The organism is Aliinostoc maniaoense, from assembly GCF_058172895.1.
On the sequence record NZ_CP187952.1, the window covers coordinates 5,534,435 to 5,592,105 of the forward strand.

The 57,671-nt window shown below is 42.2% G+C and carries 50 protein-coding genes (1 of these 50 cut by a window edge); 28 read left to right on the forward strand and 22 right to left on the reverse strand.

The genetic code is table 11. The annotated features are described in order from the left end of the window. From ACPZ3T_RS24255 to ACPZ3T_RS24275, 5 genes are all read right to left on the reverse strand, one after another. Positions 1 to 460 (reverse strand): IS5 family transposase gene (locus ACPZ3T_RS24255; RefSeq protein WP_490271992.1). Its coding sequence is split into 2 segments (ribosomal slippage): positions 1 to 76 and positions 76 to 460, totalling 831 coding nucleotides; it reaches 370 nt to the left of the window's first position; the frame shifts between segments, so codons are not numbered across the junction. 222 nt (positions 461 to 682) lie between these two features. Further along, the gene (gene hpsU / locus ACPZ3T_RS24260) at positions 683 to 1,249 is read right to left on the reverse strand and encodes a hormogonium polysaccharide biosynthesis acetyltransferase HpsU (protein ID WP_490277355.1); all 567 of its coding nucleotides are present in this window, start codon (positions 1,247 to 1,249) and stop codon (positions 683 to 685) included. A 42-nt stretch (positions 1,250 to 1,291) separates the two neighbouring features. Next, positions 1,292 to 2,218, reverse strand: a complete 927-nt coding sequence (locus tag ACPZ3T_RS24265) for a glycosyltransferase family 2 protein (RefSeq protein ID WP_490271993.1) — start codon at positions 2,216 to 2,218, stop codon at positions 1,292 to 1,294. Between the two features lie 180 nt (positions 2,219 to 2,398). Continuing rightward, positions 2,399 to 3,190 (reverse strand): hypothetical protein, encoded by a 792-nt coding sequence (locus ACPZ3T_RS24270; RefSeq protein ID WP_490271994.1) that lies wholly within the window; start codon positions 3,188 to 3,190, stop codon positions 2,399 to 2,401. 115 nt (positions 3,191 to 3,305) lie between these two features. Further along, positions 3,306 to 5,060: a protein kinase domain-containing protein gene (locus tag ACPZ3T_RS24275; protein ID WP_490271995.1), complete on the reverse strand. Its 1,755-nt coding sequence runs from the start codon at positions 5,058 to 5,060 to the stop codon at positions 3,306 to 3,308. Positions 5,061 to 5,768: 708 nt separating this feature from the next. Between ACPZ3T_RS24275 and ACPZ3T_RS24280 the strand changes: the two genes are divergently transcribed. Next, on the forward strand, positions 5,769 to 7,082 hold the full coding sequence (locus ACPZ3T_RS24280; protein ID WP_490271996.1) for an NAD(P)/FAD-dependent oxidoreductase: 1,314 nt from the start codon (positions 5,769 to 5,771) through the stop codon (positions 7,080 to 7,082). Positions 7,083 to 7,129: 47 nt separating this feature from the next. Here ACPZ3T_RS24280 and ACPZ3T_RS24285 read toward each other — a convergent pair whose 3' ends face one another. From ACPZ3T_RS24285 to ACPZ3T_RS24295, 3 genes are all read right to left on the reverse strand, one after another. Continuing rightward, positions 7,130 to 7,282 carry a hypothetical protein gene (locus ACPZ3T_RS24285; RefSeq protein ID WP_490271997.1) on the reverse strand — a complete coding sequence of 51 codons (153 nt, stop codon included), beginning with the start codon at positions 7,280 to 7,282 and terminating at the stop codon, positions 7,130 to 7,132. Positions 7,283 to 7,329: 47 nt separating this feature from the next. Next, on the reverse strand, positions 7,330 to 8,580 hold the full coding sequence (locus ACPZ3T_RS24290) for a competence/damage-inducible protein A (protein ID WP_490271998.1): 1,251 nt from the start codon (positions 8,578 to 8,580) through the stop codon (positions 7,330 to 7,332). A gap of 313 nt (positions 8,581 to 8,893) precedes the next feature. Next, positions 8,894 to 9,940 (reverse strand): glycosyltransferase family 4 protein, encoded by a 1,047-nt coding sequence (locus tag ACPZ3T_RS24295; RefSeq protein ID WP_490271999.1) that lies wholly within the window; start codon positions 9,938 to 9,940, stop codon positions 8,894 to 8,896. Positions 9,941 to 10,038: 98 nt separating this feature from the next. On the opposite strand from ACPZ3T_RS24295, the gene ACPZ3T_RS24300 reads away from it, so the two are divergent. Continuing rightward, complete coding sequence (locus ACPZ3T_RS24300) at positions 10,039 to 10,170, forward strand: hypothetical protein (protein WP_490272000.1); 132 nt, start codon at positions 10,039 to 10,041, stop codon at positions 10,168 to 10,170. On the opposite strand, the gene glyA is transcribed toward ACPZ3T_RS24300, so the two are convergent. Beyond that, complete coding sequence (gene glyA, locus ACPZ3T_RS24305) at positions 10,162 to 11,445, reverse strand: serine hydroxymethyltransferase (protein WP_490272001.1); 1,284 nt, start codon at positions 11,443 to 11,445, stop codon at positions 10,162 to 10,164. The genes ACPZ3T_RS24300 and glyA overlap by 9 nt on opposite strands. 591 nt (positions 11,446 to 12,036) lie before the next feature. Here glyA and ACPZ3T_RS24310 point away from each other — a divergent pair. Both ACPZ3T_RS24310 and ACPZ3T_RS24315 read left to right on the forward strand, forming a co-directional pair. Next, positions 12,037 to 12,234, forward strand: a complete 198-nt coding sequence (locus tag ACPZ3T_RS24310) for a hypothetical protein (protein WP_490272002.1) — start codon at positions 12,037 to 12,039, stop codon at positions 12,232 to 12,234. Between the two features lie 81 nt (positions 12,235 to 12,315). Then, complete coding sequence (locus ACPZ3T_RS24315; protein ID WP_490272003.1) at positions 12,316 to 12,795, forward strand: Tic20 family protein; 480 nt, start codon at positions 12,316 to 12,318, stop codon at positions 12,793 to 12,795. 3 nt (positions 12,796 to 12,798) lie between these two features. Here the strand turns inward: ACPZ3T_RS24315 and ACPZ3T_RS24320 are convergent, their stop codons facing one another. Then, positions 12,799 to 13,572 (reverse strand): fumarylacetoacetate hydrolase family protein, encoded by a 774-nt coding sequence (locus tag ACPZ3T_RS24320; protein ID WP_490272004.1) that lies wholly within the window; start codon positions 13,570 to 13,572, stop codon positions 12,799 to 12,801. A gap of 532 nt (positions 13,573 to 14,104) precedes the next feature. Here ACPZ3T_RS24320 and rpsF point away from each other — a divergent pair. Together rpsF and ACPZ3T_RS24330 are read left to right on the forward strand one after the other, a co-directional pair. Then, on the forward strand, positions 14,105 to 14,431 hold the full coding sequence (rpsF, locus tag ACPZ3T_RS24325; RefSeq protein ID WP_490272005.1) for a 30S ribosomal protein S6: 327 nt from the start codon (positions 14,105 to 14,107) through the stop codon (positions 14,429 to 14,431). A gap of 358 nt (positions 14,432 to 14,789) precedes the next feature. Next, positions 14,790 to 15,350 (forward strand): Npun_F5560 family protein, encoded by a 561-nt coding sequence (locus ACPZ3T_RS24330; protein WP_490272007.1) that lies wholly within the window; start codon positions 14,790 to 14,792, stop codon positions 15,348 to 15,350. Positions 15,351 to 15,599: 249 nt separating this feature from the next. Here ACPZ3T_RS24330 and ACPZ3T_RS24335 read toward each other — a convergent pair whose 3' ends face one another. After that, a complete protein-coding gene (locus tag ACPZ3T_RS24335; RefSeq protein ID WP_490272008.1) occupies positions 15,600 to 15,953 on the reverse strand; it encodes an STAS domain-containing protein in 354 nt (117 codons plus the stop codon). Positions 15,954 to 16,647: 694 nt separating this feature from the next. Here ACPZ3T_RS24335 and ACPZ3T_RS24340 point away from each other — a divergent pair. After that, complete coding sequence (locus ACPZ3T_RS24340; protein ID WP_490272009.1) at positions 16,648 to 17,265, forward strand: DedA family protein; 618 nt, start codon at positions 16,648 to 16,650, stop codon at positions 17,263 to 17,265. 82 nt (positions 17,266 to 17,347) lie between these two features. Here ACPZ3T_RS24340 and ACPZ3T_RS24345 read toward each other — a convergent pair whose 3' ends face one another. Next, entirely contained in the window at positions 17,348 to 18,865 is a 1,518-nt protein-coding gene (locus tag ACPZ3T_RS24345; protein WP_490277356.1) for a thioredoxin-like domain-containing protein, read from the reverse strand. A 33-nt stretch (positions 18,866 to 18,898) separates the two neighbouring features. Here ACPZ3T_RS24345 and ACPZ3T_RS24350 point away from each other — a divergent pair, with 33 nt between their 5' ends. Continuing rightward, on the forward strand, positions 18,899 to 19,804 hold the full coding sequence (locus ACPZ3T_RS24350; protein WP_490272010.1) for a glutaminase: 906 nt from the start codon (positions 18,899 to 18,901) through the stop codon (positions 19,802 to 19,804). 72 nt (positions 19,805 to 19,876) lie between these two features. Here the strand turns inward: ACPZ3T_RS24350 and ACPZ3T_RS24355 are convergent, their stop codons facing one another. Beyond that, the gene (locus ACPZ3T_RS24355) at positions 19,877 to 21,358 is read right to left on the reverse strand and encodes a hypothetical protein (RefSeq protein WP_490277357.1); all 1,482 of its coding nucleotides are present in this window, start codon (positions 21,356 to 21,358) and stop codon (positions 19,877 to 19,879) included. Positions 21,359 to 22,042: 684 nt separating this feature from the next. On the opposite strand from ACPZ3T_RS24355, the gene psaA reads away from it, so the two are divergent. Further along, positions 22,043 to 24,301, forward strand: coding sequence for a photosystem I core protein PsaA (gene psaA, locus ACPZ3T_RS24360; RefSeq protein ID WP_490272011.1), 2,259 nt, complete (start codon positions 22,043 to 22,045; stop codon positions 24,299 to 24,301). Positions 24,302 to 24,416: 115 nt separating this feature from the next. After that, on the forward strand, positions 24,417 to 26,642 hold the full coding sequence (psaB, locus tag ACPZ3T_RS24365; RefSeq protein WP_490272012.1) for a photosystem I core protein PsaB: 2,226 nt from the start codon (positions 24,417 to 24,419) through the stop codon (positions 26,640 to 26,642). A 248-nt stretch (positions 26,643 to 26,890) separates the two neighbouring features. On the opposite strand, the gene ACPZ3T_RS24370 is transcribed toward psaB, so the two are convergent. The 3 genes from ACPZ3T_RS24370 to ACPZ3T_RS24380 all read right to left on the reverse strand — a co-directional run bounded on the left by ACPZ3T_RS24370 (position 26,891) and on the right by ACPZ3T_RS24380 (position 32,851). After that, entirely contained in the window at positions 26,891 to 27,709 is an 819-nt protein-coding gene (locus ACPZ3T_RS24370; RefSeq protein WP_490272013.1) for a SirB1 family protein, read from the reverse strand. 171 nt (positions 27,710 to 27,880) lie between these two features. Then, positions 27,881 to 31,072 (reverse strand): efflux RND transporter permease subunit, encoded by a 3,192-nt coding sequence (locus ACPZ3T_RS24375; protein WP_490272014.1) that lies wholly within the window; start codon positions 31,070 to 31,072, stop codon positions 27,881 to 27,883. A gap of 225 nt (positions 31,073 to 31,297) precedes the next feature. Then, positions 31,298 to 32,851, reverse strand: a complete 1,554-nt coding sequence (locus ACPZ3T_RS24380) for an efflux RND transporter periplasmic adaptor subunit (RefSeq protein WP_490272016.1) — start codon at positions 32,849 to 32,851, stop codon at positions 31,298 to 31,300. Positions 32,852 to 33,332: 481 nt separating this feature from the next. On the opposite strand from ACPZ3T_RS24380, the gene ACPZ3T_RS24385 reads away from it, so the two are divergent. From ACPZ3T_RS24385 to ACPZ3T_RS24405, 5 genes are all read left to right on the forward strand, one after another. Further along, positions 33,333 to 34,487, forward strand: a complete 1,155-nt coding sequence (locus tag ACPZ3T_RS24385; RefSeq protein ID WP_490272018.1) for an iron-containing alcohol dehydrogenase — start codon at positions 33,333 to 33,335, stop codon at positions 34,485 to 34,487. A 221-nt stretch (positions 34,488 to 34,708) separates the two neighbouring features. Then, positions 34,709 to 35,296 (forward strand): TetR family transcriptional regulator C-terminal domain-containing protein, encoded by a 588-nt coding sequence (locus tag ACPZ3T_RS24390; RefSeq protein WP_490272019.1) that lies wholly within the window; start codon positions 34,709 to 34,711, stop codon positions 35,294 to 35,296. Positions 35,297 to 35,492: 196 nt separating this feature from the next. Beyond that, positions 35,493 to 35,876, forward strand: a complete 384-nt coding sequence (locus ACPZ3T_RS24395; RefSeq protein WP_490272020.1) for a hypothetical protein — start codon at positions 35,493 to 35,495, stop codon at positions 35,874 to 35,876. 62 nt (positions 35,877 to 35,938) lie between these two features. Beyond that, positions 35,939 to 36,364 (forward strand): acyl-CoA thioesterase, encoded by a 426-nt coding sequence (locus ACPZ3T_RS24400; protein ID WP_490272021.1) that lies wholly within the window; start codon positions 35,939 to 35,941, stop codon positions 36,362 to 36,364. A 200-nt stretch (positions 36,365 to 36,564) separates the two neighbouring features. Further along, the gene (locus ACPZ3T_RS24405) at positions 36,565 to 37,239 is read left to right on the forward strand and encodes a glutathione S-transferase family protein (protein WP_490272022.1); all 675 of its coding nucleotides are present in this window, start codon (positions 36,565 to 36,567) and stop codon (positions 37,237 to 37,239) included. Here ACPZ3T_RS24405 and ACPZ3T_RS24410 read toward each other — a convergent pair. Beyond that, positions 37,227 to 37,373 (reverse strand): histidine kinase, encoded by a 147-nt coding sequence (locus ACPZ3T_RS24410; RefSeq protein WP_490272024.1) that lies wholly within the window; start codon positions 37,371 to 37,373, stop codon positions 37,227 to 37,229. The two genes, ACPZ3T_RS24405 and ACPZ3T_RS24410, sit on opposite strands and share 13 nt — an antisense overlap. A gap of 232 nt (positions 37,374 to 37,605) precedes the next feature. Between ACPZ3T_RS24410 and ACPZ3T_RS24415 the strand changes: the two genes are divergently transcribed. Together ACPZ3T_RS24415 and ACPZ3T_RS24420 are read left to right on the forward strand one after the other, a co-directional pair. After that, complete coding sequence (locus tag ACPZ3T_RS24415; protein WP_490272026.1) at positions 37,606 to 39,072, forward strand: efflux RND transporter periplasmic adaptor subunit; 1,467 nt, start codon at positions 37,606 to 37,608, stop codon at positions 39,070 to 39,072. Further along, a complete protein-coding gene (locus ACPZ3T_RS24420; protein ID WP_490272028.1) occupies positions 39,069 to 40,286 on the forward strand; it encodes an ABC transporter permease in 1,218 nt (405 codons plus the stop codon). The genes ACPZ3T_RS24415 and ACPZ3T_RS24420 overlap by 4 nt, the downstream gene beginning before the upstream one ends. A 503-nt stretch (positions 40,287 to 40,789) precedes the next feature. On the opposite strand, the gene ACPZ3T_RS24425 is transcribed toward ACPZ3T_RS24420, so the two are convergent. The 3 genes from ACPZ3T_RS24425 to ACPZ3T_RS24435 form a co-directional block, all read right to left on the reverse strand. After that, positions 40,790 to 41,365, reverse strand: coding sequence for a Uma2 family endonuclease (locus ACPZ3T_RS24425; protein WP_490272030.1), 576 nt, complete (start codon positions 41,363 to 41,365; stop codon positions 40,790 to 40,792). 36 nt (positions 41,366 to 41,401) lie between these two features. Beyond that, the gene (locus tag ACPZ3T_RS24430; protein ID WP_490272031.1) at positions 41,402 to 41,953 is read right to left on the reverse strand and encodes a Uma2 family endonuclease; all 552 of its coding nucleotides are present in this window, start codon (positions 41,951 to 41,953) and stop codon (positions 41,402 to 41,404) included. Between the two features lie 118 nt (positions 41,954 to 42,071). Continuing rightward, the gene (locus ACPZ3T_RS24435; protein ID WP_490272032.1) at positions 42,072 to 43,493 is read right to left on the reverse strand and encodes an NADP-dependent isocitrate dehydrogenase; all 1,422 of its coding nucleotides are present in this window, start codon (positions 43,491 to 43,493) and stop codon (positions 42,072 to 42,074) included. Between the two features lie 379 nt (positions 43,494 to 43,872). On the opposite strand from ACPZ3T_RS24435, the gene ACPZ3T_RS24440 reads away from it, so the two are divergent. From ACPZ3T_RS24440 to ACPZ3T_RS24450, 3 genes are all read left to right on the forward strand, one after another. Then, on the forward strand, positions 43,873 to 44,589 hold the full coding sequence (locus ACPZ3T_RS24440; RefSeq protein ID WP_490272033.1) for a GUN4 N-terminal ARM-like repeat domain-containing protein: 717 nt from the start codon (positions 43,873 to 43,875) through the stop codon (positions 44,587 to 44,589). 188 nt (positions 44,590 to 44,777) lie between these two features. Next, complete coding sequence (locus tag ACPZ3T_RS24445) at positions 44,778 to 44,936, forward strand: hypothetical protein (RefSeq protein ID WP_490272034.1); 159 nt, start codon at positions 44,778 to 44,780, stop codon at positions 44,934 to 44,936. Positions 44,937 to 45,035: 99 nt separating this feature from the next. After that, positions 45,036 to 46,118, forward strand: a complete 1,083-nt coding sequence (locus ACPZ3T_RS24450; RefSeq protein WP_490272035.1) for an ABC transporter ATP-binding protein — start codon at positions 45,036 to 45,038, stop codon at positions 46,116 to 46,118. A gap of 216 nt (positions 46,119 to 46,334) precedes the next feature. On the opposite strand, the gene ACPZ3T_RS24455 is transcribed toward ACPZ3T_RS24450, so the two are convergent. Then, entirely contained in the window at positions 46,335 to 47,678 is a 1,344-nt protein-coding gene (locus ACPZ3T_RS24455; protein WP_490272036.1) for an alkaline phosphatase PhoX, read from the reverse strand. Positions 47,679 to 48,071: 393 nt separating this feature from the next. Here ACPZ3T_RS24455 and ACPZ3T_RS24460 point away from each other — a divergent pair, with 393 nt between their 5' ends. The 8 genes from ACPZ3T_RS24460 to ACPZ3T_RS24495 all read left to right on the forward strand — a co-directional run bounded on the left by ACPZ3T_RS24460 (position 48,072) and on the right by ACPZ3T_RS24495 (position 56,101). Next, the gene (locus tag ACPZ3T_RS24460) at positions 48,072 to 48,833 is read left to right on the forward strand and encodes a PEP-CTERM sorting domain-containing protein (protein WP_490272037.1); all 762 of its coding nucleotides are present in this window, start codon (positions 48,072 to 48,074) and stop codon (positions 48,831 to 48,833) included. 427 nt (positions 48,834 to 49,260) lie between these two features. Further along, positions 49,261 to 49,461 carry a hypothetical protein gene (locus tag ACPZ3T_RS24465; RefSeq protein ID WP_490272038.1) on the forward strand — a complete coding sequence of 67 codons (201 nt, stop codon included), beginning with the start codon at positions 49,261 to 49,263 and terminating at the stop codon, positions 49,459 to 49,461. A gap of 172 nt (positions 49,462 to 49,633) precedes the next feature. Beyond that, positions 49,634 to 50,377: a response regulator transcription factor gene (locus ACPZ3T_RS24470; RefSeq protein WP_490272039.1), complete on the forward strand. Its 744-nt coding sequence runs from the start codon at positions 49,634 to 49,636 to the stop codon at positions 50,375 to 50,377. 688 nt (positions 50,378 to 51,065) lie between these two features. Further along, entirely contained in the window at positions 51,066 to 52,022 is a 957-nt protein-coding gene (locus ACPZ3T_RS24475) for a homogentisate phytyltransferase (RefSeq protein WP_490277358.1), read from the forward strand. A gap of 4 nt (positions 52,023 to 52,026) precedes the next feature. Continuing rightward, complete coding sequence (locus tag ACPZ3T_RS24480) at positions 52,027 to 52,494, forward strand: tetratricopeptide repeat protein (protein WP_490272040.1); 468 nt, start codon at positions 52,027 to 52,029, stop codon at positions 52,492 to 52,494. Positions 52,495 to 52,659: 165 nt separating this feature from the next. Continuing rightward, complete coding sequence (gene cobA, locus ACPZ3T_RS24485; protein ID WP_490272041.1) at positions 52,660 to 54,207, forward strand: uroporphyrinogen-III C-methyltransferase; 1,548 nt, start codon at positions 52,660 to 52,662, stop codon at positions 54,205 to 54,207. After that, on the forward strand, positions 54,192 to 54,833 hold the full coding sequence (coaE, locus tag ACPZ3T_RS24490) for a dephospho-CoA kinase (RefSeq protein ID WP_490272042.1): 642 nt from the start codon (positions 54,192 to 54,194) through the stop codon (positions 54,831 to 54,833). The genes cobA and coaE overlap by 16 nt, the downstream gene beginning before the upstream one ends. Positions 54,834 to 55,087: 254 nt before the next feature. After that, on the forward strand, positions 55,088 to 56,101 hold the full coding sequence (locus ACPZ3T_RS24495) for an IS701 family transposase (RefSeq protein WP_490277297.1): 1,014 nt from the start codon (positions 55,088 to 55,090) through the stop codon (positions 56,099 to 56,101). A 219-nt stretch (positions 56,102 to 56,320) separates the two neighbouring features. On the opposite strand, the gene ACPZ3T_RS24500 is transcribed toward ACPZ3T_RS24495, so the two are convergent. Next, entirely contained in the window at positions 56,321 to 57,553 is a 1,233-nt protein-coding gene (locus ACPZ3T_RS24500; protein WP_490272043.1) for a DUF4336 domain-containing protein, read from the reverse strand. Positions 57,554 to 57,671: the final 118 nt, after the last annotated feature.

Consider the following 57,671-nt stretch of genomic DNA (forward strand, 5'->3'; position numbering starts at 1 on the left):
GCTTGATCAACTACTAATTGTGCTTTCAAGGTGTGACGTTTTTTCTTGCCACTATAGTAGCGACGCTGTTTTTTTTTGGACGTTCTATAGGGGTTTCTGTAACATCGATTACCACAACTTGTAATGAGTAGGCACTTGAATGCAGTTCTCGTTTTCCAGGTAGTCGGAACGCTCCTGACTTAATCAGAATATTTTCTACTTTCCGTACTATCCGACATACTGTTGATTCATGGATACCCCAGCTTTTGCCGATATGAAAGTATGTTCGATACTCCCGCCAATATTCCAGTGCCACCAACAAATGGTCTTCCACACTTAACTTTGGCTGACCACCTTTTTTACCAGTCCTTACCAGTTCTGGCTTTAGTACTTCTACCATCCGTACAAAAGTGGCGATATGCACTCCGCATAACCTTTTAAATTCTGGTGGTGGCAGGTCTTTTATCTGTTCGTAGCTCATCGCTGTTTACTTTTTTGACCTGTATTTTTTCATCCTTACGCTATTCGTGCAAGAGGTCTATTGTGTAAGAACTTCCGCTTTAACGTTTCCGTGTTTTGCTCATTGTGTACTTAAATTTATGCTGTCGGCGATCGCATTTCTCGTGGTGGAAGGCGATCGCATCTTTGTCGTTTATTTCAGATATGCAGTTCACCACAATTGTGCTATCGACTGGCCACAGAATTACGAATTACGAATTTCCCTTGGATATTGGGGACGACAAGGACTACCCCAACAAACTTGCCCAGAGGGTATATCAGTAAAGACGCTGCTACGTGCGCCAATTACAGAGTTAGCACCAATTTGGACTCCTGGTGCGACAAAACAATCTGTCGCTACCCATACTCCGTTGCCAATGGTAATACTTGCGGTTTTCAAACCAAAGGCGGGATCTTGAATATCATGGCTACCGGTGCATAAATAACTTTTTTGGGAAATAACGCAGTGTTCACCGATATGAATCTCATCTAAACTATATATAACTACATCGTCCCCAATCCAACTGTAATCACCGATCGCAACTTTCCAAGGATAGGTAAATCTGGCTGTAGGTCGAATAAATACGCCTTTACCAATACGCGCTCCAAATAGTCGCAACAGCCAACAGCGTACACCATTGAAAGAATGCAAGGTTAAGGGAAAAGCGATCGCCTGCACAAACCACCACAGTAAAATATACCAACCAGGCCTTCCCCGATCAAACCAAGATTGGTCATATTTGCGTAAGTCTACAAAAGAGTTATTAGTCATTGGGCATTGGGAATTGGGCATGGGGCATGGGGTATTTATCAATTACTTTTTAAATAACAGTCCTTGGATGACGGCGTTTAAGTAACCGATTTGTCCGTAACTATAGACAAAGTTATCAAAGCTTTCCGCAGGATCTTTCCAAGAATATCGTAATGCTTTATACAAACCCCGGATGAATCTTTCACCACCTCGACTAAACTGGCCAATTCCGGCTTTACCTGCTAGTTGTTCTCGATAGCATTCGCTGATGCCTTGCCACCAACCACGGTTTAAAAACCAGGAACGGTTGATGCGTTCTGGGGCAACGTTATGAGCAACTAAAGCTGTAGGAAGGTAGGCAACTTGCCAACCTTGCTTGAGTGCCATTTCTGTCATCAGGAGTTCTTCGTTAGACAGCAGATTTTTGCCGACTCGACCTAGTTGGGGGTCAAAACCACCGATTTCTGTGAGAAATTGCCGACGGATGGAGTAATTTAAGCCTCTAGGAGTTAAACCTGGTTGTTGAATGTAAACTACGTTATCCCCTAAGTCGTAAGCCCCTAAATTAGCTGCCAAACCTGTAGATAACCATGACGGTGGCTCGGTATTAGGAGGCCATAATAAAGTAACTTTACCACCAGCGATCGCCAACTGAGAATTATCTTGATAAGCGTCATACAATACTTGCAGCCAGCCAACACTAGCAACTGCATCATCATCTAAATAGGCTAAAATTTCTGACTGCGCCGCTTCTGCCCCAGTGTTACGAGCTACAGATAAACCCAGAGTAGGTTCAAAAACATATTTTAACCGGGGATTACTTGCCCTGGCGTGTGTGACTTCACGGGTGCGATCGCTTGACCCATTATCCACCACTATCACCTCAAATTCCCCGGCGAAATCCTGCCCCAATAGGCTATCAATCGCCGCACCTAGATAATTATCCCGATTGTGAGTGCATATTACCGCAGAGATTTGCATATTTATCAATAGCCATTATTCAGTTATCAGTTATCAGTTCCCTAATTTATCGGAAACATATAGGTTCAAAACCGTAGTTTTCTTCCTTCGAGGAACGTGTCGTAGACAGACGCTAGTCCCTAGGAGGTAGAAACCCCACAAGAAAGTGGGTGTCTGTATTTAATTTTGAATTTTGAATTTTGAATTAATTCATACCTGCTGAATATGACTGTGTAAAACGACCAAAGTTTCTGCTAGTTGGCTGAGGCGAGTTTCTAGGTATTGCTTGCGTCCTAGGAGTTGGCGTAATTTTTGATAACGTGCGATCGCAATGCTGACGGTTGCTAACTGATTAGGTGGACAGGGACGTGACCATACTTTACCGGCAGCATCAACACCACAAAGACGATAACCTGTCTTTAAAGGTTGATGGGGTATTTTTTTACCGTCAGGAGTACAAATTTCTTCTACATAATCCATCAGGCGTTCTACTTCACCGTGGCGGAGTGTGGCAGTTCCTCCATGTTCTTTATCCCAAGGGTTAGATTCTAACCAACCATTAACAATTGGCCCTTCTAAGTAAATATCCTGAATTTGCTGCACAATAGTATGCAGTTCTTTTTGCCACCCTGCTACGTGTTCATGAATTTCTTGGAGGATATTCGTAGCTAATGCGGGATTTGCGCCGTGACGGTGGTTACTAAAACTGGGGGTTTTGAATTTCGGTAGGTTTGGAGTTTTACCAGCGTCTTCCTCTGTCGGAAAGGTTTGCACAGAACTGTGTTGCGGAAATATGTTTTGGGTATCAGTAGTTTCTGTGGGGATGTCAGTGCTGAAGTCTTCTATTTGTTCTGGAGTTTGGCTATCTTGAGCTTCCTTGGCTGCGACGCTAATTCTAAAGGACACAGGCCGCTTGATATTGTCACTTGCTTCTGTTGTAGTAGTATCACGAGTACCTAAATCGTGGAGAGTTGCTTCAATGCGTTTTATCCCTGCTTTCATAACTGTCCCCTGAAATCTACTGTTTGATTTTTAATCCTGAAAAATGGGTCTAACAAGATTGTTATCTTTCGCCCATTTTGGCATAAACTCAAAAATGAGTGTTGAGTGTGGCTAATCAGCACCTTTTAGCTGATGCTGGATTCACAAAATCATGTAAGTCTGCATCCCAAACACTAATGTAAATTAAATCGCAATTCTGGCGGATAATCTGACCTTTAACTGAACCAACAGCAAAACTAAAATCTTCTAACTGACGCTGTTGTACTTTTTGTAGTCCCTGTTGAATTTTAGATGTCGCTTGACCATCAAGCATTCCATTTAAAGTAGTCTGCATTAATTGTGGATCTACTGACTGGGCAAAGGCTACTTCGGTTTGTTTTAGCATACCTGTCTTGCGGTCAAACAAGTAGCCTAAGTCAACTTGGTTCGGTACTAATTTATAGACAACGGCGCGGGTTTTTCCCCACGCACCTCTTAAATCTCGATTTGGTTTTCCTAATGTCGCCTCTACGGTGCTTCTTGGTGTGCCTGTGGGGAAAGCTGGAACGGTTCTGGTGGTATTGCTTTTTTGTTTCTTGGGGGGTGGGTTTTCGGGTACGGAGTCTTCTGGTGGTGGGGTAACAACCGTCTCATTTTCTGTTGTTGGTGGTTGTGTAACTGTAGCTTGGGGTGTGGGGGTAGTGACTGGAATAGGAGGAGGATCGGAGTTTATGGGGGGGTTGTTGGTGGGGGTGGGAGAAGGAGAAGCTTCTGGTGGTGGGGTAGGGGTGGGGATAAAGGGACTGGAAGAAAATGGCGCAGAGATGGCAGGATCAGAAGCTACATCTGTGGGTGAGGGTATCGCATCACTTAAAGTTGGTTCAGAGGCTGGTTGGCGGGTGAAATGAGATAATGCTACTCCACCTAGCAAACCTGCGATGATTAAAACTCCCAATATCCAAAGGGGTTGTTGTTTTTTAGTGGGAGAGATTTTTTGAGGAATGGGTATAGCTTGGGTTTGTTGGGTTGCTTGAGGGGGATGAAAAACCGACTCTACAGGCATACTATCACTACCAGATAGAGCATACAGCATTTTATTGGCAGTGGTGAAGCGATCGCTTGCCTGGGGTTTAATTGCCTGAGTCAGCACCCTAGCTAAATCTGGGGAAATATGCGACGCGTATTGTTGCCAAAGAATCTCACCGCTTTGGGGATGAGTTGGCAGTTCTTCAGGATGTTTACCAGTTAACAGATAAATAGCGGTTAAACCTAAACTATAGATATCAGTAGCATAAACTGGTCTTCCTACTGCTTGTTCACTCGGCATATATCCCGGTGTACCTATCACCATTGAGCGTGTAAGATTTCCTGGAGAACCTACCACAGAACGAATTGTTTCTTTAACTGCACCAAAATCAATTAAAACTGGCTTTTGGTCAACAGCACGGAGAATAATATTATCTGGCTTAATATCCCGGTGAATAATTCCTTTACTGTGGACGTAATCTAACACCGATAATAGACTCAAGACAATTTGCCGAACAATACTTTCACTCTGCTGTCCTTTAGTTTCTAACAAGTCCCTTAAAGTTTGACCTTGAATCCATTCTTGCACTAGGTAAAACTGTCCATTCTCTAAAAAGTAAGCATAAAGCCTAGGGATTTGGCTACTATGTTCACCCAGATATTCTAAAGTTGCCGCTTCTCTCTCAAACCTTTGTTGAATCATTTGATAAGTTTGGGGATCATTAGCAATGGGTTTGAGTTGCTTAATCACGCAACGACGGCGAGAAGGCATATAAGTATCTTCCGCCAAAAAGGTTTCTCCAAACCCACCAGCACCGAGTACCTGAATCACTTGATAACGATTGTTCAGCAGAATGGATGTCATGAACAGTTAAATATGTCCGCCATTTCTCAATGTACATCAGGATGTCGAGACTGGGAGGTGTGAGTGATAAGTCTCAGACTAAGGAAAGAATCATCATTTTACTAACCCCTACACCCATACACCCGGGTGAGCGAAAAAAGGTGTGGGAAGTGTGGGGAGTGTGGGGAGTGTGGGGAGTGTGGGGAGTGTGGAGGGTAATTTTTTGGATACTGAGCTAGAAATCCCACACAAAATTTCTTTCACCCCCTAAACCCCTACACCCCTAAACCCCTACACCCCTACACCCCTACACTAGGCTGTTGACTTTGTTGAAATTTGGGCGGTTTTTAGTAATTTTGTACGCGATGTTTAATTTGTGCCTCAAAGCCTTCTCAAAACACAGTTTCAGCCATCGTAACTACGCACATTTTTTGCATGGACAAAATCCCAAAAAAGGTACAGAGTCAACAGCCTACCCCTACACCCCTAAACCCCTAAACCCCTACACCCCTACACCCCTAAACCCCTAAACCCCTAAACCCCTACACCCCTACACCCCTACACCTGTAAGCTAGGCGTATCCCTGTCAAGCTTTGCAACTCTGATTAATAACTTTGAATACTTTTATGGTTTTTTCAAGGGTTCTGAATAAACAGCAATCCTCATCATAATTCTGCTAAACCTTTGTTAAGAATAGTACAACTTTCTTAACACAAAGGAATATGTCTTATGGTCGTTTCAGGTGAGAAGAATAAACCACATGAAGTTGTGATTATTGGTGGTGGTTTTGGTGGACTGTATACAGCCAAGCATCTCAATACAGCTAATGTCAATGTAACTTTAATTGATAAACGTAACTTTCACTTATTTCAGCCGCTTTTATATCAAGTTGCTACAGGTACATTATCTCCTGGTGACATTTCCTCGCCATTGCGGGCTGTATTTAGCAAAAGTAAGAATACACAAGTTTTGCTAGGAGAAGTCAAGGATATTGATCCCAAATCACAAAAAGTAATTTTGGATGATAGAGTTATTAATTATGATACCTTAATCGTGGCTACAGGTGCTAATCATTCCTATTTTGGTAAAGATAATTGGAAAGATTTTGCCCCTGGTTTAAAAACTGTAGAAGATGCCATAGAAATGCGTCGCCGTATATTTGGGGCATTTGAAGCAGCAGAAAAAGAAACTGATCCTGAAATACGCCGTGCTTGGTTGACTTTTGTGATTGTTGGGGGTGGCCCGACTGGTGTAGAATTAGCAGGTGCGATCGCTGAGTTAGCATACAAAACTCTCAAAGAAGATTTTCGCAGTATCGACACCTCGCAAACGAAAATTATGTTATTACAAGGTGGCGATCGCATCCTCCCACACATTTCACCTGAGTTATCCCAAGTAGCAGCAGAATCTTTGCAACATTTAGGTGCAGTTATCCAAACTAAGACTAGGGTGACAAATATTGAAAACGACATCGTTACTTTTAAGCAAGGCGATGAAGTTCAACAAATTTCCTCAAAAACTATATTGTGGGCAGCCGGTGTCAAAGCTTCAGGAATGGGAGAAGTTTTAGCACAACGAACAGGTGTAGAATGCGATCATGCTGGACGTGTGATTGTAGAACCAGACTTGAGTATTAGAGGTTATCAAAACATTTTTGTAGTGGGAGATTTAGGCAACTTCTCTCATCAAGATGGTAAACCTTTACCTGGTGTTGCACCGGTGGCTAAACAAGAAGGAGAGTATGTAGCTAAACTCATTAAACGACGGTTGAAAGGTCATACTGTGCGACCATTCCGTTACAATGATGTCGGTAGTTTGGCAATGATTGGGCAAAATTTAGCTGTTGTAGATTTAGGCTTAGTCAAACTCTCAGGTTTCCTGGCTTGGGTGTTTTGGTTAATAGTTCACATCTACTTTTTAATCGAGTTTGACACTAAATTACTAGTAGTATTTCAGTGGGCGTGGAACTATATCACTCGTAACCGTCGTTCTCGATTGATTACAGGTAGAGAAGCTTTTGTAACAGCAAAAACTGCTAATTAGCAAAAGTATTCATACTTCAATACGGTTCAGTTAAGAAAGTTCTTCTGTTAAGGTAAGGGAACGGCAATAGCAAAAATCGGGTTATCTGAACTGTATTGGTCTATTACCGACGATACTGAAGCATTGGCAGCACTAATAGATGAAGTGGAACAAATGACACCCGTCCAAGTACAGCGATTACTAGCAGAATAATCAACCACCCCTACACCCCTACACCCCTACACCCCTACACCCCTACACCCCAGCCTTACCTCATTAATAACCGTCGTCGCAATAAATCCAAAGCTGTACACGCACTTAAATGACGAATCAAAGAGCGATCGCGCATTGTGCCGAACTGATATTTAAAGCTGGTAACTTCCTCTTTTGGCCCTGCTAAACCAATGTAAACCAAACCTACTGGCTTACTTTCACTTCCTCCCCCTGGGCCAGCAATTCCAGTAATACTTAACCCCCAAGTTGTCCCCAGGCGTGTTTTTACACCTATGGCCATTTGTTCGGCCACAATATCACTCACAGCCCCAAATTCGGCTAAATCATCTGGCTTCACTCCCAACAACCCTGCTTTTACTGAGTTATCGTAAGAAATTACACCACCCCAAAAGTAATCAGAACTGCCGGGTATTTCTGTTAACATTTGTCCTAACCCTCCACCAGTACATGATTCTGCCACTGATAGGGTTTCTCCTGATGCCCGTAATAACTCCCCAACTACAGAAGCTAAAGTATCATCATTAACACCATAAAAATCCCAACCTGCAATTTCTTTAATTTGTTTTTCTACAGGTACAATCAAAGCCTCGGCGGCGACTGGTGAAGTAGCTTTAGCTGAAATGCGTAGGCGGACTTCTCCCTTACCCGCATAGGGTGCTACCGTAGGGTTAGGTAGATTCAAGTAGGCACTAACTTTTTCTGCTAAAGCTGATTCCCCAATTCCCCAAAACTTCAAACTGCGGCTGTAAATAATTTCCTGACCCCAGCCTTGACTTTTGAGAAAAGGCACAGATGTTTCTTCCCACATCCGGCGCATTTCACTAGGAACACCAGGAAAGGTAAAAATCGTAATTCCTGGACGGGGTTGCCAAATAATACCCGGTGCTGTACCACTGGGATTGGGTAAAATGTCTGCACCTTCGGGAATTAAAGCTTGTTTACGGTTGCTGGGGGTCATAACTCGACCCCGTTGAGCAAATTTTTGTGTAATATCTTCAATAATTTCTGGGCGTTCTACCAAGGGAACACCAAAAAAATCAGCGATGGTTTCACAAGTCAAGTCATCTGGTGTAGGGCCTAATCCACCAGTGAAAATCAGAATATTAGCTCTAGAAAGAGCAATTTCTATAACTTGCTTAATGCGTTCTGGGTTATCTCCCACTACTGTTTGATAGTAATGAGGAATGCCTAATTGGGCTAGTTGTTGAGCTAGATATTGAGCATTTCCGTTGAGGATATCTCCCAATAGTAATTCAGTCCCGACACAAATAATTTCTGCACTCATAAGGCGAAACCCAAAAAAATAAAGGTTAACGATTAACAATCAATCGTCAACCGTCAACAACCAAGAACATAAAGATGTTTAAAACCGTACTTCTCTCCGTTCGCGGAGCGTGTGGTAGACAGACACTGACGCTAGGGAAGGTTCACAAGAAAGTGGGTGGTGAACGAAATTTTATGTGGGATTTCTAGCTACGTATCCAAAAAATTACCCTCCACACTCCCCACACCTCCCACACCTCCCACACCTTTTTTCGCTCACCCGAAAGGGGGTGTTTGTTGCCCCCTGCTCCCCTGCTCCCCTGCTCCAAAGCTTTTCACTTTTGCTGGGCAAATTTGCGGACTCGCCAAATTACGTAACTTAATAGCGAAGTAGCTGCACAGATATAACCAATGCTACTAGGTACACCAGCAACACCTAACGCTAAACTTCCCACCCATAAGGTGAGAGAGTATATGAATAATACTGACCAACGATGAGATAAACCAGCCTGTAAAAGTCGATGATGTAAATGACATTTATCTGCTACCCAAGGGCGTTTACCTCGGCGTAGCCGTGCCAAAATAACTGCGGACATATCGACAATGGGGACTGCCAAAATTAAGTATGGCAAAAGAACGGCAGTGAAGGCAGGAATTTTTACTAAACCGATGACACCAACAGAGGCTAAGGTGAAGCCCATAAAATATGAGCCACCATCCCCCATAAAAATTTGAGCAGGATTGAAGTTATACCGGAGAAATCCTAAAGCTGCACCAGCTAAAGCCGCAGCAATTAAGGCTGCTGCTGGTTGGTGCATAAATAAAGACACCAATAGCATCACTACAGCCGCAATCCCAGAGACTCCAGCCGCTAAACCGTCTAATCCATCAATCCAGTTGATGGCATTTACCATGCCAACTAACCAAACTACTGTAATCGGTAAACTGAGCCAGTTAAGGTCAACTATACCAATGGTAGGAACGGTAATAAAATCTATGCTCACACCTGCTTTCCATGCACCTGCTGCAACAAGAATTTGTATCAGCAAGCGCGTGAGAGGGGATAAACTTAATAAATCATCAGCTAAACCAATCAAGAAAAAGCCAAGACCACCTAAAGTCACGCCCCATATTTGCCATTCTTTCTCAGGGGGTAGATTAGCAAACCCACCCAACCACCAAACAATCATTAAAGATAGCATTGTGCCTGTGAAGATAGAAACTCCTCCCAGGCGTACCATCGGACGGTCATGAATTTTGCGATCGCCAGGTTGATCTACACGTCCACTTCTAATACCAATATTTTTGACATCAGGTGTAGTCCAGAGAACGACTACTGCGGCGACTAGGAAAGCGATCAGATGATAAATCTGAGCAAGCATCTGTAATTTTTACGATTTTATTAACAAAAATTGGTTAAGGACGTTTCCTTCTTAATTTTTACTATATTTGGGACTCTCATCAGCATAAGATTTGGGGATTGGGGATTGGGCTAATCAATTCAAAATTCAAAATTCAAAATTCAAAATTAAAGAATTTTGGGCATGGGGCATTCCCCATGCCCCATGCCCCATGCCCCATGCCCCATTCCCCATTCCCAGCTTTATGCTAAGGCTGGTACAGGAATTTCCAAGTGGGAATATAAGGGGAAGCGATCGCACAATGCAGCTACCCGACGTTTACAATCTTGGGCTACTGCTTCTGATTCTGGGTTGAGCAGGCGATCGGCAATAATATTACCAATTTCAGTAAATTCACTTACTCCCATACCCCTTGTTGTCATGGCGGGAGAACCTAACCTTAAACCACTCGTGACAAATGGTGATTGGGGATCAAAGGGAACTGTGTTTTTGTTGGCAGTAATATTTACTTCACTAACTAACTGATCTGCTTTCTTCCCTGTCATATTCACAGATCGCAAATCCACGAGCATTAAATGGTTATCTGTACCATCAGATACTAATTTTAATCCCCGGTTTTGCAGTTGAGTTGCTAAAGCACGGGCATTATCAATTACTTGCCCTGAATAAGTTGTAAATTCTGGCTTCAAGGCTTCACCAAACGCAACGGCTTTACCTGCAATTACGTGTTCTAAAGGGCCGCCTTGCGTTCCGGGGAAAACGGATTTATCTAACTTTTTACCCAGTTCTGGATCACGGGTTAAAATTAAACCACCTCTGGGGCCGCGTAGGGTTTTATGGGTAGTGGTGGTGACGACATCACAATAAGGAATTGGATTCGGGTGCAAGCCACTGGCGACTAACCCGGCAATGTGGGCAATATCCGCTAGTAAGTAAGCACCAACTTCATCTGCAATAGCGCGGAATTTTTCAAAGTCAATGATGCGAGGATAGGCAGAATAACCACAAATTAAGAGCTTCGGACGTTCCCTTAACGCCAGCTCACGAATTTGCTCGTAGTCTAGTTGTTCTGTCTGTTGACTTACGCCGTAGTGACGCACTTGAAACCATTTACCTGAAACATTTACAGGTGAACCGTGGGTAAGATGTCCGCCATGAGACAAATCCATCCCCATAATTGTGTCCCCTGGTTGTAACAATGTCAGGAAAACTGCAAAATTTGCCTGTGCGCCAGAGTGGGGTTGTACGTTAGCATGAGCCGCACCAAATAACTGTTTGGCTCTATCAATAGCGATTTGCTCGATTTCGTCAATAAATTCGCAACCACCGTAATAACGCTTACCGGGTAAACCTTCAGCGTATTTATTCGTCAACACTGAACCCTGAGCCGCCAAAACAGCCGCAGAGGTAAAGTTTTCGCTAGCAATTAATTCTAAGTGGTCGCGTTGACGTTGGAGTTCTTGATTAATTAATTGTGCGATCGCGGGATCGGAGGTAGCAAGCAAGTCTGAATTTGTCCTAGTCACTTCAACTATACCTAATGGCAATTTGTACAAAAGTGGATTTGGTGGGTGGGCAACTTATCTATAATTAAGTCTCAACAGTCAATCTTTTCCTGGTAGTGGGCTATTATACAAACACGATTGATGGCATCTGTATTGTTGACTTTGATTATTAGCTGCCAGCCAACTTCCATAGATTAACGATCATAAACCTGTTTCTGAAAATATGAACTTTTATAATGTTCAAAATATTCTTACTTGCCACTGCCAAGACCCCACTTAAATCCTGATCTTTGATGGCAGGTGAAGTTGATGAAGTAATCATGATATTTTTAAGTATTTATCCACGGTAGTTTAATGGCTGTGGTAACATATAAGCATCAATGCTTAATACACCTAAATACTTAAACATCTGTTATGTATCACTAGCATAAACCTCAACTTGATGCTCAGTGACATATCATCCTCACCAAAATTTTGCATCTACTCTGAGACATCAAATAGAGGTCTATAAACGGAACAGTATTGGGTGAACAGTTGTCAACTAACTGATAACTGAGTTTTAGCCTAGGAATCACCTGATCGGCAGTAGAATGTCAAAGGAGGGGTTTTAGTATGTTGGTCATCTTAACAGACGAACAAATCCTAGCTCCTGAGAGAGTTTGTCAGTCTTGCTTACTTGCTGATGGTAATGGTCAACCCCGTTGGCGTAGCGGACATTTATCTTGTGGTCATGCTATTCGGCAACTAGGACAACAGCAGCCAGAACAGTACGAATGTCTCATGGGCTTTCGCATCGCGCAAATAGAATAGTAAAACTTTACTAGCAAGGCTGAGTAACTGCGTTATCCTAGGCTCAAGTAACTCTAAAATTTAGCCACAGGAGAATGCAAAATGGCTTGGCGCGGGACTACAACAATTGCCGATAGAATTTTTGCTTGTTTACCTTATCTTCTGCCCATAATTGATGGTCTCGTCTTTGGTAGTTTTTTATTAAGACAATTCCCATTTCTACAAATACTGTTGATACCTTTGCAACCAGTATTGGTAGTTTACGGTAGTTTAGGACAATTGGGTCAACTTCTCGTTTTCTTTGCTTTATTTATATTTGTGGTGAGAAACGAAAAAATTAGTCATTTTATCCGTTTCAACACGATGCAGGCAATTCTGCTAGATATTGTTATATTTTTGTGTACTATCTTAGTGAGAATTTTGACACAAATTCCTAATACTGGGTTTGCCATCGAGACAATAGCAAACACAATTTTTCTGGGCATCTTAGCAGCAGTAGTATATTCAGTTGGTCAGTCATTACTGGGACGTTATGCAGAAATTCCTGCTATTTCGGACGCAGTGTATATGCAAGTCCGCTAACAGTTAGCGGGGTATGACAGTGTTTTCTAGGCGACCGATACCTTCAATTTCAATACGGACGCGATCGCCTAATTGCAATGAACCAATCCCTTCCGGTGTACCCGTTAACACTACGTCTCCAGGTAATAAGGTCATGACCTGGCTAATATAAGACACTAAAAAATCTGGGGGAAAAACCATCTGATCAATACCCGCAGATTGCAATGGTTCAGGATGATCATTGAGAAAAGTCTGTAATCTAGCCCCAGGATTTAATTCTCGCACAATCCAAGGGCCAAGAGGGCAGAAAGAATCAAAACCTTTAGCCCGTGTCCATTGAGCATCTTTTTTTTGCAAATCCCGCGCTGTCACATCATTGGCGATAGTATAACCCCAAATTTTAGTTTGGGCTTCTTCTGGTGTGCAATCACAAGCGCGATCGCCAATTACTAATGCTAACTCCCCTTCATAGTCTACTCGCTCTGACTGAGGCGGATACTTGATTGCTGTCTCCGTGGGAATAATTGATGTTGGTGGTTTCAGAAAAATTAATGGCTCAACAGGAACTAAACTCCCCATTTCTGCCGCATGATCAGCGTAATTCTTGCCCACTGCAACAATCTTTGAGGGAGCGCAAGGCGCAAGAATTTGGTAATTGTCTGCTTCTAAAATTAAATCTGTGGGTTGCCCCTGTAACCAAGGTGGAGCATCCAGCACCTGCACGTTCAGGGATAGTTGTAACAACCCATAGTAAATCTTTCCTTCTTGATTTTGAACTCGCACATAGCGTTGGGCCATAATCTTGATCAATATCCTCTCATCTAAAGTGAAAACTAGGGAATGAGTATCAATAGCTATCCATTACAAGTTATTTGATCACTGTTGACTGTTAACTGATTTAACTCTCCCCTACACCCTTACTTCATGAAAATTTGCCAATTATCACCAGCAAACACAATTTTGGCAGATGCAGCTGATGATTAAAATAGAAAACTGGTAAGATTATAAGAGATATGTTGAAAACCCTGTGACTTTAGTGCAGGGATGAAAACTATTTTGTAGCTTTGAGAACTACGTAACGTCACAGCTAAACCAAGTTAGTTTAGTGTCCCACAAGGTTAAAGCCTTGGCTTTAATCCCTTGGAAGATAACTGTCAAGAATGATGGCTGTGTTCCTCATTCGGAACAACAGTTTGAATCACCGTGACTTTAGTACGGTGAGAGTCAAAGTTCCTTGCTGCTTCAAATGTTCCTTGATATTAGTAGCTTCAATAAAGGTACTGTATAAATTAACATCAGCAGCCAAATGTCCAAAAGGAGAATTACAACTATGTCCACAGTTTACGAAACACTATATATCCTGCGTCCCGACCTCACAGATGAACAGGTAGACTTAGCGATCGCTAAATATCAGAACTTGCTCAAAGATCAAGGTGCAGATAACATCGAAATCCAAAATCGTGGTAAGCGTCGTCTTGCTTATGAAATTAACAGGCATCGTGATGGCATCTATATTCAAGTAAACTACACTGGGACTGGAACAGTGATTGCTCCTTTAGAACGTGCAATGCGTTTGAGCGAAGATGTCATTCGCTATCTCACAATTAAGCAAGAAGTTTCCGAGGAGAAAACCGAGGAAGTTGCTGCTACTGCATAAATTCAGTGATCAGTTAACAGTTATCAGTTATCAAAGAGTGTGGTGGGAGATTTAAACAACCACCGCACCTTAACAGTAATTTGTCTTACTGAACGCCGCCTTTGTGGCAGACTTAAACCCACTGATCAGCTAAATTGTGAAGGCTGTGGTGAGTTAAAACACCACAGTTAATTCCTCAAAACCTAGGTCGCTACCCTGACGAAAAAAAATTTTACCTTCTGCCTTATTTTGTGATGGAGTTGGGAATGCTAAATTAACATTACTTGCCACAAGCAGGTAATGAGCGAAGCCTCATCCTAGGCGATCGCACTTATATTCAAGGTTGGACAATATTCTTCAATCGGAGCTTTAAGCCGCCGTGAGCCAAACTGAAATCCCCAACATCCAAGCTCTATCTACAGAAATGTCGCAGCTGCGCCAAGAGTTACAGCTACGCGATCAATTAGTGCAGCAACTATCTCAAGAACTTTTTCGGCTAGTCAAGGGCAATACTAATTTTATACCTCCCAAATTAGAGCCGGAACAGGATCTAACACAGTTAAAAGCTTTGCAAGAACAGTTACAAGCTGTTGAGGAACAAGTCACTTTCTATCAAGAGCAAATTGCATCTCGTGACGCGGAAATTTACCAACTGCGGCAGTCAGTGCAGGAATTAACAGATCGCAGTCGAATGTTGGAGCAAGTTGTACAGGAACTACCTCAAATTTACCGTCGTAAATTTGAAGAACGAATGACTCCAGTGCGAGAGAAAGTAGCGACACTACAGAGAGAAAACCGTCAACTACAAGCCGAACTTCAGAGCGTCAGTTATCGCTTGGCTCTGAAAACCCGTACTTCTAGTCATAGTGGCATTGATTTGCCCAACTTTCCCCGTCCAGTATCTACACCAACAAATGTTTCTGCTGTGCAGAATGCCTGAAACATTTAATTTAAATTTAATTATTGAATATATAAATAAAATTGCAGTTTTCCTGAAAAACTGTGTATTTTTATTTGCCTACTTTTAAAATTACCCCACCAAAATGCCCTCACTCTAGAAGAGTAGGGCTAGTAATCTTTCGCGCCGCATACCTTCAAACAAAACTTGACTTCGCAAAAGATTGAGGATTTTAGTCCAAGTTTCCCTCTCAGTTCTTAAAAGAAAGATGGGCTTGGCTGGTGTGTGAGTTTAGCTTGCTAATGATAGCTGCTCACCATTGACGCAATTCAAGACATCTTCATAGGTGTCAAAAATCTCAAATACCGAATCTAATTGTGTCAGTTCTAAAACTAAGCGCACAGGTGTGTGTACGTTGCACAAAACTAAGCGACAACTGTTTTGTTTGGCTGAAGTTAAGGCTTTGACTAATGAAACTAATCCCGTACTATCCATAAAGTCTACTGCTGCGAGGTCAATTACCCAGACTTGATGAGGTTGAGGTGCGATCGCAGCCATTTGTGCAATCAAAGCGTTACCATCTTGTAAGTCTACGCTTCCTTGGGGCTTCAACAAAACCACTTGCAATTCTTGTGTGAGTGTCATGAATTTAACCAAATAGTTGAAACAATTAACAAAAGCAGGAAGTGGATATCAATACTGAATGACGTTTTAATTGTAAAATCATTCCTACAATTACTCAGGGTAGTATCTGTAGATGACTCCAACTGACGCGATCGCTTCAGTATTTATTCCGTATAATTTGTTTTAACACTTCTCAATATAGGCACAAACGCCTAATGATTTCCGTATCAATAGTATCTTTTACAGAATTTTTATATTTTTTTCGGCTTTTTATGAATTTTTCATAATAAGTAATTGATTTATCTTATTTATTATGCAGTTATGCTAGTACATGATGAATATTTGCTTGTCAATTATAAATAACTTATAAGTCATATAGATTTAAATTGATTATAATCTTCCCCTACACTCCAAAACCAAGGTTTTTTACGGTGTGTACCAAAAACCTTGATTTTGGGGTGTAGGGGTGTAGGGGTGTAGGGGTCAGTGAAACGATGATTCTTTCGTTAGTTTGAGAGTCATGACTCACTGCTAGGTAAAAAACCTACACTTGTGAGCCACACGCCGCCCCAACGGGGCTTTGTCAATCTAAAATACTTGCTGCGCTGCGTCCGCTACGCCAAGACAAATTTAAAATCTAAAATTGTTTGACACCCCAGGTAAAAACAAGCAAAGATGTATATAAAGTAAAAAATTGTAAAGGCGACGGTGCGGGATGTCTCTTGAGTTGATTTCATTAGAAAACATCCAGGAGTTTGCCCATCATTACGGTTACTGGGCTATTTTTTTGGGAATATTATTAGAAAATCTCGGTATTCCTCTTCCCGGTGAAACTGTAACCTTAGTGGGTGGATTTTTAGCTGGTAGTAATGAATTGAATTATTGGATAGTTTTGAGTATTGCGGTAAGTGGTGCTTTTATTGGTGGGATTTGCGGCTACTGGATTGGTAGGTTAAGCGGTTGGTCTTTTTTATTGCAAGTAGGTAAGATATTTCGGATTAGTGAAGTACGATTATTAGCTATTAAAGAGCAGTTTAGTCAAAATGCACCTAAAGCTGTATTTTTTGGTCGCTTTTTTGCTCTGTTACGGATTTTTGCCGCACCACTAGCTGGTATAGCTGAAATGCCTTTTGGAACATTTTTGGTATATAACATTTTAGGTGCAACTGCTTGGGCTAGTTTGATGGTCACATTAGCCTTTTTTGCAGGTAGGATTGTTTCTCTAGAACAGTTGGTAACTTGGGTCAGTCAGTTTGCAATTTTGGCTTTACTGATACTGGTAGCGTTGATTGTGATTCCCCTATGGTTGGAATCTCGCCAAGTTAGGGAGTAGACAATACAAATAGGGGTAGAACTGATTATGCGAGGGCAAGTTCTCCCCTACTGCCAACAAAACTAGCTAGGTAGAGTTGAATTTAAAAATTATTAGGAATACAGACATCAGGCGCACACAATCCCGAAAATTTGAGAGTTTTGACCTCTAAGGTACTCAAATCTACGTGACGGATAGCATGGTTATTGGTATCACATATATATAGATGTGAACCTAACACACTCAGTCCTGAAGGTTCAAAAAAACGGGTACTTTTACCTTCGCCATCTTGTAACCCGGCAGAACCATCTCCCAAAATAGTTTGACAATTGCCTGTATGGGGACTGACTAATTTAATTTTATGGTTGTACGTATCTGCAACCCATAAAAAATTATTGGCATATTCTATTCCTAGACAGTGCTGCAATCGCACATTTTCGCCTTCTCCATCAACATCACCAAAGCCAAATAAATCTCCACTACCACAAATAGTCCTGACTTGACATGGTTCTATTAATCCCACGCCACGAATTGAACTAATTTCACTGTCAGCAATGAATAACTCTTGTCCGTTGGTAGTAATTCCGCTAGGTTGAGCAAAGACAGATTCCGTGAGTGAACCATCAAGACAACCTTCTGCACCTCTACCAGCATAGGTTGACACCATACCTGTATTTAAGTTCATCTGCCAAATTTGATGTGAACCTGCCATTGCGATGAATAGGGTATTTCCTACTTTCACTACATCCCAAGGAGAATTGAGGGGAATTTGTAAGCCATCACCCCCATGAGGATGAATATTGCGGCTTTGTTCACCAGTGCCGGCAATGGTTTCTACCACTTGGCGGTTAATATCAACTTGACGCACAGCATGATTTTCGGTGTCAGCAACGTAGAGAATTTGATTGACTGCATCAAATGTCATTCCTTGGGGTGCAGAAAACTGTGCGGCAAAGAAATCACCATCTGTTAAACCAGCCTTAGCATTACCAATTACCTGAAGAACTTCACCATCTAAAGAACTCATCACCAGCCGATGGTGTCCAGAGTCAGCAATAAATAAAGCTTCTGGAGTAGCTAAAACCTTACCAGGAAAAGCTAAGGGTGTGATTAATGGTTGTTGCTGTTTTTCTAAAGTCAGACTGAGTTGTTGGAAATTTATTGTGCCTTGATGTTGATGTTCTTGAATCAACTTTTCAATTAATTGGTCTAAAATATCACGATTGCCTTCACCAGAAACAGAGGTAATCACGTAGCCTTCTGGATCAATCACAATAAATGTAGGCCAAGCACGCACTGTATACTCTTGCCATATACGGAAATTTCTATCTACTACAACTGGGTGTTCGATGTCATAGCGCAAAATAGCTTGGCGGATATTTTCAGTTTCTTGTTCGTTGTCAAATTTGGCCGAATGAACACCAATGACTGTCAGACTATCTTGATATTTCTGTTCTAAGTACTTGAGGTCTGGTAAAACATGGAGACAATTAATACAACAGTATGTCCAAAAATCTAAAATGACAATTCTACCCCTGAGTTGTTTAAGTGATAAGGGTTGCTTGGTATTTAGCCAAGTGTAATTTTGGGGTAGTTCTGGGGATCTGACACGGGGAGTCAAGTTGCTTCGCTCCAATTCAAAATTCAAAATTCAATGGAAAAATTAGATATCAGTGAGTTATTTGAGTGGGTGGAATTAGCTAAAACTCAGACGCATCTAGGTAAGGTTTGCGATCGCATTCCGCAATTAGCTATGGTTGATCCCCGTTGGTTTGCAGTTCATATCTGCTGTGTATCAGGACAAACTTATAGTCTGGGGGATACAGCCTGTGTCTTCCCCTTGATGAGTGTAATCAAATCATTTTCATTTCTGTATCTGCTGGAGGAGATGGGAGCAGATACAGTTTTGCAATGGGTGGGAATTGCACCATCAGATAAAGCTTTTAATTCTCTAGAGCAATTAATTAGCGATCGCGGACACCCCCGCAATCCCATGATTAATAGTGGTGCTATTACTCTAGCGGATAAATTACCGGGAAAGACTCCTAACGAGCGCGCCGAGAATTTATGCCAATGGTTGAACCAGTTAGCCAATTGTCATCTACATATAGATGAGGTGATGTTAGCCTCAGTACGCGCGTCTCGTTCAACTGCTAATCAGGCGATCGCTAATTATCTAGCTGAGACTGGAAATATTACAAATCCCGATCTTACTCTTGACACATACGAACAAATATGCTGTATTTCTGGAACAGTCAAGGATTTAGGCTTACTCGGAAAACTCTTAGGGTGTCAGCATGACTATATACAATCTCAGCACCGTCAGATAGTCAATAGTGTGATGTTAACCTGTGGTTTATACGAAGCTTCGCCATTATTGGCAATTAAAATTGGACTGCCGATGAAGTCGGGGATCGGTGGTGGGTTATTAGCAATTGTACCGGGAGAAGGTGCGATCGCCTGTTATAGTCCAACTTTAGATAGTATTGGTAATCCTATTGGGGCGATCGCGTTTGTGGAATTATTAGCCCAAAAACTAGAGTTGAGTATTTTTAACTAAAAGCACAAGAGCAGAGGCAATGCAATCAGTATCAACTGAATGATAACTGAGCCATGCCCCATGCCCCATGCCCTATTCCGCCGATACAGAATGCGATCGGCGTTTGAAATAATCGCCTAAGTTGACTTTTTTAGGTTTGTTAACTGGTTGTTCAGTTGACTCAGTCGCATTAACCTCTGGTTCAGTTATTGGGGTAGCAGTAGGTGATGGTGTAGTTACTGCTGCTGGTGATTCTTCCTGAACTTCAGGCTGAGGTTTTACCTCTAATTGGGGTTCAGGAGTAATGCTTGGTGATGGTGTCGGCGTTACCTCTGCTTGGGGTTCAGGGGTAATGCTTGGTGATGGTGTTGGCGTTACCTCTACTTGGGGTTCAGGGATAATGCTTGGTGATGGCGTTGGCGTTACCTCTAGTTGGGGTTCAGGGGTAATGCTTGGTAATGGTGTTGGCGTTACCTCTGGAGGTGTAGGAATTACCCTAGGAGATGGTTGGGGAGTGGGAATTATTTCTGGTTGTGGTGTTTGTGTAACTTCAGGAGTGGGTAATTGTTCTTCTTTGGGTTGAGTTTCTGGGGTAGGTGTAGGTTCAGCAACTGGTTCTTTCGCTGCATAGCCGGGATCTACAATGCCACGTACTTCATCAGCAGTTAATTCCCCTCTGGTGATTTTGGAGAGAGTATCTTTACCTTTTGGTTGGTAGTTAACCAGTCTGACTGTAGTGTTAAAAGCATTTTTAACTGGGTTTCCCTGATTATCGAGAAATTCTAACTTAACCCAATTTATACCTCGTTTAAAACCTTTGAGGTAAACTGACTGCCAGCGATCGAGTACGAAACTTTCGTCGTTAATTGTACAGCGAATACGCCAATCGCTGATTGTGTCGTCAGCATTATCTTTGGTACTTAGATGTAGAGGTGCGTTAGTCAGATAAAAGTCTAACAAGATGGGTTCTGCCCCATAATCACCTTGAGGGCTACTGTAGGTTAACAGGGGTAGAGATGTATCAGGATTGTTGTCATCAGTTTTAGTAAACAGATGAAACGTTGTCTCGGCATAAGCACCTGCATTTTTAAAACTCTCATGCCAAGGACGAGAGGCAAAGACACGCAGAGTATGAGTTCCTGGCGATAAATCTGACAATACTAGCGGTTTTTCTAAGTCGTAAATAGGAATATATGGCTGATTATCAACGATTAAATGCAGATAAGGGCCAAGTTCCCATTGTGGATGTTGAAAAATTGGTAAGTCTTTAACCTGAAGTTGGACTCTAACTGTCTGATCTGTGAGAATTTGATCAGGTTGAGGCTGAATGATTTGGACTTGTGGCCGATAAGTGTCTAGAGTTAGCCCCAGTTGTTGAATAACTGCTGGTGGGGATACTTCGGAAAATTGCTGAGATATTTGTTGTTGCGGTTGGTCTTTGTACTTTACAGAGACTTGCTCTCCCAAGCTTTTGTCACCACAACTAGTCAAACTCAAAACAAAGACTACTGCAATTAGCCATCTCAAAATAGGTGAAAAAAGGGCATTGGGCATTGGGCATTGGGCATTGGGCATTGGGATCAAAATCTTCCCTGCCCCTCTGCTCCCCTGCCCCCTGCCCCCTGCCCCCCTTTGACTGCGCTCAGGACAAGCCTGCCTCCTGCCCCCTACCTCTCCGAAGTTTCGATCCGAGGAAGCCTCGGCTCGAACTTCTCTCTGCCTGTGGTTCATGGCTGATACCCAGTGATGATTTTTGACAACTGCTAGATTATTTTGACTGATCTGAACTACGGCAAACTATTGTCTCAAAGGTTAAATCTAGTTCACATAGCATGAATTTTTGAAATTGCCATAATAAACGTTATATTATTTACATCTTGTATTAATTAAGTATTTAAATCACAAATCAAATCCATAAGAAAAGAAATATACCCAAGCCTAGACTGCCTGGTAAGTTGGTGTTCCAGTGTATCAAAGGATAAATTTTACGAATTGTTATTGTTTGTAAATTAAATAGATAAAGTATTGACTTTTTTGCAGATAGTTGGCAGTGGAAAGGTTATTGAGACAATTATTTTAGCGATTTTGAATTATTGTTAAAATCTCTCTAACAATGTACAAGTGAAGACTTTATAATTCAACAGAAACAAATTTCCACATAGCGTCTTCGTCGCCCCTCCAGAAAAATTCTGTGGGAAGCGATAGTGGTTCTCTTTGTGGTTTCATGATTCCTCATTCCTTATCTAGAGAGGAGGTCGAATGACGATTAGTCCTCCGGAGCGAGAGGAAAAAAAAGCCAGAGTGATAGTTGATAACGATCCAGTCCCAACCTCATTTGAAAGATGGGCTAAACCTGGACACTTCGACAAATCTCTAGCTAGAGGCCCCAAAACCACCACATGGATTTGGAACCTTCATGCCCTCGCCCACGATTTTGATACACATACAAGCGATTTAGAAGACATTTCCCGCAAGATATTTGCGGCTCACTTCGGACACCTGGCCGTTGTGACCATCTGGTTGAGCGGGATGATATTCCACGGCGCGAAGTTTTCTAACTACGAAGCCTGGTTGAGCGACCCACTGAACATTAAGCCCAGCGCACAAGTCGTTTGGCCAATTGTGGGACAAGACATTTTGAATGGTGATGTTGGTGGTGGATTCCACGGTATTCAAATCACCTCTGGCTTGTTCCAAGTATGGCGGGGCTGGGGGATCACCAACTCCTTCCAGCTGTACTGCACCGCTATCGGTGGCTTAGTGCTAGCAGGTTTATTCTTGTTTGCTGGTTGGTTTCACTACCACAAACGCGCTCCCAAATTGGAATGGTTCCAAAATGCGGAGTCGATGTTAAACCACCACTTGCAAGTGCTGCTAGGCTGCGGCTCTTTGGGATGGGCTGGTCACTTAATTCACGTCTCCGCACCAATCAACAAGATGTTGGATGCAGGTGTACCCATCAAAGATGTACCCTTGCCCCACGAGTTCATCCTGAACAAAGACCTGTTGATTGAGCAGTTCCCCGGCTTTGCCAGTGGTTTAACACCTTTCTTCACCTTGAATTGGGGTCAGTACGCTGACATCTTGACCTTCAAGGGTGGTTTAAACCCTGTGACCGGTGGTTTGTGGATGACTGATATCTCCCATCACCACTTAGCGATCGCGGTATTGTTCATCATCGCTGGACATATGTACCGCACCAACTGGGGTATTGGTCACAGCATCAAAGAGATCCTCGAAAACCACAAAGGCCCCTTCACCGGGGAAGGTCACAAGGGTCTTTATGAGAACATGACCACCTCTTGGCACGCTCAATTAGGCACTAACCTAGCATTCTTGGGTTCGTTGACCATCATCATCGCGCATCATATGTACGCGATGCCCCCCTATCCCTACTTGGCAACTGACTACGCAACTCAGTTGTGCTTGTTCACCCACCATATGTGGATCGGCGGATTCTTGATTGTGGGCGGTGCTGCTCACGCTGCCATCTTCATGGTGCGGGATTACGATCCTGTTGTTAACCAAAACAACGTCCTGGATCGGGTGATTCGTCACCGGGATGCCATTATTTCTCACCTGAACTGGGTTTGTATTTTCCTCGGCTTCCACAGCTTTGGTCTATACATCCATAACGACACAATGCGCGCATTGGGTCGTCCCCAAGATATGTTCTCCGACACCGCAATTCAGCTACAACCAGTATTTGCTCAATGGGTGCAAAACCTGCACACCTTAGCTCCTGGTGGCACAGCTCCTAACGCTTTAGAGCCAGTTAGCTATGCGTTTGGCGGCGGTATCTTGGCTATCGGTGGTAAAGTCGCTATGATGCCCATCGCTTTGGGTACTGCCGACTTCATGGTTCACCATATCCATGCTTTCACCATCCACGTAACTGTTCTGATTCTGCTCAAGGGCGTACTATTCGCTCGTAGCTCTCGCTTGATCCCCGATAAGGCTAACTTAGGCTTCCGCTTCCCTTGCGACGGCCCTGGCCGTGGCGGTACTTGCCAAGTTTCCGGTTGGGATCATGTGTTCCTAGGACTGTTCTGGATGTACAATTCCTTGTCAATTGTGATTTTCCACTTCAGCTGGAAAATGCAATCTGATGTTTGGGGAACAGTAGACGCAGCTGGTAATGTGTCTCATATCACTGGTGGTAACTTTGCCCAAAGTGCCATCACCATCAACGGCTGGTTGCGTGACTTCTTGTGGGCGCAAGCTTCACAAGTAATCAACTCCTACGGTAGTGCTTTGTCTGCTTACGGACTCATGTTCCTGGGCGCACACTTCGTTTGGGCATTCAGCTTAATGTTCCTGTTCAGTGGTCGTGGCTACTGGCAAGAATTAATTGAGTCCATCGTTTGGGCGCATAATAAACTGAAGGTAGCTCCAGCAATCCAACCTCGCGCTCTGAGCATCACTCAAGGTCGTGCAGTTGGTGTAGCTCACTACCTCCTGGGAGGAATTGCTACCACCTGGGCATTCTTCCACGCACACATTCTTTCAGTAGGATAGCAATCAGTTTAAGGAGTACTGAGTTGTGAGTAGTGAGTGAAAAACTTAAGACTCAAAACTCAGAACTCCCAAAGCTGAAACCTGATGGCTAAAGGTCAGAGGAAATATCAAACCTATGGCAACAAAATTTCCAAAATTTAGCCAGGATCTCGCACAGGACCCAACTACGCGGCGCATATGGTATGCGATCGCAATGGGCAACGATTTTGAAAGCCATGACGGCATGACCGAAGAAAATCTTTACCAAAAGATTTTCGCTACCCACTTCGGACACCTGGCAATCATTTTCCTTTGGGCTTCCAGCCTCCTGTTCCATGTAGCCTGGCAAGGTAACTTTGAACAGTGGATTAAAGATCCTCTACACGTCCGCCCCATCGCCCATGCGATTTGGGATCCCCACTTCGGTAAACCAGCAATTGAAGCTTTTACCCAAGCTGGTGCTAGTAATCCTGTAAACATTGCTTACTCTGGTGTTTACCACTGGTGGTACACCATCGGTATGCGGACAAACACCGAACTGTACATCGGTTCAGTCGGACTGTTATTATTCGCTGCCCTGTGTTTATTTGCTGGTTGGTTGCACTTGCAGCCCAAGTTCCGTCCCAGCCTCGCCTGGTTCAAGAGTGCTGAATCTCGCCTCAATCACCACCTTGCTGGTTTGTTTGGCGTTAGCTCTCTGGCTTGGGCAGGTCACTTGATTCACGTTGCTATCCCCGAAGCTCGTGGACAGCACGTAGGTTGGGATAACTTCTTAACCACTGCCCCCCACCCAGCAGGTTTAACACCTTTCTTTACAGGTAACTGGAGCGTTTACGCCCAAAACCCTGATACAGCAGGTCACGTCTTTGGGACATCCACTGGTGCTGGTACAGCGATTCTGACCTTCTTAGGTGGTTTCCATCCTCAGACAGAATCTCTGTGGTTGACCGACATCGCTCATCACCATTTGGCGATCGCTGTACTGTTTATCGTTGCTGGTCATATGTATCGCACCAACTTCGGTATCGGTCACAGCATCAAAGAAATGATGAATGCCAAAACTTTCTTTGGCAAACCCGTTGAAGGCCCCTTCAATATGCCCCACCAAGGCATTTATGACACCTACAACAACTCTCTGCACTTCCAATTAGGTTGGCACTTGGCTTGTTTGGGCGTTGTAACCTCCTGGGTGGCACAGCATATGTACTCTCTGCCTTCCTACGCGTTCATCGCTAAGGACTACACCACACAGGCAGCGTTGTACACCCACCACCAATACATCGCTATCTTCTTGATGGTTGGTGCGTTTGCTCACGGTGCGATTTTCTTAGTTCGTGACTATGATCCCGAACAAAACAAAGGCAACGTACTAGAGCGGATGTTACAGCACAAAGAAGCATTGATTTCTCACTTAAGCTGGGTATCTCTCTTCTTAGGCTTCCACACCCTCGGTTTATACGTTCACAACGACGTAGTAGTTGCTTTTGGTACTCCTGAAAAGCAAATCTTGATTGAACCTGTATTTGCTCAGTTCATTCAAGCTGCTCACGGTAAAGTTCTCTACGGCTTAGACACCTTGTTGTCTAACCCCGATAGCGTTGCTTACACCGCTTACCCCAACTATGCCAACGTTTGGCTACCTGGTTGGTTAGATGCCATTAACTCTGGTACTAACTCCCTGTTCTTAACAATTGGCCCTGGCGACTTCTTGGTACACCATGCGATCGCATTGGGTCTGCACACCACCACCCTCATCCTAGTCAAAGGTGCTTTGGATGCTCGTGGTTCTAAGCTGATGCCCGATAAAAAGGACTTCGGCTATGCCTTCCCTTGCGACGGCCCTGGTCGTGGCGGTACTTGCGACATCTCCGCTTGGGACTCCTTCTACCTAGCTCTGTTCTGGGCGTTAAACACAGTAGGTTGGTTAACCTTCTACTGGCACTGGAAACACCTGGGTATTTGGCAAGGTAACGTTGCTCAGTTCAACGAAAACTCTACATACTTAATGGGCTGGTTCCGTGATTACCTCTGGGCTAACTCCGCTCAGTTGATCAACGGTTACAACCCCTACGGCGTGAACAACCTGTCTGTCTGGGCTTGGATGTTCCTCTTCGGACACCTCATCTGGGCTACTGGTTTCATGTTCCTCATCTCCTGGAGAGGTTACTGGCAAGAGTTGATCGAAACCCTAGTTTGGGCGCACGAACGTACTCCTATCGCTAACCTCGTTCGCTGGAAAGACAAACCCGTTGCTCTCTCCATCGTTCAAGCTCGTGTAGTTGGTTTAGCTCACTTCACCGTCGGCTATGTTGTCACCTATGCAGCTTTCCTAATTGCTTCTACTGCTGGTAAGTTCGGTTGATCTGGCTGCTAGTTTTGTAGGTAAGTAATAAAAAATCCCCTGCCGTAAGGTGGGGGATTTTTTTTTAGTGGTGAAGTTATACCAATTTTGGATTTTGGATTTTGGATTTTGGATTTTGGATTGGTATTACCCTATTCCAGAATCTCGAAACAATACTACTTATCCCAATTAGGTATGATTTGTTGCCTTCTGGCAAATATAAGCTACGGTGTACACACAAGTCAAAGTGTTTCTTGAATTGATTCCTCTCAACTATTTAAATCGTTGAGTAATCGCCGAATTAAAGCTGCATCTTCTGTTTCGGGAGTTTTATTCAAGTAAGTTTGTAAATCTGCTGTGGCTGCTGAATAGTTACCTAACTGGTAGTTTAACAAACCGCGATCGCGCACTTCTGAAGGAGTATCAGGAAATAACAGTAAAATCCTCTCGACTACAGCCAAGCTTTTTTCTAGCTGTTGTTGTCTCAAATAAATATATTTTAAATTAGCTAAAATCCGGGCTAAAAATTGCCGGTTGCTGACTGTAGCTAAAAATTCTGGGCGTAAAGGGACGTTTTGCTGAAACATTTGGTTTAGCCTGTCTTGACAGTCTTGGCTAAACATCACTTCGCCACGATTAAAAGCATCGACAAAAATTTCCATGTCTGGAATTGCTGGACGAATTAAAAAATGTCCTGGCATTCCTACACCTAACATGGGAAAATCTATGCGGCGAGCAATTTCTAAATACACCAACGCCATTGTAATGGGAATACCTGTCCGTCGGTCAATTACATCATTTAAAAAGCTATTGCAGGGGTCATAATAATTACTCTGATTCCCCACAAATCCTAAATCATCATAGAGATATTGATTGATAGTTTGAATGACTCGCAATGGATAACGTGAAGAGGGTAAACGTTCTTGTACTTCTGCTGCCATCGTATCGAAAACGTTTAAGTATTCTTCTATATCAATGTAGGGATATTCTTCTTTGGCAATGTATAAAGCTGCTTTAGCTAGGTCAATATGCTCATCGGAATGTTGAATTTCCCGGTAAAAATATTGTCGTGGTAGAGAGAATGTCATAAGGGACACCTGATAGGTAATTCGTAATGGACTTCGTCCCGCTTCGCTAACGTAATTCGTAATTCGTAATTGGTAGTTCGTAATTACAAATGTGAGTTATGTTGATGTGGTTTGTTGGCTCTGCTTTTGATGGGTTTGGGGGATGATTACTTTTAAGAAAGGCTGGGATTATTACTCATGGGGTTTTGTGGCTGAGGTTGCAGTTTTTTGATCCCATGATGTTGTATCTGGTTCTAATGCTGGGTGGTGATTTGTTTTAAACAAGTTGGTAGTCATTGTCTTAATTACAATATACAGGATTGGTACGACAAATAAACTTAAGAAAGTGGCAATTAACATTCCACCAAACACTGCTGTTCCCAAGGATTGACGACTGCCTGCACCTGCACCTGTGGCAATAGTTAAGGGAAAAATACCAATGAGTGTGGAAAATGCGGTCATTAAAATTGGGCGTAAACGTTCTTGTGCTGCTTCAATTGCAGCTTTGGGAATGGGAAGTCCTTGTTCGTGGAGTTGGTTGGCAAATTCGACAATCAAAATTGCATTTTTACTTGCCAAACCAATCAACATGACTAAACCAATTTGACAGTAAACATCATTAGCAAAACCCCGCATTGATTGGGCTAGTAATGCGCCAAAAATTGCTAAAGGTACAGATAACAAAATGATGATAGGGTCAATGTAGTTTTCGTATTGGGCGGCTAATACCAAAAATACAAATACTAGTCCTAAACCAAAAATTAAAGGTGCTAAACCACCGGATTCTTTTTCTTCTAAGGAAGTGCCAGACCATTCATAACCATAGCCAGCAGGTAATACTTGTTGGGCTAATTGTTCCATTTTATTAATTGCATCACCGGAACTAAAACCAGGTGCAGCACTGCCGTTAATTTCTATGGAACGAAATAAATTGTAGTGGTTAATGGTTTGCGCTCCGACTACAGGAGTAATTGTGACTAAATTACCCAGAGAAATCATTTGATTGGTTTGCGATCGCACATACAATTGTTCGATATCTTTGGGGTTAGCACGAAATTGTTTATCTGCTTGCACATACACGCGATAATTGCGCTGTTGCAGATTAAAATCATTGACATACTGAGAACCCAAAGCCGTTTGTAAGGTGCTGAAAATATCATCCACAGACACTTGCAATGCGTTGGCTTTGTTGCGGTCTACTTCTACTAATAATTGTGGTGTATTGGCTGCAAAGGTACTAAATACGGCTTGTAATCCTGATGTTTGGTTGGCGCGTCCTAACAATTGTCCCATTGTCTGGACTAAATTTTCTAAACCGCTATTGCCTCGGCGGTCTTGCATTTGAAAGGTAAAACCGCCAAAGTTACCTAAACCTTGAATCCCTGGAGGGTTGACAGCAAGCACTCTAGCTTCAGGAATCGCAAATAACTTACCTTGTAGCTTCCCAATAATAGCTTGTACTGATTGGTCTGGTCTTTGACGTTCAGCCCAAGGTTTTAAGGTGGTGAAAATAATACCTGTGTTGGCTGTACTGCCGCTAAAACCAAAGCCGCCTACTGCAAACGTTCCTACAACTTCTGGTAAAGGGAGAATTTCTTTTTCTACCTTAGCCATGACATCACTTGTGTATTGCAAAGATACCCCTTGCGGCCCTTGAAAAATGGTGATGAAATAACCTTGGTCTTCATCCGGTAAAAAGGCTGTGGGAACTGAGGTGTATAACCAAGCTGTTAAACCCAAGGCAACGACGAATAGACCGATGATAATACTTTTGATGCGGACAAGGAAAGAGAGCGATCGCCTATATTTTTGCCTGACTTTATCCAGTAATTCATTAAACTGCTCAAACCGCCTACCCAACCAACCTGTTGGCTTTTGTCCTTGGCGCAGTAATAAAGCACACAAAGATGGTGTCAGGGTCAACGCCAAAAATGTAGACAGGACAATCGAGAAGGCAATAGTTAAAGCAAATTGTCGATACAGTGCGCCAGTAGTACCAGGAAAAAATGCTACAGGAATAAACACCGCCATCAATACCAAAGAAGTGGCGATAACTGCACCAAACAATTCCGCCATTGACTCACTCGCAGCCCGACGGGGTGAAATACCTTTATCTTGAATAAAACGGCTAATCTGCTCAACTACTACAATCGCATCATCTACTACCAACCCCGATGCTAAAGTCAAACCAAACAGGGTCAAACTATTAATAGAAAAGTTAAAAACTTTGACAAAAGCGAATGTCCCCACCAAAGCCAAAGGAATAGTCAAAGCTGGAATTAAGGTAGTCCGCCAGTCCTGTAAAAAGACAAAAATCACCAGCACCACTAACGCCACCGCCATTAATAGCGTCTTGACTACTTCTGACAATGATTCCTCAACAAACATTGTCGTGTCAAAAGCTACCTGATATTTCATCCCTGGGGGAAAACTCGGAGCTAATCGCGCCATTTCCTCTTTCACGCCCCTAGCTACATCTAAGGCGTTACTACCAGGAAGTTGATAAATCCCTAAACCAACTGCCTCTTTACCCCGAAATCGTAAAAATGTATTGTAGTTTTCTGCCCCTAATTCCGCTCTACCGACATCTTTGAGTTTAACTAAAGTACCATCACTCTCTGTTTTCAGGACAAGTTCTTCAAACTCTTTTGTATCTGTCAGTCGGCTCGCAGCCCGCACATCAAGTTGATATTGTTGTCCTTTCGGTGCAGGTTCTTGCCCAATTCTACCCGCACCGACTTGCAAGTTTTGTTCTGTTAACGCCCTGGTGACATCTGCTGTAGTTAAGCCCCGACTAGCTAGGCGATTAGGATCTAGCCACAGACGCATTGCATAGCGACGTTCCCCAAAAATCCGTACATCACCCACACCTTTGACTCGTTTTAAAGCATCTGCCAAGTAAAGGTCAGCATAATTACTGAGAAATATGTCGTCATATTCCTGATTCTCGGTATACAAGCCAATCCCCAGCAAAATGTTAGTAGATTGCTTAGTTACCCGCACTCCTGTACGCTGTACCACGTCAGGTAATTGAGCTTCCGCCACAGAAACGCGATTCTGCACATCAACGGCAGCAATATCTTTGTCCCGTGAAGCATCGAAAGTCACAGTGATGCTACTAGAGCCATCGTTGCTGCTGCTGGAAGTAATATATTTAACACCCTCAACACCATTAATTTGGCGTTCTAAGATGTTTGTTACACCGCTTTCCACAACCTCCGCACTCGCGCCCGTATAGTTAGCAGCAACGTTGATTTGTGTCGGACTAATATCTGGAAACCGGGCAATCGGTAGAGTGGGAATACTGATTCCTCCCACCAGCAAAATAATTAAGGCGCAGACTGTAGAAAAGACTGGCCGTTTAATGAAGAAGTCAACAAACATAGATGGGGAATGGGGTTAATCAATTCAAAATTCAAAATACCCTTACGGGAAGCAAGCTACAAAATTCAAAAATTTTGGGAATGGGGCATTGGGCATTGGGCATTGGGCATTGGGCATTGGGCATTGGGGAAAATAAGTCTACCTTGTCTACCTTGTCTACCTTGTCTACCTTGTCTCCCCTTGCTCCCTGCCCCTTGCTCCCTGCCCCCTGCCTCCCTCCTGCCTCTACTCTGGAATAATCGGCGCGCCGTTGCTGAGGTTGAGAATGCCGGAAACTACTAGTTTTTCGCCGGGTTTTAGTCCTTCGAGAACTTGGTAGTTATTGCCTTCAATTGCTCCGAGTTTGACGGATTTCTGTACAGCTACTAATGATGGTGATCCGGGTTGGGGTTTTTCGGGTGGTTGGGCGACAAACACAAAGGTTTCTCCACCTAATCGAGATACGGCTGTGACGGGAATTAATACCCCTGGGCGTTCATCCCAAATCACTTTGGCTTGGACTAACTGGCGATTGAGTAGTTGTCCTGCACCGTTGCTGAAGGTGGCTTTTGCCAATACTGTTTGAGAATTAGAATTGGCGTTGGGTTCGATGAAACTAATTCTCCCTGTGGCGGTGGCTTCGCCTTGGGTATCTAATATCTGTACAGGTAATCCCGTCCGCAATTGTCCGGCTTGGTTGAGGGGAATGGAGATATTCAGTTCTAAAGCATTGTTTCTAGTCAGTGTGGTGAGTTGATCACCTTTGCTGACAAAGCTCCCTACTCTGACGGGAATATCACCGACAATCCCTGTAAACGGTGCAACTACGTTGGTGTAACGGACTTGAACTTCTGCTGCTTTGACTTGGGCGGCGGCTTGGGTAACTTGCGATCGCGCTTGGGCTATTTCTTCGGGACGTGCGCCGTTTTCTAGTTGTCTGAGGTTTTGTTTTTGCTGTTCTAGAGCCGCAGTTAGTTCGGTAATATCAGAACGGCGGCTTTTTTGCAGTTGTTCTAGTCTGCGCTGGCTTTCTCTTAATCTAGCTTCGGCACTTCGTTGTTCTTTGAGATATCCGTCTAACACATCTTGGGAAATTGCTCCCTCTTTTCGCAGTTGTTCGTATCGTTTCGCTCTGGACTGGGCTAAATCTAAATCAGATTTTGCTGACTCTATCTGCGCCTGGGCTTGAGCAATTTCCTCTGGACGCGCTCCCGCTTGAGCATCTGTTAATCTAGCTTGGGCTTGGGCTACCTGCGCTCTGGCTTGGGCAATTTGCTCTGAGCGCGTCCCCGCTTTGAGTTCCGCTAGGCGAGCGCGGGCTTGTTCTAGGGAAGCTTTGGCTTGTAATAATTGGGCTTGAGCATCATCACTTTGCAGACGGATGACTACTTGTCCCTCTTGAACGCGATCGCCTTCTTTAACTACAATCTGACTGACTCGCCCTTCAATCTCTGGACTCAGTACCACTGAGCGCGGAGCTTCTAAACTCCCTACAAATACTGAACTTTCTTCTAAAGTTCCCGTTTCCACCGTCGTCAATTTCACGGGAACGCCCATCGATTTACCAGCCATCATCCCAGGTGGGCTATTTTTTGTCAGGCTACTTTGCCACCACCTCCAGCCAAAACCACCACCCAGGATTAACAACAAAATGCCGACAATCAAAGGCCAACGCCGCTTTTTTTCAGGGGGAGTAGGAAGATAATTATTTTCTTGCAAGAGATTCTCAGCTTTTGGGGTGGTTGTAGAATCTTCTATCTCTACTGGTACTGAGGAATGGGAATAATCTTCATGAGACATATGGAACTACTCTTATTTTAAAAATTATCTGCGTGTAATTACTGTGATAATCTTTTTTCTCTGCATCTTTAGCAACTTTTTTTGATGCGCTTTGGGCAACTGTATTTTACAAATGTATTGCATAAACCTAAATTTTGTGTGTTACCCTGCCTTTTTATACCTAAAAAGATTTATACATATTTTTGATGAAAGACAAACCTATCAACAACCGTCCTAGAAGTATCTCCAAAACATGAGATTTCCTAGCACAACATTTGACTAAAACTATTTTATGCAAGCACTTGCTTACAAATGCAAGTAATTGCTTGCATTATATACACAATATTGGGAAAATTTCTACAAATGAGCCACTTTGTCAGTTATCAGTTATCAGTTAAATTCAAAAATGAACAATGGCTGGTAAAAGTTAGTGGTGGGTGTAAATCCTCCACTATACGCCTGATAACTGTTAACTGTTCACTGTTCACTGATTTAAGCCGTCATGGAAAACTTTGTCTTTTACAACCCAGTCAAAATCTTGTTTGGTAAAGGTCAAATTGCCAATATTGGTGCTGAAATTCCGGGGGATGCCAAAATTCTCATAACTTACGGTAGAGGTAGCATCAAAACCAATGGTGTATATGAGCAAGTTAAATCTGCGTTGGCTGGACGAAATACTTTTGAGTTCGGTGGTATTGAACCTAATCCCCGCCTAGAAACACTAATGCAAGCTGTAAAATTAGTGCGCCAAGAAGGGATTGATTTTGTTTTGGCTGTGGGTGGCGGTTCAGTCTTGGATGGAACTAAGTTTATTGCGGCGGCGGTTCACTTTGAGGGCGATCCTTGGGATATTCTCGCCCAGCAAGCACCTGTGAGAAAGGCTGTACCCCTTGGTAGTGTATTAACTCTCCCAGCTACTGGCTCAGAGATGAATACAGGTGCTGTCATTACTAAGGAAGAAACACAAGAAAAGCTCTACTTTATGAGTGATTTAGTATTTCCTCGGTTCTCGGTGCTTGATCCTGAGACAACTTTTTCCTTACCTCCGAGACAAATTGGTAATGGCATTGTTGATGCTTATACCCATGTGATGGAACAGTATTTAACTTATCCCACCAACGCACCATTACAAGATCGGATGGCAGAGTCAATCTTGAAAACCTTGATTGAAGAGGGGCCAAAAACCTTAGCCAATCCCCATGATTATGATGCACGGGCTAATGTGATGTGGTGTGCAACAATGGCTCTCAATGGGTTAATTGCGGCGGGAGTTCCCCAAGATTGGGCAACTCACATGATTGGCCATGAGTTAACGGCAGAACATGGTTTAGATCATGCTCAGACCTTGGCGATTATTTTACCAAGTAACCTCTATATCCGACGCGATCGCAAATGGCAAAAGCTTCTACAATATGCACAGCGAGTCTGGAACATAGTTGATGGTAGCGAAGAACAACGAGTAGAGCAAGCGATCGCTCAAACTCGCAACTTCTTTGAGTCAGTTGGTGTCCCCACTCATCTATCTAATTACGGTATAGGACGAGAAACCATTCCTGTGATTATCGAACGTCTACAGCGTCATGGTTTAACAATTTTAGGCGAACAGCAAGATGTAGACTCTCAAGTAGTCGAGAAAATTTTAAGTCTTTCAATTTAGACATCTTGCATAAAAATCAATCTTCCCATGCTTAATAACGGCAGTTGCTACAACTTTGGAAACCAAAGCAACGCACTGCCTCCCCCATGCCCAATGCCCAAAATTCTTTAATTTTGAATTTTGAATTTTTCTGCCCCATGCCCATTTTTAATGAAAAAGCTTGACTATCCTAAATATATCGTGCTAATCTTAATCAGACCAGTCGGTCTTAAATATTGACGATGTCTAAAGGCGAAGAAACAAAAGCTCGGATTATCCAACAAGCAGCCGAACTGTTTAACCAACAGGGATATGCTGGTGCGTCTATTTCTGACATCATGCGGGTGACAGGGTTAAAAAAAGGAGGAATTTACAATCACTTTCAAAGTAAAGATGACTTAGCACTACAGGCTTTTGATTATGCGATCGCTTGTGTGAGTAAAAACTACAGATTAGCATTACGTCATGAACGTCATGCGATCGGCCGTTTAAAAACGATAATCAATGTATTTAGCAGTTCTGTAGAGCATCCACCCATTCCCGGAGGGTGTCCCCTACTAAATACGGCTGTAGAAAGTGATGATACTCACCCGCTTTTAAAAGCGCGTACACAACAAGCTATGACTGCTTGGCTAAATCTGATTCGTCGGATTATTGAAACCGGAATTGATAAAGGTGAAGTGAAACCGGGAGTAAATGCAGATGAAATTGCTAGCGTCATCACTGCAACTTTAGAAGGTGCAATTATGATGACCAAATTATATGAAGATAAGATTTATATGCAAAGAGCAGTAAGTCATCTCTATGAATACATAGAAACTCATCTATGATAATGAGTAATAAGTAATGAGTAATGAGTAATGAGTATGTGTAGGGTGTGTTAGGCGTAAGCCGTAACGCACCACAGGCCTTGGTGCTAGGTGCTGTACTCTCGCTGCTAACACAACAGCAATATTGCAGGAGGAAAATCCACACTGCAATTTGCCTCCCCTACGTATCTGTTCAATAATCAAATATGATTCCTATATGATACAGAGGCAAATTATTAACTTTATCAGTGGACATCTCGATTTAAAACCCGATGAATTTGATCAACACTACCGCTTGTTAATTGATCAAGCCATCGCCCAAAATCAGGGCTTTGTAGTAGGAGATGCTAGAGGTGCTGACTTAATTGCACAGCAGTATCTTTGGGGAAAAACTGAGGCAGTTACCGTCTATCATATGTTCACAAAACCTCGGCATAATCTTGGTTTTTCTACTCGTGGCGGATTTAAAAGTGACGCAGCACGAGATGAGCAAATGACGCGTGATTCTCATCAAGATATTGCTTGGGTACGTCCAGGTAGAGAGCGTTCTGGTACACAAGCTAACATTGATAGGCGAATGAAAATCTTCACTGATAAATAAAAAATTAAATTTTTTTTATAGAATTACAGACCGATTGGTTTTAAATTAAAATAGGATTAGTTATGTTAGTTCCTGAACAATCATCGAGAGCATTAGAAATAGTAATGACAATTCCCATCAAAACCTATGATATAGACTTTATGGGTATTGTCAGCAACATAGTTTATATCAGATGGTTAGAAGATTTACGCCTCCAGTTTTTAGAAAAACACTGGCAACTTGAGCAACAATTACAGCAGGGATATGCACCAATTCTTGCAGGTACAGAAATTGAATATAAACGCCCAATTAAACTACACTCTCAAGTGATTGGTCGTTTATGGTTGAGTGATTTAAGCAGATTAAAATGGACTGTGAAAGCTGAAATTTTAGCGAATGATCAGTTGGCGGCATTAGCTATACAAAAAGGTGCTTTTGTCAATTTAGAGAATGGTCGTCCGATTCCGATTCCAGAAGGATTGAAACAGAAATATTCAGAGTTTCATTAAATGAGTAATGAGTAATGAGTAATAAGTAATGAGTAATAAGTAATGAGTAATGAGTAATAAGTAATGAGTAATAAGTAATGAGTAATGAGTAATGAGTTATGAGTTATGACTAAATCTCATTACTTATTACTTAAAGACAGTTGGAGTCTGAGATATAAATTAATTCAGACGTTTTTTTCAATTAAATTTAGGGGTTTTCAATGCTGAAATTTTACTATGCACCGCTTTCACCTAATGCTCGGCGTGTGTGGATAACTCTATTAGAAAAAGGAATCGAATTTGAGTCAAATTTGTTAAATTTAAATGGTGATAAATTAAAACCAGATTTTTTAGAAATCAACCCATTTCATCATATTCCGGTGATTATAGATGATGGGTTTAAAGTTATAGAATCATTGGCAATTTTAGACTATCTAGAAAGCAAATATCCTACACCTGCATTGCTGCCTACTGAGTCTCAAGCATTAGCCCAAGTCAGAATGGTGCAAATGGTGACAGCGAATGAACTATTACCCAAAATAGTTACACTAATTTATGAAAATCCTGAATCGCCCCAATTTTTACAAGCAGTAGAACATATTAATGTAGTGCTGAAACTTTTTACAGAAATTATAGGCGATCGCACTTTTTTTTGTGGCGAGCAGTTAACCCTAGCAGACATTGTTGCCGGAACACTTTTACCCTTTTTACCTAACTTGGGTGTGAGTCTAGATGATTATACCCAAATATCGAATTGGTGCAAACAAATCAACCAGCGTCCAGCCTGGGAGAAAACCCAACTCAGTGACGCAGACTTTGAGGAGTTCAAGCGGCGGGTGAGATTTTTAGTGAAACTACGTCAACGTCAGATAAAGCAAGATAATCAAGGAAAATAAAGAATTGGCATTGGCAATTGGGCATCGGGCATTGGGCATTGGGCATTGGGCATTGGGCATTGGGGTAAATATTTCTCCCTTGTCTCCCTTGTCTCCCTTCCCTTGTCTTCCCCTACACCCCACACTCCCCACACTCCCCACCCCCCACCCCAGGTTACTATCTTTGACTGCATGGTATCAGTACTCCCATTCTGCTCACCCTATCAGGTGAAGGCACATTACATAAATCAAAGCTAGGATGATTAGCACATCGGCAAAACATCTCAATGTAACTAAATCAGTGTTAAATAAATATTTATTTCTACAATATTCTTAATGATTGAAATTACCGAGTAGACCACCAATACTTTCCATAGGTCAATATTTATGATTGCGTACATAGAAGTTCCCATTATTGGCAAGCTGAAGCATCCAACTAGATGGCTAGTGGGATTATTAGCGGCTGGGGCTTTGATTGTTGGTACAACTAGCTACAGCCTTGTCAATCGAGGAACTAATAAAGATAATGTCACGCAGCTGACTGTACCTGTAGAGGCGAAAAATGTGACTCTGCGGATTACTGCCAGTGGTAAGGTTGTGCCAGTTCAAAGTGTAAATATTAGTCCCAAAAATCCTGGGGTATTAGCGGAATTATATGTAGAGCAGGGCGATCGCGTCCAGCAAGGACAAATTATCGCCCGGATGGATATAGGCGATATTCAAGCCCAAATCGCCCAATTTCGCGCCAACTTAGCCCAAGCTCAAGCCCAGCTAGCAGAAGCGCAAGCAGGCAGTCGTCCTCAAGAAATTGCTCAGTCTAGAGCGCGTTTAGCCCAAGCCCAAGCCCAACTAAAGGAAGCGCAAGCGGGAAATCGTCCCCAAGAAATTGCTAAAGCCCAAGCTCAAGTGGATGCCGCCCGTGCCAGAGTCAATTACACCTCTGAACAAGTGAAGCGTTATCAATACCTCTACGAACAAGGGGCAGAGAGAAAACAATTACTCGATCAAGCTATTAGCGAAGATAAAAGTGCTAAAGCTAACTTAGCAGAAGCTCAAAAACAACTGTCATTGTTGCAAAGTGGGACTCGTAGCGAAGTCATCGCCGCTAGAGAAGCAGCCGTTACCGAAGCACGCGCTGCATTGGTACTGTCACAAGAAGGTAGCCGCCCTGAACAAATTGCCCAACGCCAAGCAGCAGTGAAAGCTGCCCAAGCACAGTTAGCGGCAGCAGAAGTGAGGTTGCAAGATACCATAATTCGCGCTCCCTTTGGGGGAGTTGTTACCCAGAAATATGCCAACATTGGGGCTTTTGTGACTCCCACAACTTCCGCTTCTACCAGTGCATCAGCGACTTCTAGCTCGATTGTGGCAGTAGCTAAGGGTTTAGAAATATTAGCGCAAATCCCCGAAGCAGACATTGGCCGCATCCAAGAGGGACAACAAGTGGAAATCCTTGCAGATGCCTATCCTGATGAAGTTTTTAAAGGTAATGTTCGCCTGATTGCCCCGGAAGCTGTGGTAGAACAAGGTGTAACATCCTTTCAAGTGCGGGTAGCTCTGGACACAGGTACAGATAAACTGCGTTCTGGTTTAAATGTGGATTTAACCTTTCTAGGCGATCGCGTTAACAATGCTTTATTATTACCCACCGTCGCTATTTTGACCGAAAACGGCAAAACTGGTGTATTAGTCACAGATGCCAACAATAAACCCCAATTTCGGGAAGTTACCCTAGGGGCGCAAATCCAAGATCAAACTCAAGTCATCTCAGGATTACAAGCAGGCGATCGCGTTTTTATAGACTTACCCAAAGACTACAAAATTCAAAAGGCACAAGAAAAGACAAATCCATGAACTTCCTAGAAAGTGTAGAAATGGCAGGAAAAACCCTGCTAGCGAATAAACTACGTAGTACACTCACGATGTTGGGTATAGTCATCGGTAACGCCTCAGTCATTGCCATGATTGGCATTGGTGAAGCCGGACAAAACTATGTCAACAAAGAACTAGAATCCTTGGGGCCAAACGTATTATTTGTTATTCCAGGCAATCAGGCAACTCAACGGATTTCTAGAGAAGTGCCAAAGACCTTAGTATATGAAGATGCCAAAGCGATCGCTAGCCAAGTACCCACCATTGTTAATGTCACCGCAGAGTTAAACAGTAGGCAAGTAGTCACCTATAGTAATAAAAATACCGATGTCAACATTATTGGGACAACCCCCAGTTTCTTAATAGTACGAGACTTTGAAGTTGCCCAAGGCAGATTTTTTAGCGATGTAGATATGAAGCGTAGCAATCAAGTTGCAGTCATCGGTGCAAAATTAGCCAACAGACTCTTTGGTAATAATAATCCTGTAGGACAACAATTCAGAATTAAGAATACTGGCTTTCAAATCATTGGAGTTTTAGAGGGCAAAGGTTCAAACTTAGGAGTTGATTATGATGATTCGGTTTTAATCCCCGTATTTACAATGGCTAATCGAATTGTCGGGCGTACTTCTCCCTACGGCTTGGAATTAACTTATATTGCTGCCTCCGCTAAAAATGCCGAAAGCGTTGATGCTGCCGTGTTTCAAATCACTAATTTATTACGTCAACGCCACAAACTCATCGGTGAAGATGACTTTACGATTAGAACCCAAAAAGATGCCTTGCAAACAGTCGGACAAATCACTGGTGCATTAACCGTCATGCTAGCCGCGATCGCTGGTATCTCATTATTTGTTGGTGGTATCGGTATCATGAATATTATGCTCGTTTCCGTCACCGAACGCACCCAAGAAATCGGACTACGGAAAGCCATTGGTGCTACTGAGCAGAATATATTACTGCAATTTATGATTGAATCCGTAATTGTATCAGCAATTGGCGGTTTAATCGGCACGGGAATTGGTGTGAGTGGAATTGTGTTAGTAGCAGCCTTTACACCGTTAGAATCTGCTTTATCTCCAGTCACCATTGTTACAACTGTTGCTATTTCAGGATGTATCGGCTTATTTTTCGGTGTCGTTCCCGCAAGACGCGCAGCCAAACTTGATCCGATTGTGGCACTTAGAAGTGTGTAGTTGATCAATAAATGAGTAATAAGTAATAAGTAATCAGATGTAGGGTGTGTGACGCTGTGAAAGTATTTGAACGTAGTCAGCAAACTGATAGCGTCACGCACCAACCATTGATTCTGAAACTTGCCTAATACCAATTCTTGAAAAGAATGAAACCCAACATAAATATCGAAAACTTAACATAGATGCTAGTGTTGGGTTTCCTCGCGTCAACCCAACCTACAATTTATTTGCAAGATTTTAGGCTTGTCAGTCCACTACCTATCTGTTCAATAATCAAGTACGATTCCTAATTTAGTTCGTAGTAAGGACTACCTTTATCCTTCCCTACGGGACGCTGCGCGAACAGAGACGCTAACGCGAACGCTCCGCGAACAGTCCTGATTAGAAGACTAAAGTCCTCTCTTCTCTACGAGACGCTTACAGCGAACGAGACGCTGCGCGTAGCTTGCTTCCCCGCAAGGATACACTACAAACTTTGAATTATCTACACTGTTCTACTTAACTTAATATAAAGATAAATGTAAAATAAATCCTGGTAAGACATCTTCACCTAATAATCCTGTAGGCAAATTTTGCACTTCTACTTCTTTTCCTAGGCGATAAATTTCTACTTGCTGTTGTTGAGGATTAATTAACCACCCTAATTTTACCCCTGCGTCCATATATTCTTGCATTTTCTGACGAAGTGTTTCTAAATCATCAGTTGCTGACCTTAATTCAATCACAAAATCCGGTGCAATTGGGGGAAACCTGCGTCTTTGTTCGGGAGTTAATGCTTCCCATCTTTGCTTTTGAATCCAGGCGACATCAGGAGAGCGATCGCCCCCATTTGGTAATTTAAATATAGTGGAAGAACTAAAAGTGTAACCAAGTCCTGTTTGTCGATTCCACAATACTAAATCAGCAATCAAATCTGCTTCTCGATTGCCACTTTCTCCGCCTACAGGTGGCATAATAATTAACTCTCCTTTAGCTGTGCGCTCAAATTTTAATTCCTGGTTATTTTGACATAGTTGATAAAACTGCTCATCTGTGAGATGAACAGTATCTAGTTTTAATCTCAAAGGACTAATAACCATATAAATAACCTAGTTCAATTGTGTTTTTTTGAGAATTTATGAACCTAATAATTCATCTACAGCGACATTAAAACCTGAAAGTACAGTTTGAGTTTTGACTACTTCACCAGAAATAAACACAAGTCGCTGATTTTTAGTAATAACAATAATCCAGCGATTTTCAGGAAAAACTAACCAAACTTCTTCACTACCAGATTGCAAATATTCTTGAGATTTAGCAATCATATCTTCTGCTAAATCTGTGGGGGAGATAATCTCAGCTATTAAAGGAAAACTTTGAGGTAAAACAGCAGGTTCACCATATTGCTGCATCAATTCTGGAGTTAGATAAGCCACATCAGGACGACGGCCTTGTTTATTCGTAAGACAAGGTACTTCTGTATATACTTCTCCACCTTGTCCACTAGTTTCTTGATAATTTCTCCAGTAAAAGTATAAATTACCCTGTATACGGCTGTGTTTTAATGTCACTTCTTCTTTCTCCAGTAATTCCCCATTTACCCATTCTGTACCTTCTGGGGGACTTTGTAGCCAATTTTCTAGGGAATAATCTGTGGTGACATTTTCTTTAATGGGAGTGATAACCATGATTTTTTATACTCATGAAAAGTATATCTTAATGATAAATTATCTCTAGGTTGTCTATCTGATTTTGAATTTTGAATTGTTAAGGATGGGAAAGCCCCATCCTAATAATTAACAGAAATTAACCGAAATGTTTGATGATTGCGTCGGCAAATTCAGAACATTTGAGTGGTTCTACGGCTGGTTGAAGTAACCTGGCTAAATCGTAGGTGACTTGACGGTTAGCGATCGCATCCCCTAAACCTTTCTTAATCAGGTCTGCGGCTTCTTGCCAACCCATATACTCAAACATCATCACCCCAGATAAAATCACAGAACCTGGGTTAATTCTGTCTAATCCGGCGTGTTTGGGTGCTGTACCGTGGGTAGCTTCAAAAACAGCGCAGGAATCACCAATATTTGCCCCAGGCCCCATTCCTAAGCCACCAACAATAGCAGCCGCCGCATCAGACAAGTAATCACCGTTTAAGTTCATTGTCGCCAGAATGGAATACTCATCTGGTCTGGTTTGGATTTGTTGAAAGATACTGTCCGCAATCCGGTCATTGACCATGATTTTCTCTTTCCACTTCCCATTCCCGTGGCTCTCCCAAATTGAGTTAAGAACTGTTTCCACTTCCTTGACAATTTGGGCTTTTTTCTCTTGGGTTAGGGCATCAAAACCCGGATCAATCAGACGGGCGTTTTCTTCTAGGGAAATATTGGGATTTTTCTCTTTGTTGCTGAGAATCCAAGATTCCCGTTCAGTAACGCACTCTTGGCGAAATTCGGAAGTTGCTAGTTCATAACCCCAATCCCGGAACGCGCCTTCGGTGTACTTCATGATGTTACCCTTATGCACCAGCGTTACCTGTTGCTTGTTTTTAGGTAATGTTAAGGCGTGTTTGATGGCGCGACGTACAAGACGCTGTGAACCGGTTTTACTGATGGGTTTGATACCGATACCAGCATCCAGGGGAATTTGCTTTTTCCCGTGTTCTGGGGTGGCGGGAATGAGTTCTTTATTGAGGATGGAGATTAAGCGATCGCCAATTTCGCTACCTTGTTTCCACTCAATCCCCAAATAAATATCCTCTGTATTTTCCCGATACACAATCACATCCAACTTTTCGGGATTTTTATGAGGTGATGGCGTACCCGCATAATAACGGCAAGGACGCACGCAGGCATATAAGTCAAAAATTTGTCTGAGTGCTACGTTCAAAGACCGAATACCACCGCCCACAGGAGTAGTCAAAGGGCCTTTAATGGCAACACCATACTCCTTAATAGCTGTCAGTGTATCCTGCGGTAAATACTGATAAGTGCCGTATAAATCACAGGCTTCATCACCAGCGTAAACCTTAAACCAACTGATTTGACGTTTGCCCTGATAAGCTTTAGCTACCGCCGCATCTAGTACCTTTTGCGTAGCTGGCCAAATATCAATACCTGTTCCGTCGCCCCGAATAAAAGGGATAATGGGATTGTCTGGTACAACAGGCTCACCATTTTTGAAGGTAATTTTTGCGCCTGTTGTTGGGGGGTTAATCTTGTCGTACATACTTCACACACTCCACAAAGATACGCCGCCAGAGAGAAGATTTTTCTTGTCTCGGCTTGCAAATTTTACTTTAGATATTGGGAATTGGGCATGGGGCATTGGGCATGGGGCATTGGGCATTGGGCATTGGGAAAACTTCTTCCTTGTCTTCCCCTACACCCTTACACCCCTATACCCCTACACCCCTATCTTCTTGATGAGCAGACTTTCCCCCTATTTCCCTTTTACAGCATTTAGGGATTTAAGTGTAGGTTGCAGTGAAACTCTCGCAATTTTGTACGATCAAAAATAGTAAACTACTTTTCGCTATCACTGCTTGAATATATTACAGCCTGATAGCAAATTGCTTTTTCACGCTCCCGCTAAGATGAGTAACAGCATGACAGACCCAATGATTGTATCAAGCACTGAGAATGAGATTGATTCCCTCCGACAAAAGTTAATCGCTGGGTCTATCCAAGTCCAACAACAGATCATCCCACAGTTAGCTGGTTTGGGTAATGAGGGATTAAATGTGTTAATGGAGTTTTTATTGCAACGGCGCGATCGCCCAGCGACTTGGGTTGATGGTAAAGCCTACCACTTCCTCTACAACTCGGATGCACCCCAAGCCCAAGAATTTTTGCAAAATCACTTTCCTGAAGGCATTGTACCTCTAAAATCAGATGCAGGTGTGAATTACAATCCTTTGCAACAATTACTCGCTGCTCAAGATTTTCAAGCGGCTGATTTGATGACAATTCAAAAAATGTGTGAATTAGCAGGGGAAACGGCCGTACAGAGAAAATGGTTGTATTTTACTGAGGTAGATAATTTCCCCACTGTGGATTTACACACTATCAATAATCTCTGGGTAGTTCACTCTGAAGGTAAATTTGGTTTTTCAGTCCAACGAGAAATCTGGTTAAGTTTAGGCAAAAATTGGGAGAATCTCTGGACTAAAATCGGCTGGAAAAGCGGCAACAATTGGACAAGATACCCCAATGAATTTACCTGGGATTTAAGCGCGCCTAGAGGACATTTGCCCCTATCTAATCAATTGCGGGGAGTGCGTGTCATAGCTTCTTTATTTGCTCATCCTGCATGGTCTAAGTAATTTAGTAAAAATCAAGTTCATTATGCACAATAAGGATAAACAAGACATGGAAGATGAAATACGTTCAGAGTACGACTTAAAAAGTCTCAAAGTCAGAAATTTAGGTGCTGCAAGAAAAAGTTTTGGTAACGATATAGCGTTTCGTAGTCCACTGAGGTACAAATCTCTGCGTACCTCTGCGCTTTACTTTGCGTACCTTTGCGTTTCAAAATATTATCTGTAGCACTGGGAATCACTATATAGTACGTTTAGAACCAGATGTAGCAGCAATATTTCCTAATGCTGAAGCTGTTAATGAAGCTTTACGCTTTTTGATTAGAGTGACGCGAGAAAATCAACCAACTTAAACTTACAAAAAAGCTCATTGTTGGTCAGAAACAGTTAACGAATTGCACAAGTGAAAAGTACAAGTTTACTATCACTAATTCTAACTATCAAATTGCATCATGGCAAAAGTTGTTTTAGAAGATATCAAACGGAGATTTAACAACGTCACTGCGATTGAGGATATTTCTTTTGAAATTCCCGACGGTGAATTTTGGGTATTAGTCGGCCCTTCTGGTTGTGGTAAATCTACAATCTTACGCACGATCGCAGGTTTAGAAACCGCCACCTCTGGCAAACTCTATATTGGGGAGCAATTGATGAATAATATCCCCGCCAGAGCGCGAGATGTGGCGATGGTGTTTCAAAATTACGCCCTCTACCCTCATATGACGGTGGCGGAAAATATCGCCTTTGGCTTGAAAATGCGGAAAGTTGACAAGAAAATCATTCAAGACAGGGTGGTGAGTGTAGCGCGATCGCTTTCTTTAGAACCTCTGTTAGATCGCAAACCCAAACAGCTTTCCGGTGGACAACAACAACGGGTAGCATTAGGGAGAGCGATCGCCCGTGAACCACAGGTATTTTTATTAGATGAACCTTTATCTAATTTAGATGCTCAATTGCGGGATGATACGAGAGCCGAATTAAAACAGCTACACCAACAATTCGGCGTAACCACAATTTATGTCACCCATGATCAAGTCGAAGCGATGACTTTGGCTGATAAAATTGTGGTACTCAATCGGGGCAGGATTCAACAAATAGGTGATCCCCAAAGTATTTATGCTCGTCCTGCTAATCAAATGGTGGCAACTTTTTTAGGTAGTCCACCAATGAATATTTTGCCAGCAATTTACAAAAATAATTGTTTTGATGTCAGTGGGCAATTAATCGAAATTCCCGCATTTATGCAAGATAATTTGCAGATACCCCAGGGACAAAGTATTGATTTAGGGATTCGTCCAGAATACATGACTATCAGCCCAGACTCAGGACTGTTAGTAGAAGTGAAGGTGGTAGAACCTTTAGGAAGGGAAACATTAGTCCGGGCTGGTTTACCTGGAACAACAACTTTGCTGAATATTCAAATTCCTGGTGATGTGCGGTTAAATCCAGGCGATCGCTTACATTTACAACTTGATTTAGATCAGTTGTTTGTCTTTGATCCCAAAACTGGAGATCGAATTTTACCTCTGTCTTAGTAATTAAATTGGCAATCCTGTTTCTAGATAATCATTAATTTGATCAAAGCAACAATTCCATGAGGAGGAAATCTGAGGTTAAATTTTCTGCAACCCTGCGCGGAGAACTTCACATCAAAGGCTGAATATCAGGGAGAAGCGATCGCCTCTTTGTTAATCTGAGTTCAGGCGATCGCTTTTGTGTTCTCAAGCAAAACTTCTCTATTAATCTTTTGGTCAGGCTTTTCTACTTTTCCAAGGCCCCCAAATCGCAAAAGTAATACCTGGACTTTGTATGTTTACATACAAGGTATTACCATCAGGCGAGAAACAAGCCCCAGCAAACTCACTACCATTAAATGGGTTACGTGCAAATTGATAGAGTTTGCCTTCAGGTGTAACACCTACTAAATAATCAGTTCCACCCCCATCTTCACAGAGAATCAGATCACCATGAGGTGAAACAACAATGTTATCAGGTGCTTGGAGTTCATCAGCAGATGTAGACTCTACAAACAATTCAATAGTCCCACCTTGAGCTGGAGTTGCACCAGGGATGTAACGCCACACTTGACCAAGCCCTTGCGCTCCACCACTAGTACAACAGAAGTACAGTTCACCATTACCCCACCAGATACCTTCTCCACGGGCAAAGGTAGCTGCACCTAACTGTTGACCTTGGAATCTCACAGTATCCCCATCTAAAGGATTAGGATTAGGAATATCTATCCACTCTACATCCCATTTTTCTCCAGGCTTGAAACCGCTATTAGAAGTATTTACCGTTGGAGGTTGTCCCTTAATCTTTAAAGCCTGAAGTTTACCACCTGCTTGTAAGTCACCGTACTTTCTGGGGAACTTATTAGGGATAAAGCGATAGAAAAGGCTATCTCCGCGATCTTCAGTCTGATAAACAATACCAGTTTTAGGATCTACAGCCACAGCTTCATGGTTAAATCGTCCCATATCTATTAAAGCTACAGGTTCTACGGGAGAAGTTGCATAAGCTGGCACTTCAAAGTTATAACCGTGAGGCTGAGAAACATTATTGCTGGGATTGGCTGGGTTATTGGTAGCTACGGTAGAGACATTTTCTTCACAGGTAATCCAAGATCCCCAAGGAGTTGGGCCACCTGCACAGTTACGATATGTTCCAGTTAAAGAAGCGAAGTCTTTAATTAACTGACGATTAGCACCGATAACAAGATTTGTTGTCCCACCTTTGCAAAGAGGATCATAGGGTTTTGCCCCGATGACTTGTGTGCTGGAATTGGGACTAAGTTCATGATTACGAACTAGGATAACTGTATTTCTCGGGCCACGAAACGCAGCCATCCCATCATGATTACCTGGTACTAGAGAGCCATCGCTCATCAGGTCGCCTGTGCGAGAGAAGGCACGATATTGAAATCCAGAAGGTAAGTCTAATAATCCGTTGGGATCTGTTACTAAAGATCCATACCCTTCCGCAAGCTGACCATTGGCTTTTCTAGCAATTAAAGCTTCTAAAGGAGACATCAACAGAGTACCAGCAGCACTTGCACCCGCTAATGTAAAAAATTTACGTCTTGATAATTGCATAAAGACTTTTTGGTTACATAAAAATGCCAGTTAAAAAGTAATTGGTTTTGGTTAAGGTTAGATAATGATTTATTTAACAGTAAGTTCATATATAAATAAATAGCCAATTTTAATAGATATAGTTTGGCATCAAATACAATATGTAAAACAAATAGTTAATAACAGGTAAAGGATAATTTAAAACACATATAAATTTAGGCAAATATAAGAATTAACTAAAACTTTTCTCTATAAAATTAAATATAAATTGTCTTACTTGATGGAATCTAATGGTAGAATCTCACCAAAGGTGTTTCAAAAATTGAACAGCCAAAATACAGCTAGTTGCTATCAGAAAATACCAGATAATTAGACATCAGTGTTTTACACCTACATCCTAATTTTCTGTATTTAATGATTGTTGGTATCTCTATTGAGGTGCATGGATTGGGTTCGCTAGAGTTCACCTTTTCTATCAATAGTCAGCATTTGCGTCAATCACAAACTCAGAATTTGACTCTTAAAACAACATCAAAATTTACTGCTACTATCAAGAACATGAAAAGCATTTGTAACCAATTCACAGCTAAAGTAGCCGTTGCTGCTGTTACATCAATGGCTACTTTAATGAATGTTTCCAGTGCCGATGCAGCTGTCTTTAAGCTTGATTGGCAAGGAGATCAAGGTTATTCAGCAACAGGAAGGTTCACCTATGACGATGCTTTCGAGGGCAGCATTGTCACCAAAGATCAGCTCAGTGGATTTGCTATTTCCTTCTTTAACCCCGATGGCGACCTATTGCAAGCCTTCAACTACAGTTTTCCTAATCCTGCTGATACTAGCTTCAATTTCAACTTTGATACAGTTACCAAAACTGTGCTGCAAACTGGCAACTTCGATACAGCTAATGGCTTTGATTTAGGGATTGACTTCAATAATACTGTTACAGGTTTAGATTTCTACACTTATTTCAATCCAGATGAAGGACTAGAAACAGCTCGGATCTTCTTAAAAGATGACCTATCTCCAGAAGTCTGCGATACGTTTCCAAATTGTCGCTTGGATAACGGTGGTCAATTAACAGCAACTGCAATTCCTGAACCTGGTATGGTTTTAGGTTTGTTGGTATTTGGTTCTTTAGGCGGATTCTTGAAGAAAAAGCCAGCATCTACCTAAACAGTAACCCTGAATAGTTGAAGCTAGCCTAATTAGAAGTTTATATACACCAATTTATACACAAAGCTTAAAAAAATAGGCTTTGTGTATAAATTTTCATATCTACATTCAACGTAATCTAATGTAATTCTGTAGTTTGTTGACGAAGCCAAAAAAGCTGAGTAAGTTTTCTGATAACAGTCAAGTTTCTAGTTCTGCCAATTCAATGCAAAACTAGAACAGCTTATCTACCCCAACTCATCACTTGCAGCAGAAAGAGTAAAAAAACAAACTATGTGAAGTAATGTAAAAAACTGTTATCTAGTTTGTAGTCAGGACTATAGTCCTGATTAGATACTACCAACCTTAATTTATTGGGGATATCCGACACCCCACACCCTTGTTAAACTCAATCCTAAAGAAACCAAACTAGATACTCATGTGACCAATGACACAGCGACCTCATGAATATCTCTATTCTCAGTCAACCGTCCAGGTACTCTTCGAGAACTCCTTCGGAGAACGGCAGTTTAGATTTGAGGGAAATCGCGTTTCCTGGGGGACACTTGGTGAAGGTGAAGTATCTCGTAGACAAGACTCCGACTCCCTCACCATCAACACTCAAAGCCATTTTTTAGACAGATTGTAGGGAGCGTCACAAATCATAGCGAAAATTTCGGGTAATTTATTGATGATTTTACAAATATGTTAGTTTTAAGGTTTATGTTAGATTTAAAATCTTTTTTATAATCAAGACAGAAATCTTTGTATCTACCAAAGGTTCTTATTTATCCTTAATAAGTAGTAATAATTTTTTAAGAATGCCGAGGATTCTTGTCATAGACGATGACCCAGCAATTTCAGAACTCGTTGCCGTCAACTTGGAAATGGCTGGCTACGATGTGAGTCAAGCCGAAGATGGAATTAAAGGTCAAGCCTTAGCCCTCCAGCTACAACCAGACTTGATCATGCTTGATCTCATGTTGCCCAGGGTAGATGGTTTTACTGTTTGCCAACGCCTGCGTCGAGACGAACGCACAGCCGAAATTCCTGTTTTGATGCTGACTGCCCTTAGTCAAACTCAAGATAAGGTAGAAGGCTTTAATGCGGGGGCAGATGATTATCTGACCAAACCCTTTGAAGTGGAAGAAATGCTGGCACGAGTGCGGGCATTATTGCGACGCACTGACCGCATTCCCCAAGCTGCAAAACACAGCGAAATTCTGAATTATGGCCCTTTAACTCTCGTTCCAGAAAGATTTGAGGCTATCTGGTTTCATCAAACCGTGAAACTCACTCATCTCGAATTTGAGCTACTGCATTGTTTACTACAACGTCACGGTCAGACTGTATCCCCTAGCGAAATCCTCAGAGAAGTGTGGGGTTACGATCCTGATGATGACATTGAAACTATTCGGGTGCATATTCGCCATTTGCGAACTAAGTTAGAACCAGATCCCCGCCACCCCCGCTATATTAAGACAGTGTATGGTGCGGGATACTGCCTAGAATTGCCTAGCCTGCCGCCATCTAATGAGGGTGCTACCACATCAGTAGTTGAATGAAATCTTGCTCGCTTCGCTAAACTATAGAAGAGATTGAGGAAGATGCAGTTTGCAATGTAGGGTATTGCAGGAAATTCTACTCTTCAACCAGTCGCGCTGTGCGTGTCTAGATTTCACTTTGCTAATTACCCTATAGTTGAGAATCCCCTGTTGATAAAACGGGGGATTCTTGGGTGAAAAGGGAGCTATTGGTTAACCCCTCGTGAGTTCGACGACTGCAAAAAACCCCTCTCCAAACCTCTCCCCTGCAAGGAGAAGCCACTGCGTTGGGCGGGTTTCCCGACTTGTTCGCGGAGCGTTCCCGTAGGGTAGCAAGTGGCGTAGAGGCTTTAAAACCTTGATTTTTCGTTGATATATCATGCTTTTTACTCCCCTTTCCGCGTCGGAGAGGGGTTGGGGGAGAGATCAGAAAACACTTGTCGAACTCACGTTAACCCCTCGTCAAGCATCTTGACCCTTCCCTTCTCTACGTTCGCGGAGCGTGTCGTAGAGAAGGGCAGGGGGCAGGGGGCAGGGGGCAGGGGAAGAATTATCTGTAGCCGGGATTTAGAGAAATGGTATAACTCACCGTATGCTATGGGGCAGCAACGTCTCTATTTGTTGAGCTTTTGCTAGTCTGCTACCGTATTTACGAAATTCTGTGACAATGGATGAAGTTAGCCAGAATATCTACTTATCCCAGTTACTCATGACTCAGAGTTCTCAAAACAGTTCTTCCCAGCGTAAATCATTGTTATCCCCTTGGCAGTGGCTGTATGCTTTTTGGAAGTTTTCGCGCCCACATACAATCATTGGTACAAGTTTAAGTGTGTTGGGTTTATATTTAGTTGCTGTGGCAATTCATTCTACTGGCTTTGCTGTCAGTCAAATTATACCTGTTATGGGTGCATGGATTGCTTGTTTATGTGGCAACGTTTATATTGTGGGGTTAAATCAACTACAAGATGTTGATATTGATAAAATTAATAAGCCCCATCTGCCCCTAGCGTCAGGAGAGTTTAGCCGTAAGCAGGGGCAAATAATTGTGAGCATTATGGGGATTTTAGCTTTAGTTTTAGCGTGGCTAAATGGCCCTTATTTATTGGGGATGGTGGCTTTGAGTTTAGCTATTGGTACGGCTTATTCTTTACCGCCAATTCGTTTAAAACAATTTCCTTTTTGGGCGGCATTATGTATTTTTTCGGTGCGGGGGACTATTGTTAATTTAGGGTTGTTTCTGCACTTTAATTGGTTGCTACAGCAAAACCCATCAATTCCTTTGGTGGTATGGGTATTAACATTATTTATTTTGGTCTTTACCTTTGCGATCGCTATTTTTAAAGATATCCCGGATATGGAAGGCGATCGCCTCTACAATATTACTACTTTTACTATTCAATTAGGTTCACAAACTGTATTTAATTTGGCTCTGTGGGTGATCACCATTTGCTACTTAGCTATGGTGATAGTTGGGGTATTGCGTGTAGAGTCAATTAATTCGGCATTTTTGGTAATTAGCCATTTAATTGCATTGTGTTGGATGTGGGTGAGGAGTTTAGCGGTAGACTTACAAGATAAAAGAGCGATCGCACAATTTTATCAATTCATCTGGAAGTTATTTTTCTTAGAATACTTAATGTTCCCCGTTGCTTGTCTTTTAGCTTAAAATTATGTTAGATAATTTGCAAATAACTAATGTTTTAGCAATTATTGTAGTTGTAATTGCTGTTGGTTTATTAATTTATTTTGCTGTCAAAACGCTGATTACTGCCAATTTATTCCAAAAAGGCGTGAATCTTTATCAGCAGAAAGATTACCCTGGTGCAGAAGCGGCTTTTCGTCAAGTAATTAAGATCAACTCTACTAATGATGTGGTGCGTTTATTTTTGGGTGATGTTTTAAAAGCTCAAGATAAAATTACGGAAGCCACAGAGTTATATCAAGAAGTAATTGCCCGTAGTCCTAAAAATCCTGAAGCTTATTTAAGGCTAGCTAATATTTTGATGCAGGAAAATCAAAAAGAAGAAGCTACAGCGAATCTCAAAAAATCTCAGGAATTATTCCAAAAACAGCGTCAACCTCAAAAGGCTGCCAAGATTAGTCAAATTTTAGAAAAAATGGGGGCTAAAGTCGGCTAGGGTATGGGGCATTGGGCATTGGGCATTGGGCATTGGGCATTGGGTATTGGGCATGGGAAGATTAATTTTTATTGTTGGTTGTGAGCGTAGCTCTGAATTTTGAATTTTGTAGGCGCAAGCCTTCCCGTAAGGGTATTTTGAATTTTGAATTGGGAGCGCAGCGACGTGACTAACACAGGTAAAGTTTATCTTGTAGGTGCAGGGTTAGGAGATGTGGCTTACCTGACGGTAAAAGCTTACAATCTTTTGGCTGTGGCTGAGATTTTAATTTATGATGCCCTTGTAGATGAGCAATTATTAGAGTGTGTACCATCTCATTGCTTAAAGTTGGATGTGGGAAAACGTGGGGGGAAACCTAGCACACCCCAGAGGGAAATTAATCAGTTATTAATAGAGCATTGTCAAGCGGGTAAACGAGTTGTAAGGTTAAAATCAGGTGATCCGTTTATTTTTGGACGCTGTACCTCGGAAATTGAAGCTTTGAAATCTGTAGGGTGTGATTTTGAAGTTATACCGGGAATTTCTTCTGCTTTAGCTGCACCTTTATTGGCGAGTATTCCCTTGACAGATACTGTTTTAAGTCGCTGTTTTGCAGTGTTGACAGGCCATGAACCAGAAGCTTTAGACTGGGAGGCGTTGTCACGGTTAGACACATTAGTTATCTTGATGGGTGGAAAAAATCTGCCGGAAATTGTAAATCAGTTATTGAGATACAAGGCATCGCAGTTAACACCCATAGCTATTATCCGATGGGCAGGAAGTCCCCAACAACAGATTTGGATTGGTGAATTGGGGAATATTCTAGAACAAACTATTGGTGTATCTCTTTCCCCAGCTGTCATCATCATTGGGGAAGTTGTAGGGCTACGTAATTTCCTGCAACCTGAGACAATATCTTTAAAGCATTCCACTACAGCCATGTCTCATAACCTACCTCTGACTGGTAAAACCATTTTAGTTACACGCTCTTTTGGACAATCGAGTCAATTTAGCGATCGCCTCACCGCCTTTGGTGCTAAAGTCATTGAAATGCCAGCTTTAGAAATTGGCCCCCCTGGCAGTTGGGAAGCGTTAGATCAAGCAATTAATCACTTATCTCAATTTGATTGGTTAATTCTCACTTCCACCAATGGGGTAGATTATTTCTTTGAGAGGTTGAAAATCCAAGGAAAAGACAGTCGCGCCTTGTCTGGGGTAAAAATTGCCGTTGTAGGGGAGAAAACAGCGAAAAGTTTGCAACAACGTGGACTGCAACCGGATTTTACCCCTCCCAATTTTGTTGCTGACTCTTTAGTAGAACACTTTCCTGAAGCATTACCAGGGAAAAAGCTGTTATTTCCTAGGGTGGAAAGTGGTGGTAGAGAAGTTTTAGTTAAGGAATTTACCGCTAAAGGTGCAGAAGTCGTGGAAGTAGCAGCTTATCAATCTTGTTGTCCTAGTAGCATCCCACCAGCCGCAGAATTTGCTCTCAAAAATGGTCAAGTAGATGTGATTACCTTTGCTAGTTCTAAAACTGTACAATTTTTCTGTCAGTTGGTAGATAATATCTTTCCTAGTAATGTTGCTAATGCTTTAAGGGGAGTTTGTATTGCTTCTATTGGCCCTCAAACTTCCAAAACTTGTCAGGCTTTTTTAGGGCGTGTTGATGTCGAGGCTGAAGAATACACATTAGAGGGTTTAAGTCAAGCAATTATCACATGGGTAACGAGTTAACAGACAAGATAAATCCCGTCTCTACCAGGCGTATTATTGGGTTAACTGGGGGTATTGCCACAGGTAAAACGACTGTCGCTAATTATTTGGCGAATGTATATGATTTGCCGATTTTAGATGCAGATATCTATGCTAGGGAAGCAGTATCTATCGGTTCACCTATTTTAGATGCGATCGCACAACGTTACGGTGAAGAAATTTTATTGCCCGATGGTAGTTTGAACCGTTCCCGGTTGGGCGAGATTATTTTTTCTCAACCCACAGAACGCCAGTGGATAGATAGTATCATTCATCCTGATGTGCGCGATCGCTTTCTCCAGGCGATGGCTGAATCTGCTACATCCACAATAGTATTAGTCATTCCCTTATTATTTGAAGCTCAGATGAATGATTTAGTTACAGAAATCTGGGTGGTAATTTGTTCGGAATCACAACAATTACAAAGACTAATTGAACGTAATCAATTAACTCCAGAGCAGGCAAAATCACGCATCAATAGTCAACTATCTCTAGCTGAAAAAGCAGCACGGGCTGATTTTGTCTTAGATAATTCTGGGAATTTATCAGATTTACTTAAACAAGTAGATTTTGTAATTCGTAACGATGCTCCCGCCCCGCTCCGCTAACGTAATACTCGCAAAGCGAGAAGCAAGCTACGTAATTCGTAATTATTACAGCAGATTCTATGTTTATCAGTTACAGCAAATGATTCAGGACTTACGCAACTGGCACAATGCGATCGCCAGTTTATAGTACATAAGTATTAATTTGATTCCGAAAGCTTTGTCTTCGCAATAGAAGTCGGTGTCTTGGAAGCAAAACATAAAATATTCATGAGAAAATAGCTAGAGATTGTATGAAATAAATTTTGCTGACGGTAATGAGATTTACTAAACTTAATTACTGCCAATACTTATTAAGTAGTCAAATTAATTATACGATGACTAATTTGGCAGAGCATTTAGAGACTATTAGCCATGATGCAATTAACTACTATTTGAAGAGAGAAAAGTTAACACCTCGATTACTCTGGGATAACGTGAAAGAGGTAGTTGAGCCGGATACGAATGCTTACATAATATTTGATGATAGCGTTTTAGATAAAAGATATTCTGAAGAAATAGAAATAGTCAGGAGACAATATAGTGGTAATGAGCATGGTGTTGTCAAAGGCATTGGTGTAGTTAGTTGCGTGTATGTCAACCCTACTATTCAAAGATTTTGGGTCATAGATTACCGCATTTTCAATCCTGATATCGATGGTAAAACCAAGGTAGACCATGTGAAAGATATGCTGCAAAACCTTGTATATCATAAGCTTTTACCATTTGATACTGTTTTGATGGACACATGGTATGCTGTACATAGTTTAATGCTTTATATTGATAGTTTAGAAAAAATTTATTATTGCCCTTTAAAAAATAATCGCTTAGTTGATGATAGCTTTGCCAAAGAAAAATATAAACGTATTGAATTATTAGAGTGGAGTCCTGAAGAGTTAGAATGTGGTAAAATCATAAAAATTAAAGGGTTTCCGCCAGAGAAAAAAGTGAAACTATTCCGGGTTACTGTTTCTACCAACAGAACGGATTATATCGCCACTAACGATTTATCTCAAAGCTCCACGGATGTTGTACAACAGGTGTGTAAGATTCGTTGGAAAATTGAAGAGTTTCACAGAGAGATTAAACAATTAACAGGCATTGAATCTTGTCAATGTCGTAAGGCTAGGCTGCAAAGAAATCATATTGCTTGTGCAATGTTAGTTTGGATTAGATTAAAGAATTTAGCCTATCAAACTGGTCAAACTGTTTATCAAATCAAGCATAATTTGCTTTCTAATTATTTAATTCAGCAACTCAAACGCCCAAGTATTCTTATGTGCTTGGTCTGAGTTGAATTGTCCCTGGGTAGGGCTGCGCCTTACCCCCTCTTTGTGCCAGTTGCGTAAGTCCTGTGATTAAAAAAAGTAATGAGCAATTAATAATGAGTAAGAAAATTACTTATTACTTATTACTTATTACTTATTACTTATAATCTTTTAAAACGCAGAGGGGCGCGGAGTAAAGCGCAGAGTTACGCGGAGATTTGTACTTCAACAGACTAGGAAATGCTATATCTTATCTTGTGCTGGGGGAACAATGCGACTTTTATATAAACCTACATCAATTTCTTTGAGTAGTTGAAAGTCTTCTTCTGGTAAAGGATAGCTGCTACTACTAAATAAACCTGCACTGACAGCAGGCTGTTTTTCTAGAAAAGAAAATGCTTGGCGAAATTGTTGGGGTTGGGCTTTGATTGGTGCATCGAAATGACAGGGAATAATCCACTGAAAGTCCCAACTTGCAACTTTATTAGCCCAGTTGATAGTTTCTCTGGGTGCGCGGTTGAGAATTAATGTCTGTAGTATGGGTGCGACAAATAAACGCCCATTCCCTTGCAAAGCATAAAATGAACGCTGCCAATCATGTCGCCATTTAAAGGGAAATAACCCAAAATAAGCTTTATAGGACTTTTCTGGGGCTGTGAGGGCATCTTTTAAGATATTAGTCCAAGGGGGTACTTCTAATGCGCTAGGGCGGAAATACAAGGCAAATAAACAAATGCGCTGCCATCCCTGGCGACGATTGGCTTGATTGTCTGTAACTATGTCTGCGGCTTGGTTTTTAGCGTGAAAGAGTAAGGCGTAAGGATCTAACTGAACGATCGCGGGGGGATTTTCAGGTACAGAAATCACCGAATCTGTTACTAATAGAGTATGCGATCGCTTGTGTAAAAATGCCACCTCTGCAAATTTACCAGGGCCAAGGTCAATGGTATCTAATATCGCATAGTCAAACTCATCAGCAAAGGGAGCTTGGCTACTATCGGCTGGTAATATGTGAGTGCGTTTAGCAGGTAAACCCAACCAACTCAGGGGTAAATTGAGGGGAAAACTCCATTGATTTGGGGCAACAAAAACCTGTGCATTGGGGAAGCGTCTGGCAAAAGGGCCAACAAAGACTTTATGTTCTAAGCCGGAAATGGTGGGCAGAATAATATATTTCACATCTCCATGTTCTGCCACTATTTCATTAACTAGCCTCATACATTCGGGAGTTGGGGCGACGGGTGCATATACTAAAAGCCCGCCTTGTGCTAGTTTCACAACAGTCATCCGAATGGGAACGATGACGTAAAAAATCCCCTGCATCTGGTCAAAAGTCCAGATTGTGTCTTTAATAATTTCTTGGCGTAGTGTTCTCCGTTTACTATATGGGTAGAGTGGCAAAGTAAACCAGAAAGGCCAAGTAAACTCTTGCGGATTAATCGGTTCTAAGATATTTGCAAGTTCATCATCACTCACTCCGCGACTCCCTCCCAATTCCCAAAACTCAAACTATATTGATTGCAACTCCGAACATTTGAGTTTAGCAAATATTTGATGTCGTTGGAATTGGTAATCTAACGTGAGTTCGATGACC

What these genes read in the sequence shown, in the direction of transcription:
- hpsU (WP_490277355.1), bottom strand. Translation starts at nt 1,249, where the DNA reads ATGACTAATAACTCTTTTGTAGACTTACGCAAATATGACCAATCTTGG.
- ACPZ3T_RS24270 (WP_490271994.1), bottom strand. Translation starts at nt 3,190, where the DNA reads ATGAAAGCAGGGATAAAACGCATTGAAGCAACTCTCCACGATTTAGGT.
- ACPZ3T_RS24275 (WP_490271995.1), bottom strand. Translation starts at nt 5,060, where the DNA reads ATGACATCCATTCTGCTGAACAATCGTTATCAAGTGATTCAGGTACTC.
- ACPZ3T_RS24280 (WP_490271996.1), top strand. Translation starts at nt 5,769, where the DNA reads ATGGTCGTTTCAGGTGAGAAGAATAAACCACATGAAGTTGTGATTATT.
- ACPZ3T_RS24290 (WP_490271998.1), bottom strand. Translation starts at nt 8,580, where the DNA reads ATGAGTGCAGAAATTATTTGTGTCGGGACTGAATTACTATTGGGAGAT.
- ACPZ3T_RS24295 (WP_490271999.1), bottom strand. Translation starts at nt 9,940, where the DNA reads ATGCTTGCTCAGATTTATCATCTGATCGCTTTCCTAGTCGCCGCAGTA.
- ACPZ3T_RS24310 (WP_490272002.1), top strand. Translation starts at nt 12,037, where the DNA reads ATGTTGGTCATCTTAACAGACGAACAAATCCTAGCTCCTGAGAGAGTT.
- ACPZ3T_RS24315 (WP_490272003.1), top strand. Translation starts at nt 12,316, where the DNA reads ATGGCTTGGCGCGGGACTACAACAATTGCCGATAGAATTTTTGCTTGT.
- ACPZ3T_RS24320 (WP_490272004.1), bottom strand. Translation starts at nt 13,572, where the DNA reads ATGGCCCAACGCTATGTGCGAGTTCAAAATCAAGAAGGAAAGATTTAC.
- rpsF (WP_490272005.1), top strand. Translation starts at nt 14,105, where the DNA reads ATGTCCACAGTTTACGAAACACTATATATCCTGCGTCCCGACCTCACA.
- ACPZ3T_RS24335 (WP_490272008.1), bottom strand. Translation starts at nt 15,953, where the DNA reads ATGACACTCACACAAGAATTGCAAGTGGTTTTGTTGAAGCCCCAAGGA.
- ACPZ3T_RS24340 (WP_490272009.1), top strand. Translation starts at nt 16,648, where the DNA reads ATGTCTCTTGAGTTGATTTCATTAGAAAACATCCAGGAGTTTGCCCAT.
- ACPZ3T_RS24350 (WP_490272010.1), top strand. Translation starts at nt 18,899, where the DNA reads ATGGAAAAATTAGATATCAGTGAGTTATTTGAGTGGGTGGAATTAGCT.
- ACPZ3T_RS24355 (WP_490277357.1), bottom strand. Translation starts at nt 21,358, where the DNA reads ATGCCCAATGCCCAATGCCCAATGCCCAATGCCCTTTTTTCACCTATT.
- psaA (WP_490272011.1), top strand. Translation starts at nt 22,043, where the DNA reads ATGACGATTAGTCCTCCGGAGCGAGAGGAAAAAAAAGCCAGAGTGATA.
- psaB (WP_490272012.1), top strand. Translation starts at nt 24,417, where the DNA reads ATGGCAACAAAATTTCCAAAATTTAGCCAGGATCTCGCACAGGACCCA.
- ACPZ3T_RS24370 (WP_490272013.1), bottom strand. Translation starts at nt 27,709, where the DNA reads ATGACATTCTCTCTACCACGACAATATTTTTACCGGGAAATTCAACAT.
- ACPZ3T_RS24375 (WP_490272014.1), bottom strand. Translation starts at nt 31,072, where the DNA reads ATGTTTGTTGACTTCTTCATTAAACGGCCAGTCTTTTCTACAGTCTGC.
- ACPZ3T_RS24380 (WP_490272016.1), bottom strand. Translation starts at nt 32,851, where the DNA reads ATGTCTCATGAAGATTATTCCCATTCCTCAGTACCAGTAGAGATAGAA.
- ACPZ3T_RS24385 (WP_490272018.1), top strand. Translation starts at nt 33,333, where the DNA reads ATGGAAAACTTTGTCTTTTACAACCCAGTCAAAATCTTGTTTGGTAAA.
- ACPZ3T_RS24390 (WP_490272019.1), top strand. Translation starts at nt 34,709, where the DNA reads ATGTCTAAAGGCGAAGAAACAAAAGCTCGGATTATCCAACAAGCAGCC.
- ACPZ3T_RS24395 (WP_490272020.1), top strand. Translation starts at nt 35,493, where the DNA reads ATGATACAGAGGCAAATTATTAACTTTATCAGTGGACATCTCGATTTA.
- ACPZ3T_RS24400 (WP_490272021.1), top strand. Translation starts at nt 35,939, where the DNA reads ATGTTAGTTCCTGAACAATCATCGAGAGCATTAGAAATAGTAATGACA.
- ACPZ3T_RS24405 (WP_490272022.1), top strand. Translation starts at nt 36,565, where the DNA reads ATGCTGAAATTTTACTATGCACCGCTTTCACCTAATGCTCGGCGTGTG.
- ACPZ3T_RS24415 (WP_490272026.1), top strand. Translation starts at nt 37,606, where the DNA reads ATGATTGCGTACATAGAAGTTCCCATTATTGGCAAGCTGAAGCATCCA.
- ACPZ3T_RS24420 (WP_490272028.1), top strand. Translation starts at nt 39,069, where the DNA reads ATGAACTTCCTAGAAAGTGTAGAAATGGCAGGAAAAACCCTGCTAGCG.
- ACPZ3T_RS24425 (WP_490272030.1), bottom strand. Translation starts at nt 41,365, where the DNA reads ATGGTTATTAGTCCTTTGAGATTAAAACTAGATACTGTTCATCTCACA.
- ACPZ3T_RS24430 (WP_490272031.1), bottom strand. Translation starts at nt 41,953, where the DNA reads ATGGTTATCACTCCCATTAAAGAAAATGTCACCACAGATTATTCCCTA.
- ACPZ3T_RS24435 (WP_490272032.1), bottom strand. Translation starts at nt 43,493, where the DNA reads ATGTACGACAAGATTAACCCCCCAACAACAGGCGCAAAAATTACCTTC.
- ACPZ3T_RS24440 (WP_490272033.1), top strand. Translation starts at nt 43,873, where the DNA reads ATGACAGACCCAATGATTGTATCAAGCACTGAGAATGAGATTGATTCC.
- ACPZ3T_RS24450 (WP_490272035.1), top strand. Translation starts at nt 45,036, where the DNA reads ATGGCAAAAGTTGTTTTAGAAGATATCAAACGGAGATTTAACAACGTC.
- ACPZ3T_RS24455 (WP_490272036.1), bottom strand. Translation starts at nt 47,678, where the DNA reads ATGCAATTATCAAGACGTAAATTTTTTACATTAGCGGGTGCAAGTGCT.
- ACPZ3T_RS24460 (WP_490272037.1), top strand. Translation starts at nt 48,072, where the DNA reads ATGATTGTTGGTATCTCTATTGAGGTGCATGGATTGGGTTCGCTAGAG.
- ACPZ3T_RS24465 (WP_490272038.1), top strand. Translation starts at nt 49,261, where the DNA reads ATGACACAGCGACCTCATGAATATCTCTATTCTCAGTCAACCGTCCAG.
- ACPZ3T_RS24470 (WP_490272039.1), top strand. Translation starts at nt 49,634, where the DNA reads ATGCCGAGGATTCTTGTCATAGACGATGACCCAGCAATTTCAGAACTC.
- ACPZ3T_RS24475 (WP_490277358.1), top strand. Translation starts at nt 51,066, where the DNA reads ATGACTCAGAGTTCTCAAAACAGTTCTTCCCAGCGTAAATCATTGTTA.
- ACPZ3T_RS24480 (WP_490272040.1), top strand. Translation starts at nt 52,027, where the DNA reads ATGTTAGATAATTTGCAAATAACTAATGTTTTAGCAATTATTGTAGTT.
- coaE (WP_490272042.1), top strand. Translation starts at nt 54,192, where the DNA reads ATGGGTAACGAGTTAACAGACAAGATAAATCCCGTCTCTACCAGGCGT.
- ACPZ3T_RS24495 (WP_490277297.1), top strand. Translation starts at nt 55,088, where the DNA reads ATGAGATTTACTAAACTTAATTACTGCCAATACTTATTAAGTAGTCAA.